The organism is Chryseobacterium sp. Marseille-Q3244, from assembly GCF_940807095.1.
Classification (GTDB): domain Bacteria; phylum Bacteroidota; class Bacteroidia; order Flavobacteriales; family Weeksellaceae; genus Chryseobacterium.
This window is the reverse complement of sequence record NZ_CALNWX010000014.1, coordinates 57,672-115,342: the sequence shown is the minus strand read 5'-3', so window position 1 is coordinate 115,342 and position 57,671 is coordinate 57,672. Positions and strand designations below refer to the sequence as shown.

The 57,671-nt window shown below is 31.5% G+C and carries 43 protein-coding genes and 2 pseudogenes (2 of these 45 cut by a window edge); 27 read left to right on the top strand and 18 right to left on the bottom strand.

All coding sequences use genetic code 11. The annotated features are described in order from the left end of the window. Together NBX25_RS19845 and NBX25_RS19840 are read right to left on the bottom strand one after the other, a co-directional pair. Positions 1-1,250: the 5' portion of a UvrD-helicase domain-containing protein gene (locus NBX25_RS19845; RefSeq protein ID WP_002978683.1), read on the bottom strand. It extends 436 nt beyond the left edge of the window; 1,250 of the gene's 1,686 nt are visible here — the first part of the coding sequence; its start codon is at positions 1,248-1,250; its stop codon lies beyond the left edge, outside the window. Then, a complete protein-coding gene (locus tag NBX25_RS19840; protein ID WP_002978684.1) occupies positions 1,241-3,319 on the bottom strand; it encodes an ATP-dependent nuclease in 2,079 nt (692 codons plus the stop codon). Before NBX25_RS19840 ends, NBX25_RS19845 begins: the two co-directional genes overlap by 10 nt. Positions 3,320-3,642: 323 nt before the next feature. On the opposite strand from NBX25_RS19840, the gene NBX25_RS19835 reads away from it, so the two are divergent. Next, positions 3,643-5,949, top strand: coding sequence for an AAA family ATPase (locus NBX25_RS19835; RefSeq protein WP_002978685.1), 2,307 nt, complete (start codon positions 3,643-3,645; stop codon positions 5,947-5,949). A 173-nt stretch (positions 5,950-6,122) separates the two neighbouring features. Here the strand turns inward: NBX25_RS19835 and NBX25_RS19830 are convergent, their stop codons facing one another. Then, the gene (locus NBX25_RS19830) at positions 6,123-6,404 is read right to left on the bottom strand and encodes a hypothetical protein (RefSeq protein ID WP_002978687.1); all 282 of its coding nucleotides are present in this window, start codon (positions 6,402-6,404) and stop codon (positions 6,123-6,125) included. Positions 6,405-6,919: 515 nt separating this feature from the next. Here NBX25_RS19830 and NBX25_RS19825 point away from each other — a divergent pair. The 4 genes from NBX25_RS19825 (at position 6,920) to NBX25_RS19810 (ending at position 17,954) form a co-directional block, all read left to right on the top strand. After that, positions 6,920-13,375 carry an NACHT domain-containing protein gene (locus tag NBX25_RS19825; RefSeq protein ID WP_138402056.1) on the top strand — a complete coding sequence of 2,152 codons (6,456 nt, stop codon included), beginning with the start codon at positions 6,920-6,922 and terminating at the stop codon, positions 13,373-13,375. Beyond that, positions 13,329-14,030 carry a hypothetical protein gene (locus tag NBX25_RS19820; RefSeq protein WP_002978689.1) on the top strand — a complete coding sequence of 234 codons (702 nt, stop codon included), beginning with the start codon at positions 13,329-13,331 and terminating at the stop codon, positions 14,028-14,030. The genes NBX25_RS19825 and NBX25_RS19820 overlap by 47 nt, the downstream gene beginning before the upstream one ends. An 83-nt stretch (positions 14,031-14,113) precedes the next feature. After that, positions 14,114-15,025: a PIN domain-containing protein gene (locus tag NBX25_RS19815; RefSeq protein ID WP_002978690.1), complete on the top strand. Its 912-nt coding sequence runs from the start codon at positions 14,114-14,116 to the stop codon at positions 15,023-15,025. Beyond that, positions 15,012-17,954 (top strand): hypothetical protein, encoded by a 2,943-nt coding sequence (locus NBX25_RS19810; RefSeq protein WP_002978691.1) that lies wholly within the window; start codon positions 15,012-15,014, stop codon positions 17,952-17,954. Before NBX25_RS19815 ends, NBX25_RS19810 begins: the two co-directional genes overlap by 14 nt. Before the next feature lie 736 nt (positions 17,955-18,690). On the opposite strand, the gene NBX25_RS19805 is transcribed toward NBX25_RS19810, so the two are convergent. The 7 genes from NBX25_RS19805 to NBX25_RS19775 form a co-directional block, all read right to left on the bottom strand. Continuing rightward, on the bottom strand, positions 18,691-18,882 hold the full coding sequence (locus NBX25_RS19805) for a hypothetical protein (protein WP_047439559.1): 192 nt from the start codon (positions 18,880-18,882) through the stop codon (positions 18,691-18,693). A 130-nt stretch (positions 18,883-19,012) separates the two neighbouring features. After that, positions 19,013-20,347: a recombinase family protein gene (locus NBX25_RS19800; protein ID WP_250255136.1), complete on the bottom strand. Its 1,335-nt coding sequence runs from the start codon at positions 20,345-20,347 to the stop codon at positions 19,013-19,015. Between the two features lie 986 nt (positions 20,348-21,333). Beyond that, a complete protein-coding gene (locus tag NBX25_RS19795; RefSeq protein ID WP_250255135.1) occupies positions 21,334-22,584 on the bottom strand; it encodes an SMEK domain-containing protein in 1,251 nt (416 codons plus the stop codon). 15 nt (positions 22,585-22,599) lie between these two features. Further along, the gene (locus NBX25_RS19790) at positions 22,600-23,283 is read right to left on the bottom strand and encodes a hypothetical protein (protein WP_250255134.1); all 684 of its coding nucleotides are present in this window, start codon (positions 23,281-23,283) and stop codon (positions 22,600-22,602) included. Position 23,284: 1 nt separating this feature from the next. Beyond that, on the bottom strand, positions 23,285-23,686 hold the full coding sequence (locus NBX25_RS19785) for a hypothetical protein (RefSeq protein WP_250255133.1): 402 nt from the start codon (positions 23,684-23,686) through the stop codon (positions 23,285-23,287). Between the two features lie 24 nt (positions 23,687-23,710). Further along, positions 23,711-24,385, bottom strand: a complete 675-nt coding sequence (locus NBX25_RS19780) for a retron system putative HNH endonuclease (RefSeq protein WP_250255132.1) — start codon at positions 24,383-24,385, stop codon at positions 23,711-23,713. After that, the gene (locus NBX25_RS19775; protein ID WP_250255131.1) at positions 24,375-25,874 is read right to left on the bottom strand and encodes an AAA family ATPase; all 1,500 of its coding nucleotides are present in this window, start codon (positions 25,872-25,874) and stop codon (positions 24,375-24,377) included. Before NBX25_RS19775 ends, NBX25_RS19780 begins: the two co-directional genes overlap by 11 nt. 357 nt (positions 25,875-26,231) lie before the next feature. Here NBX25_RS19775 and NBX25_RS24835 point away from each other — a divergent pair. Then, positions 26,232-28,508: pseudogene (locus NBX25_RS24835) on the top strand (nSTAND3 domain-containing NTPase). Positions 28,509-28,604: 96 nt separating this feature from the next. Further along, on the top strand, positions 28,605-28,874 hold the full coding sequence (locus tag NBX25_RS24830) for a 3'-5' exonuclease (protein WP_349815590.1): 270 nt from the start codon (positions 28,605-28,607) through the stop codon (positions 28,872-28,874). Between the two features lie 368 nt (positions 28,875-29,242). Here NBX25_RS24830 and NBX25_RS19760 read toward each other — a convergent pair whose 3' ends face one another. Further along, complete coding sequence (locus tag NBX25_RS19760) at positions 29,243-30,040, bottom strand: hypothetical protein (protein ID WP_250255128.1); 798 nt, start codon at positions 30,038-30,040, stop codon at positions 29,243-29,245. Then, positions 30,021-31,070, bottom strand: a complete 1,050-nt coding sequence (locus tag NBX25_RS19755) for a hypothetical protein (RefSeq protein WP_250255127.1) — start codon at positions 31,068-31,070, stop codon at positions 30,021-30,023. Before NBX25_RS19755 ends, NBX25_RS19760 begins: the two co-directional genes overlap by 20 nt. A gap of 72 nt (positions 31,071-31,142) precedes the next feature. Between NBX25_RS19755 and NBX25_RS19750 the strand changes: the two genes are divergently transcribed. After that, positions 31,143-32,042: a hypothetical protein gene (locus NBX25_RS19750; protein ID WP_250255126.1), complete on the top strand. Its 900-nt coding sequence runs from the start codon at positions 31,143-31,145 to the stop codon at positions 32,040-32,042. 327 nt (positions 32,043-32,369) lie between these two features. On the opposite strand, the gene NBX25_RS19745 is transcribed toward NBX25_RS19750, so the two are convergent. The 5 genes from NBX25_RS19745 to NBX25_RS19725 all read right to left on the bottom strand — a co-directional run bounded on the left by NBX25_RS19745 (position 32,370) and on the right by NBX25_RS19725 (position 37,287). Beyond that, positions 32,370-33,365 (bottom strand): hypothetical protein, encoded by a 996-nt coding sequence (locus tag NBX25_RS19745; protein WP_250255125.1) that lies wholly within the window; start codon positions 33,363-33,365, stop codon positions 32,370-32,372. Between the two features lie 3 nt (positions 33,366-33,368). Further along, a complete protein-coding gene (locus tag NBX25_RS19740) occupies positions 33,369-34,880 on the bottom strand; it encodes an LA2681 family HEPN domain-containing protein (protein WP_250255124.1) in 1,512 nt (503 codons plus the stop codon). Positions 34,881-34,895: 15 nt separating this feature from the next. Continuing rightward, a complete protein-coding gene (locus NBX25_RS19735; RefSeq protein WP_250255123.1) occupies positions 34,896-35,819 on the bottom strand; it encodes a DUF5677 domain-containing protein in 924 nt (307 codons plus the stop codon). Between the two features lie 85 nt (positions 35,820-35,904). Continuing rightward, positions 35,905-36,450 carry a hypothetical protein gene (locus NBX25_RS19730; RefSeq protein ID WP_250255122.1) on the bottom strand — a complete coding sequence of 182 codons (546 nt, stop codon included), beginning with the start codon at positions 36,448-36,450 and terminating at the stop codon, positions 35,905-35,907. A 12-nt stretch (positions 36,451-36,462) separates the two neighbouring features. Then, positions 36,463-37,287 (bottom strand): hypothetical protein, encoded by an 825-nt coding sequence (locus tag NBX25_RS19725; protein ID WP_250255121.1) that lies wholly within the window; start codon positions 37,285-37,287, stop codon positions 36,463-36,465. 98 nt (positions 37,288-37,385) lie between these two features. Between NBX25_RS19725 and NBX25_RS19720 the strand changes: the two genes are divergently transcribed. The 14 genes and pseudogenes from NBX25_RS19720 to NBX25_RS19655 all read left to right on the top strand — a co-directional run bounded on the left by NBX25_RS19720 (position 37,386) and on the right by NBX25_RS19655 (position 50,085). Continuing rightward, positions 37,386-38,255: a hypothetical protein gene (locus NBX25_RS19720; RefSeq protein ID WP_250255120.1), complete on the top strand. Its 870-nt coding sequence runs from the start codon at positions 37,386-37,388 to the stop codon at positions 38,253-38,255. A gap of 56 nt (positions 38,256-38,311) precedes the next feature. Continuing rightward, positions 38,312-38,728 (top strand): annotated as a pseudogene (locus NBX25_RS19715) (Shedu anti-phage system protein SduA domain-containing protein); the annotation flags it as partial. A 610-nt stretch (positions 38,729-39,338) separates the two neighbouring features. Further along, positions 39,339-40,421 (top strand): hypothetical protein, encoded by a 1,083-nt coding sequence (locus NBX25_RS19710; RefSeq protein ID WP_250255119.1) that lies wholly within the window; start codon positions 39,339-39,341, stop codon positions 40,419-40,421. 23 nt (positions 40,422-40,444) lie between these two features. After that, positions 40,445-40,948 (top strand): DUF4280 domain-containing protein, encoded by a 504-nt coding sequence (locus NBX25_RS19705; RefSeq protein WP_250255118.1) that lies wholly within the window; start codon positions 40,445-40,447, stop codon positions 40,946-40,948. Between the two features lie 19 nt (positions 40,949-40,967). Continuing rightward, entirely contained in the window at positions 40,968-43,487 is a 2,520-nt protein-coding gene (locus tag NBX25_RS19700; protein ID WP_250255117.1) for a M23 family metallopeptidase, read from the top strand. Continuing rightward, on the top strand, positions 43,484-44,461 hold the full coding sequence (locus NBX25_RS19695; protein ID WP_250255116.1) for a hypothetical protein: 978 nt from the start codon (positions 43,484-43,486) through the stop codon (positions 44,459-44,461). The genes NBX25_RS19700 and NBX25_RS19695 overlap by 4 nt, the downstream gene beginning before the upstream one ends. A gap of 35 nt (positions 44,462-44,496) precedes the next feature. Then, complete coding sequence (locus NBX25_RS19690) at positions 44,497-45,000, top strand: hypothetical protein (RefSeq protein ID WP_250255115.1); 504 nt, start codon at positions 44,497-44,499, stop codon at positions 44,998-45,000. 92 nt (positions 45,001-45,092) lie between these two features. Continuing rightward, a complete protein-coding gene (locus NBX25_RS19685; RefSeq protein WP_250255114.1) occupies positions 45,093-45,392 on the top strand; it encodes a hypothetical protein in 300 nt (99 codons plus the stop codon). Between the two features lie 236 nt (positions 45,393-45,628). Further along, positions 45,629-45,856, top strand: coding sequence for a hypothetical protein (locus tag NBX25_RS19680; RefSeq protein ID WP_250255113.1), 228 nt, complete (start codon positions 45,629-45,631; stop codon positions 45,854-45,856). 598 nt (positions 45,857-46,454) lie between these two features. Further along, positions 46,455-47,279 carry a helix-turn-helix domain-containing protein gene (locus NBX25_RS19675; protein WP_250255112.1) on the top strand — a complete coding sequence of 275 codons (825 nt, stop codon included), beginning with the start codon at positions 46,455-46,457 and terminating at the stop codon, positions 47,277-47,279. A 77-nt stretch (positions 47,280-47,356) separates the two neighbouring features. After that, positions 47,357-47,959: an NAD(P)H-dependent oxidoreductase gene (locus NBX25_RS19670; RefSeq protein ID WP_250255111.1), complete on the top strand. Its 603-nt coding sequence runs from the start codon at positions 47,357-47,359 to the stop codon at positions 47,957-47,959. A gap of 259 nt (positions 47,960-48,218) precedes the next feature. After that, positions 48,219-48,392 carry a bacteriocin-like protein gene (locus NBX25_RS19665; RefSeq protein WP_164464479.1) on the top strand — a complete coding sequence of 58 codons (174 nt, stop codon included), beginning with the start codon at positions 48,219-48,221 and terminating at the stop codon, positions 48,390-48,392. A 187-nt stretch (positions 48,393-48,579) separates the two neighbouring features. Continuing rightward, entirely contained in the window at positions 48,580-49,608 is a 1,029-nt protein-coding gene (locus NBX25_RS19660) for an alpha/beta fold hydrolase (protein ID WP_250255110.1), read from the top strand. 177 nt (positions 49,609-49,785) lie between these two features. Further along, complete coding sequence (locus NBX25_RS19655; protein WP_123911126.1) at positions 49,786-50,085, top strand: hypothetical protein; 300 nt, start codon at positions 49,786-49,788, stop codon at positions 50,083-50,085. Positions 50,086-50,260: 175 nt separating this feature from the next. Here the strand turns inward: NBX25_RS19655 and NBX25_RS19650 are convergent, their stop codons facing one another. Continuing rightward, positions 50,261-50,878, bottom strand: coding sequence for a Crp/Fnr family transcriptional regulator (locus tag NBX25_RS19650; protein ID WP_228412788.1), 618 nt, complete (start codon positions 50,876-50,878; stop codon positions 50,261-50,263). A gap of 197 nt (positions 50,879-51,075) precedes the next feature. On the opposite strand from NBX25_RS19650, the gene NBX25_RS19645 reads away from it, so the two are divergent. The 5 genes in view from NBX25_RS19645 to NBX25_RS19625 are tightly spaced (at most 15 nt apart) and all read left to right on the top strand, a layout consistent with a single transcriptional unit that may run on beyond the window. Next, positions 51,076-52,551 (top strand): hybrid sensor histidine kinase/response regulator, encoded by a 1,476-nt coding sequence (locus NBX25_RS19645; protein WP_250255109.1) that lies wholly within the window; start codon positions 51,076-51,078, stop codon positions 52,549-52,551. 5 nt (positions 52,552-52,556) lie between these two features. Then, positions 52,557-56,159 (top strand): response regulator, encoded by a 3,603-nt coding sequence (locus NBX25_RS19640; RefSeq protein WP_250255108.1) that lies wholly within the window; start codon positions 52,557-52,559, stop codon positions 56,157-56,159. Between the two features lie 15 nt (positions 56,160-56,174). Next, a complete protein-coding gene (locus tag NBX25_RS19635) occupies positions 56,175-56,540 on the top strand; it encodes a response regulator (RefSeq protein WP_250255107.1) in 366 nt (121 codons plus the stop codon). Continuing rightward, positions 56,541-57,371 (top strand): CheR family methyltransferase, encoded by an 831-nt coding sequence (locus NBX25_RS19630; RefSeq protein ID WP_123911130.1) that lies wholly within the window; start codon positions 56,541-56,543, stop codon positions 57,369-57,371. A gap of 11 nt (positions 57,372-57,382) precedes the next feature. Continuing rightward, on the top strand, positions 57,383-57,671 hold the 5' portion of the coding sequence (locus NBX25_RS19625; protein WP_123911131.1) for a chemotaxis protein CheB. The gene runs 281 nt beyond the window's last position; only the first 289 of its 570 coding nucleotides appear in the window; it begins with the start codon at positions 57,383-57,385; its stop codon lies off the right edge, out of view.

The following is a 57,671-nucleotide window of genomic DNA, read 5'->3' as shown; positions in this document are numbered from 1 at the left end:
AAAGCTTTCTTTTTTCCTTCTAACCTATTACGTCTATAATTTATTACGTTTTCTAAAACTTTTATGGCTTCTTTAAATTTAGATTGTTGCCCGAGAGCAACAGCAGTAATACACGCTGTTATTAGATCAGCCCTTTTTTTAGTCGAGTCTTCTAACTTGATTTTCCGTAAAAGCTTATCGTCCATTCCAGAGCCGTTTATTTCTGATTTCATAGCATTGGAAGTGATATTATTTCTAGATAATGTATATACATACCCATCAGGACAAGAGGTTTTAGCTCTTCTCAGAGCTTCGACCATATCACCCACGTAAAGTACTGGTTTTGATATAGAAACCGTTCTATGATAATCTTGAGGAAGATCTTGCCTGATAATATTTAGGAAATCAATGATTTCATTAGTGCTTCTGCGATTAAATTTTAAAAAATAATGCTCCATTTCAGGTAATGTAAACCCATCGAAAAGTGCAGGTGTTGCACCTTGAAATGCATATATGGATTGCGCTACATCACCGATGATTCCAATTGTAGAACCAGTTGATAACTTTTCGATTATGTTTACCTGTATAGGGTTGCTATCCTGAAATTCATCAATAAATACGTAAGGGAACTTCTTATTGATTATTTTAATAACAAAAGGAAACTTTTTGATAATCTGATAGGCAAAAAACAATACATCATCATGATGAAGTATACCCCTTTGCCAAGTCATTTTTTTGTAATCAAAATATGAGCTGTTTTTAATAGGATAACCCCCAAATCTGAAAGGATAATCTGTTCTGACAATCAATTCATCGTCTACTAGTAACCATCTGAGTCTTTCAAAGGCGTAAGTAATTAAATTATCATCGGTAATTCTTTTTTGACCGGTTAATGCCTTCCACTCCTGCAAAAATGAGTAATCAGAAACTATAATATCTGTATGACCATCTAGCGAGCTGACATCAAAATCATATTCTTCAGCAATGAATGATAGATAAGGTTTAATTATATGGGAATAAAAGAAACTGTGAATTGTCAATACTTCAACCTGAGTTGCCGAGCTTCCAAGCCTTGTTAAAACTGTTTCAGCTGCAATATTGGTATATGTAATGCAAAGAATCTTCTTTGCGCCGGAAATTAGTGTGGAATTTCTTGTAACATTTTTAATGTGCTCAACCAGCCAGTGCGTTTTACCAGCACCAGGTCCAGCCTTAACTTTAAAATGTTTATTAATCTCTATTAAGGAATCTGATGATATTTCTACTGGCATAACTTTTCTATTGCATCTTTAATATATTGAGGAACATTGAACTCTACATATTCTTCAGTACCTTTTTTTAATAAATTATCCTTTAGCACAACTGCCAATTCTAAAGCATTTTCGCCTTTACCAATGGAATTAAGATATCTTGCTGCAATTATCGATCTTTTCTTACCATCTAAATCAAGCGAGGTGTTGAGAGTAATGCCGGAAATTATTCTCTCATTCTCATCACTTTCACGTAGGATTTCAAAGAAATTTTCAAGTGTTGAATCTTCGTGATCGTACAAATCCATTAGACGTTCTAGCTCATTTCTATTTTTCATAGAATCCGTTAGAATTAGTTTTAATGATGGATTTGAAAATGCTATTTCATATTCCAATGTTTTTCCTAACTCCGAATCTTGAGAATATACTGTAATGTTCGGGTGAGTCTCCCGCTGATATTCGTTGCTAAAAGAATTTTGCTGGTAATCGAAGGTTTCAGCTTCACTATTATATTCAAATGGATAACACTTCTGAAAATTTGATCTTTCTACTGTTCTGTTTTTTCTTTCAGGATCCTTGTCAGTCATACATACGACAGGTTTTGATATTGAGAAATCTTTTTCAGAATCGAATAAATAAAGAAAATGTTTAAAATATCTTCCTCCAACATTAATGACACTTACATGATGGTCTTCTAAAGATTTATCTTCGTAACCTGCGAATACCGTCGCAAGGATTTGTTCGGCAAGTCCTTCAACAAATAGTACCTTTTGACTAAAAAGCATATCTGACTTACTTGCATCCAAAAATCTCTCAACATACTTCTTGCTATGATCTAAAGGTTGACCTTCCGCATTAACAAATGTTTTTCCGGGATATGCCACAATAGTTTCTCCTTCATTATTGTGCAGGCAAATAATTTCATCTAGCCCAACGGCGGATGTTATATGTGTTGAATGTGTTGTGACAAAGATTTGTCTTACTTTTCTTTTAGTTTTATTTTCATCGAGAAATTTTAAAAACTTGAATTGCATTGCCGGATGTAGATGAGCTTCTGGCTCTTCGATAGCCAGCATTGAAAATATTTTTGCATTGCTATCCAAATAATTAACGTCATTATTGACCTGCATTTTTGCTAAAAGAAGAGACATGTAAATTAAATTGTTGTAACCAAGACCATTGCGTGTTGCAGGAATTTTTATTCCTGTCTCATATTCTACAATTAACTTTAGAACACTATACAACTCTGTCTCTGATATTACTCCTTCAAAATCTGGAACAGCATTGTTAAATGACGCTCCCGTATCTTTTGCATAAGATAATATTTCTTCCTTTCCTGATGCAATTCTCCTGTGTAACAAACCTACTAATTCTTCAGCTTTTTCAGAAAACTCAATTTTTCTTTCTTTAATATCCATATGTTTCTCAGGTGCTGTTTTTGTTGGATGGATTTTGATATCATAATCCATGAAAAAATCAAAAACATCTCGCAGCAAAGTATTTCGCCCCGTCAGCATATCTCTCTCGACGTCCCTTATAGCATCTAAAAATTGAAAATCAAATTTTTGTAATGAGTCTACGTCTGCTGTGGATTGATTGACAACATTTCCTCCCCAAATCTTTACTACATAAAGTCTTAGGAAATCATGCTTAATCGTATTCCAAATATTTTTATTTTGGTTTTCATTCTCAGGAATTTCCCTAACTAAGGTTTGGTAATTCTCGACATGCTTTTCGGGAAGAAAGAATTCATATGTTAATTTTGCTTCGTAATCTTCCTCTAATCTGGTTAGCCAAGTTGAAACGGTTACTAAGTCATCCTCCGTTTCATAAGATCCTTTTTTGATTGTTATTTCAATGCTTACTTTTGGAGGAGAAGTCAATAAATGTGCGGTCGGAATAAGTTTGTAAAAGTCGTCAATATTAAGACGTTTTGACTTTGAATTATCCATAACTAAGGAAAGAGCGGAAACCAAATTTGATTTTCCGGCATTGTTATGACCTATTACTACATTGATGCCGTCATTAAAATCGACTGTAGTATTTTCAAAATTCCTGAAATTGGTAATTTTAATCTGAGATATGTACATGGTTAGTTAAGTTGAAATGTAAAAAAGTAAAATTATTAAATTTTATATACTTAATTTAAAGTCTTGAATAAGCTTTGCTAATTTATTTAATTTCCTACTGAATTATTACGGTTTTCCATAATTTATAGAAAAAAAAGTTTTTAAATTTACAGCACTTTTTAGATGTTTAGACAAAATATAAAACAGCAAATTAAAAATTTGTAATATTATTAAGTCACATTTTTTAAGTGAATTTTTAATTAGCTATTTTCATCGTTGATCATGCAGTTAAGACTCAGGGAAAGTCTTTTACTTTAAAAAGAAATTATAATAAAAAACTAATAATGAGATTAATAGACGTTCTTGGTCTTAAAAACTTTAGAATATTTGATGATGTAGAAGGATTTCAGGAGGAAATGTCTTCTATAAACATACTAACTGGAGCAAATAATTCAGGCAAAAGCTCAATTATTAAATTCCTTCAGCTTTTAAGAGATAGTATTAAAGAAGGGCAATCAGTGTTTGATCTTGATTTGAGTTTACAAGAACATTTATTAGGAGATTTTGACAATGTTTTGCACAATAGTAAGAATAATAGAATGCAAATTTCTCTTCCTTTTACATTTTTAGGATTGACTAATTTGTTTGTTTCATTATCTTTTGATGTACAATCTAATCAAAAATATAAAGCAAAATTAAGAGAAATCAAGGTACTTGATAATGAAGATGAATCACTTTTGTTTTCTTTTGCATATAAAAAAGCTACTGACAATGATTTAGCGATAGATGATATTGAGTACAAAAAAGAAAAAGAAGAAAACGAAAAAAAATTCGAAGCTTATAAGAAAAATTCTGAAGATGTTATTTTTTCACAATATGTACCAATTCTACCTTATAACCAGCTTCAAGGATTTGTCGAATGGACTATTAACTTTGGAAAGCTTAAGAAAGAATTAAAAAACGTATACAGATTCTATAAAATTTATGAAGATAATGACAATAGTGTAGAGTGGTTGGAGGATATGGATGGTATCGCATCTAAAGAACATGTTCCATTTGTTCCGTCCGTACTCATTAAATCCTTTAAAGACAATATTAATCTAAGTTCTTGGACTATATTTGTTGATGGATTGCAAGATAATATTGTTAGTGATAGGGCAGTAATCAGAGAGAGTGATTTTGAAGTAGATGATTTTACTCCACCTCCAACAGTAGAAGAAATTCTTTATCTGGCTTCTGTTAATATCATCAAGCAGAAAGTATTTTGGATAGAAACAGATAAAAATAATCTTCAATATAATGTAATTGAAAATTGTTTTAAAAGTGCTTGGGATCTTTTGCAGCAAAGGATTTTAACGGTTAACTATCTTTCAGCGGTAAAAGAAAAGAATGCTAGAGTTTATTCTGCATCTAGTAACTCTCCATTTATAAATTTACTTAAAGATTACCATGCATTTGAATCAAGTTTTCCTTTCATGGAAAAGTATTTAAAAAAATTCGAAATAGGATTAAATATTAGCATTGATTTTCAGGTAAAGCTTCAATTAATCTCTATTTCAGTTACTAATTTTGATGGAAGTCATCGTGAGCTAGTTGATTTTGGGTATGGTATTAAACAATTGATTTTGATATTAATTCAAATTTGTGTGCAGGCAAAACGAAATAGAAGGGAAAAAGAGGTTCCTGATAATGAATATGGTTATCATATGGAGATTTATTATCTTCCAAGTTTGCTTCTTATCGAAGAACCGGAAGCTAATCTGCACCCTAAGTGGCAGTCACTTCTTGCAGAAATGTTTTTAGAGGCCAATGACAAATTTAATATCCAATTAATAATCGAAACTCACAGTGAATATCTTATTCGTAATTTTCAGAATTTAGTAGCTGCAAAGAAGCTTAAAGGCAAAAGAGTAAAATTATTTTATCTTAGGAATAAAGCGAAGTCTAATACTAATATCGAACAAATGTCATCTTTAAGTATCTCTGATGACGGCAGTATCGATTATAATGTATTTGATAGTGGTTTTTTTGATGAAACAACCAGTTTAGAACATAGTCTCCTGAATATTCAATTTGTTAATGATTTTAATAATTTGAAAGAAAAAAGTGTCCAAGATGATGAAAGAATCAATGATCTTGAATTGCGAATTGATGAGTATGTTAATAAGTTAGATATCTCGGTTTATGAGGGAATTATTTCTAACAATTTTGATATCCATAAATTAAATAGTACCACTGTTAAATACCTATCTTCTGCTGAACTTTTGCTTGCTACGACAGATTTAAATAGTGATTTCTCGCCTGTTATTATCCAGTATGGAAGAGCAATCGAGAATGAGCTGCAGATTTTGTTTTCTCCACTGAGAATACCCGGCTTGACATTGGCAAAAATGCAGGGTTCGCTAGAAAAATTTAAATCAGGTAGAACACGTCGTGTGAGTTGCAATCCTTCTGAACTTAATAATTTGAGACAACATTTATCTACAATATTTAATAATGCAAATAATTTAAAAATTAATCTGCTTGAGCGCTTAAGAATTCAGAGGAATTCTGCGGCTCACCCTGGACAGACAAAATCTAAACAAGAAGCAGAGAATTATATTTTGATTGCAAATGAATTTTTAATAAGATGGATTTTAGAAAAAATATAATTTTTCTAAAAAAATTCATTCATTTAATTTTAACTTCTTCAAAAGCTTTAACAATATGTTTATTTCTGGGATTATTGTAGGATGGATTTTCTTGAATATATCTGTAATCCTGATGTAATGTAGGAATTGCAACACCTGATCGCATTATAGCATTTCTGGTTTGATAAGGAAGTTTAAAAAAATGCAATGGCTGATTTCAATTCATTTTCAGATATTTCTTTTCTCATATTTGTTGCACTACAACCATTTCCTTTGTGGACAAATTTAACTGTGATATAATCGAAAAGAATCAGATCTTTAGTATTTATCCTAAATGCTCGTTTAGCTTTTTCAGGGTCATAGCCATTTTCTTTTATTTGCTTAAAGTGCAGCGGGAATTTCTTATCAGTGATGTCTACGAATCCATTATTTAGTAAAATCTGAGCAAGTTCTTCGGATGCGTAATAGTTTTTCATTATAATTTATGTTTCTAAATGATGCTTTATAAAAAAATATTGCTTTATTTAAAATTAAGTAAAATTTGGAAAATGACAAGCTATTTTGTTCTTAAAATAACTAAACGATAAGGTATACAGTTTTAAGTTGATTATTCTTTATGATAAACTCAAGAGTAATTCCTTGGCTCGTCTTACCTTTAAATTCATAAACATTAATCTATACTGTATTTGTTTAAGCAAGATAACATCCATTGGTTAACTTTTGCAAGCCCAGAAAAACGTGAAAAAACTTGTGGGTATCCAATTATGTTAAAGATTAGATCAACTTACCTCTTCCGTTTACAGACTTTGGAATACAATCAGAAGAAAAGTTCAAAGCTGAAATGTCTACTCATTTAAATTTCTTTAATCGAGGGACTCTTAAAGACTCATTTGATTTACTATTTTTTTTTTGGAATAGGAAAATTTGCGGTTACTTAAATAAAATTTGACAAATAATTTTAAGTAAATTAGCTATACAAATTATTAGTTAAATGGTTAATAAAAGGTTTATTCCCGATGCCGATTTATCAAGCGCCGGGGATGATTTTCATATTTTGTGGACAATCAAAAAATCTCTGGAATTACTAAACTTTGATAAACAAGGGCTAAAGGCTTTAACTATTGAAGGTTTTGAGAAAAATCTCTCGAAAAAACTTGATCCTACCGGAGAAATGTTCTTAGGGATTGATTTAACGGAATATTTTGGCGGAAAGGATTTCGACAGCGCCAATTCTATACTTATATCTCAATTAAAATACAGTACCAGAAGGGCTGATGAAAATTTTACTTTTTCCAAACTTTATGAAGGAAAAAAGAGTAAATCTTTTCATGGATCAATCGTTCTGCGTTTAGCTAATATTTTTAAAAAATTTGTGGATGAGTTTGGAAGGGAAAAAGTTCTGCAAAAAATAAAGATCAAACTTGTCAGTAACAGAAATGTTAATCAATCCCATCTCAATCAGATTCTTAAAGTTCAGGAATTTTTAAAGACTAATCAAAGAGCCTTAAGTTTCAACAAGGTTTTTTCCGAAATTCCAGACTTAAATAAAGATGCTTTCGGAAAACTGCATAAGGCTTCTAGTCTTAATCTTACAGAGTTTACGGATTTTGTGAGATTGCTGGATTTTAATGATTGTGGATCAAATTCAAGACAGCTACTAAAACTTGAATTGATAAATTCCATTTCAAAAAATAGCATAAAGTCTAAAGGACAGTTCAATTCATTATTTCAGCTGGTCTGGAATAAGATGATGCCTGAAAGTGAGGATGACCGCACCTTAGGCGTTACTGATGTGATTGCAAGTTTTGGATTTAGTGCGCTTGAAAATCTTTTTCCTGTTTCTCAAAATTTCGAAAAAAATATACGTACTGTTGAAAGAGAACAACTGAAGGATATTGTAAATGTTATTGATTCCAATGTTTCTTACCTACCCATCTGTTTACACGGTGGTGCAGGAATTGGTAAGTCAACCATTGTTCATCAGATAAAAAATGCTGTTCCCGACTATTGCCAATCTATTCTCTTTGATTGTTATGGTGCAGGTAAATATCAGAATCCGGAAGATAAAAGACATTTACATAGAAATGCTATTGTACAGTTGGCTAATGAGCTTGCCAAGTCATTAGGAACTGAGTTTTTGCTAGTACAAAATGAATCTGATGATGTTTATTTGAATGAACTAAAAAAGAGGATTAGAGCAGGCGTTGAAATTTTAAAAAGCAGAGATGCTAACGCTTATTTACTGCTCATTATTGATGCTGCTGATAATAGTGTAACAGCGGCAGAATCGTTTGGAGAAAGAAGCTTTGTCCAAGATCTTGTCAATATGGAAATTCCAGAGGGTTGTCATATTGTGGTAACCTCTCGTACGTACCGAAAAGATTCTCTCAAACTCCCGATTAAAAAACATTTGGAGTATGAACTACAACCATTTTCATTGGAGGAAACAACTCAATTTGCAAAAATCAATTTTAAAAATATTACGAAAAGAGAAATTTTAGAATTTCATCAATTTACCAATGGTATTCCAAGAGTACAGTTTTATTCAATGTCCCTACGAAATCAGGGAATAAAAGAGGTAATTAATTATCTTAAACCCAACGGTAAGCTTGTTGATAATTTGATACTCGATAAAATCGAAGATGCTATAGTTAAGCTTGGAGAGGATAATAGAGCTCTTGTCGATGAGTTTTTTAAGTTACTCATAATGCTGCCAAGACCGGTGCCAATTAATTACATTTCAGAAATTATGAATGTTCAAATTGCTTTGCTTCAAGATTTAGCATCTGACATTTGGAATGGACTTGTTCTTGAAAATAACCATTTTTATTTCAGGGATGAAGATTTCGAGAATTATGTAAGACAGACATATCCTTTCAGTCTGGAAGAACATCAGGATATTGCAAATTTGTTTTTATCCAATTCAACTAAAGATGAATACGCTTCTACAAATCTTGGAGCAATCTTATACTCATCGGGTTTGAAGAATGAATTGATTGATATTGTTCTAGATAGAAAATTTTTAGACTTCCCTACAGACCCGATACGCAATAGGGAAGTTTATATCAACCGTACGAAACTTGCTCTTAATGCCAGTGTTGAACATGAGAATGATATCAATTATTTTAAATTATTATTTATAGCCGCCGAAGAATCTAAAACAGATAAAGGTCTGACCAATCTTCTTATTAAATATCCGGATTTGGTTTTGAGATTTGGTGATCAAAATTCTTTGACAAGGCTTCAAATGAAAAGTGAAGAACGCTCTTGGGCTGGAGCTTTTCATCTAAAACTTGCTGGCATTAATTCCCGTAAACCCGAAAATAGAGAAATAGCCATCAAGCATCTTAAGACTGCTAATGAATGGCTTGTTTGGAGAAAAACAAAAAATGACGAAGAGCTACGGCATTATCCCATATCAAGTCTTGATATAGCATTTGAAGCTGAGGCTTTTTTGAAATTATACGGAGTCAGAAGAATGTTGGAACGCTTCAATAGATGGAGTCCTGTTGAGTCGAAAATTAGTGCAGGTAAACATCTTATCGAGAATATTGTCAGCAATTCGAGTGAAACTGAGATTTCAGAGTGGTTGAAATATGATAAATTTAGAATTGACGAAAAGATATATATATCTTGTAAACTGTTTCAATATAAGTTGCCAATCAGTTTTGATTTGACTCAGCTTGCTAAAGACCTATTAAGAGTATTTTCTCATAAGAAAAAGGAGTTCAGTCAATTATTTTATGAGTTTGCTGTAGAGTTTTGCGGAATTTTAAGCTATTACAGAGTTGATAGTGTTTTAATCATTGATTGTCTCAATCGAATTGATTCAAAACCTCTCGGTAAAGTACCTTTCTTTAATGACAGCCGTTTCGAGGATGAACCAAGATTGATGGAAATTTTTCTCAAAAAGGACTGTCTTATGTCATCACTCCAGAATGCAGACAAAAAACTAGAAGATTACTATCCTTCTAATTTTAGAAACATTGATAAAATTAAAGATTATGACCAACGTAAAATAATTGAAAGAGATAAGAGAGAGTTTGTAGCTTTTTTTAAATATGCTGTTCCAGTTTATCAGCTGCATTCCGATTTTTTAACTCACCGTTTTGAAGAGACTGAGCTTACGGAACGATTTCGAAAGATTTGCAGCGATATTCAAAATGATTATGATTTTAAACACCAATTTGGTTATTGGGCAAATTCCCGATTTATATTTTTGGCGGTTAAGCTCGCAAAAACCTGTAATCATTTTGATGATAAAGGTGAGTTGATGCAGTTAATTATCGATAGCTTTGACAAGCAGGCCGAAAAGTTGAAACTTAGGTTCGAGGTTTTAAAAGTAATCATCTTAAACAAAAGATATTTAAAGTTATCATTCAAACTTTTACATGAGGCAAAAGAAATTATTCAGGAATCTCATGTTTCTGCTAATGAATCTACAGAGAACTATCTACAGTGTTTACTGCTTAGCAGCAAGATTAATAATACTCTAAGTAAAGATTTTTTTGAAAAAGCAATTAAATCTGTTTCGGAAATTGATACTGAAGCTTTCGCACAAATAAGATGTCTTTTTGAATTGTCACAGATAGGCATTGTTAATGATAATCCAAAGATGGCATATGATTTTGCTAAGTTTATTGAATATTGCGATATTAAATTAGGAAATTACGATAAAAAACATTTTCCTTATGCTGAAGGTTTAATGGGAATTGGAAACATTGATAAATCTTCAATGTTTCCGATCATGTGCCGTTGGCATCATCGAAACGTTCTAAAGTTAGGACGTCCAATAATTACAGTGCTTAAAAAAGCAATGGAAGTAGGATATATCGACCACATTACGGCAGCGTCGCTGATCAATCTTAAGACAAATTATAACTGGCGAAATCTGGAAGAATTATACAAGATGATTATCTCAGGAATTAATAATAGTGGAAAAACTGATATAAAGAATAGATTTATAAAATCTGAGTTCCGAGATTTAAAACTGCAAAAAGATAAGCATTATTCAAAGGAAATATATGATCAGATAAAGTCACGCCAACTCATTGATGATAATTTAGTGAAGGAGATAAAAGAATATGTTGATTTTATAGATTCTTTAGAAACTAAACCTGAAGATTCGGAATCAAAATATATTGATAACGAAAAAAAACATCATAATATTGATCTCGCTTCATTGGATTTTACATCTGTTAAAGCATTAGAAAGAGTTCTTGATCATATCATAGTCAGCGGTGAAAGTTTTAACAGTAGATCAGTTATTAATAATTTTTTCGAAGATATAATTGAAAACTGTGAGGTTGAGGATCAAGTGTTTTTCCTTAATGCCCTTGTGGATGTTAGCAGTGATTTATTGGAATATCATACTCTGGAAAACATATTAGAAAAAGCTTTTGAAGAGTGGGAATTTTATCCAGATATAAAAAATTGGAAGAAAGATAACTTTGAAAAAGTATTGATAAGCAGACTCCATCAGCTTGACTATGGGAGTGCTTTGAGCATATTTTCTATCAAAAGCTTAGCAAAACTATTCTGCGTAGATGATATTATCTTGGAAATTACTATCAGAAAAATTTTGCCTAAGAAAATTGATCTTCTTTCGGATGAATCTATTTACAGTTCTTTTGAGCTTATCAAGAATACTCTCACCAAAGATAAAAACGAAGAATTATTAGAGTGGATAATCAAAAGATGGAACTTACCAATTCAACCTGATATAGCTGACGGTCTTTGGAGTGAAGAATTAAGACCTTCGAGTGACTGTATTGAAAATGTTGCAGATATGATGAGGTTTATTCTTGGTCATCCTGATAAGCGTCTACGTTGGCGGGCTATCCATTCATTACGGAAAATGGTAAACTTGGGTAGTACAGGTATATTTGATATACTTCTTAAAAAACAAAATGAAAAAAATTGTCTTCCTTTCCAAGAGAAAAACTATATGTTTTACTGGATGTCTTCTAAATTATATTTGTGGATTGCTTTAGACAGAATATCAAAAGAGAACCCAAAGAAACTTTTGCATTTGAAAGATGTTTTCTATCAGGAATTATTAAGTAATAACCTCCCTCATGTCCTGATCAGGCATTATATTAAGAAAAGTTGCCTTAACCTTTATTCATTTGATAACTCTGTATTTACAGATGAAGAGCTAAATTTTATTCTGCAAATGAATAATTCTAAATTTGAAATGGTTGAGGAAAAAAAATACGCCCGAAAGCAACGAAAATTTGCACGGAGTGATTCCGATAGTTGGCTTTTTAAATTTAGTAGTTTGGATACATTGCCGTATTGGTATGACAAGGTTGGAGATCCTTTCAACTTGTCGGAATATGATGTAGCAGACGTTGCAGACAAAATTATTGCTGAAGAATGGGGGTACGTTGGCAATCCTAACGAAGATGATTTTATAGGAAGCCAGCTTTATAATGGAGATTGGCATCTTACAAGAAATGACCACGGAAGCAACCCGGAAGTCGAAGATATTTCTATTTATTGGCAATATCACGCTATGTACTGCGCCGCTAATTTTTTGTTGGAAAATGAGCCATTCGTTAAAACTGATTATTTAGATGGTAAGGAGGATTGGGAGGATTGGTTAAAATCTGAAGCTAATGCTTTTGATAACTTCTGGCTATCGGATTTAAGAGATCCGCTTCCACTAAAAAAGAAATACTGGAAGAAAGGCGAAAACAAATTTGATTTGATTTGGCGTGATCAGATCCAAGAAGATGATTTTGATTCGGGAGTAGGCTTTTTGGATCAAGCCGATCCTTTTCTCTATGTATATGGTGGTATTACAATGTATATGGGAGCTAATCAAGAGTCAGTAAGTATTATATCAAATCTGGTCTCTCCAGATAAATCAGATGCTTTATTGAGGGCTTTGCATACGACAAAAGATAGCTACGATTATTATTTTCCTCTTGCTAAAGATGAAGATGATGATGAAGCAACAGATGAAAAAGATTTCCTTTTGAAAGGATGGATAGAAGAATTTAAATCGGAATACGAAGGTCTTGATTCACAGGATGAACTTTTTAACCGTAATCAACAAGGTTCTTTTGTTTTGGAAGATGGCTTGCAAAAAAAGTATGACGTAACTTATGATGAATACTATAAAATGGGTTATGCAAAAAATTCATTGATAAGTGTCTTCGAAAACTGGAATGAGGTTTCTAACGATGAACCGAGAAATAGAAAATATAATACAGGTGTTGAATCTTCTGGCAGTATTTTAAAAATATCGAAGAATTTTTTAGTTGAATTTTTAAAACAGGAAAAAAAGGATCTAATCTTAAGATGTATGATCGAAAGACAACTCGAAGAGAGGCACTACAGAAATAGAGACAGCGATAACAGATATCAAATAAAACTTTACCTAATAAAAGCAGATGGAACAGTCAAAACACTCAGAGGAGTCAATTATAAAATTGGGTGAGAAGCTCATTAAGGAACTAAACCTTGAATATTCTAGTAATACACTTGCTAGATGGATGTCCCACTATATAGCAGAACTTATCTCCGGAATCAATGCTGCTGAATCTGAAAGCGAAAAAAAACAATTAATGACCGAATGCTGTGATGTTATTCTTAAGTTATGGTCTAACAGAGATGATCTCCCAATCAAACAACCTTTGGAAGATTTAAAACCGGTTTTGGAGATATTGAAAATCTTACAGGAGGATAAAGAACCTATCATTATACCTCGTTGGTTGGAATATAACGCAATGCCAAGAGATAATGAATGGACACAATTTGTTGATCTTGTAAAAAATAATTCTGAAAAAATTTTTAGTAAAGTTGTGCAAATTAACCTGCATAAAGATATTCTGCTGAAAGATCAGGAATGGATGAAGGAGAATAAAGAGTTTTTAACTCGGGAGCAAATCAGTTTCTTAGAGATGCTAGAAGTTTTTAGTGATTTTGATAAAAATATGGGTGTTGTTGATTTAAATAATTTTAAAATGTCGGATGATAATATTTCTAGAGTTGATCATATGTTCAAAGATTTAGAAGATCTATTGGAAGAACAAAAAAATGAATTGGCTAGAATTAAAGAAAACTTTTACAAAAAAAATAGTGAACAGAAATAGTTTTTTGACTTGCACCGCAGGATTTCGTTTATCTGTGGCGGATTTCAAATTTAATTATATTTGTATAAGTAGATATTTTGAAAATGATTTACCTCGCTATTGATACCTGTGTTTGGCTAGAACTGCTTAAGATTGACTTTTTAAATAAAGACAATTATTTTGATGAACTTCTCTTTTGGATAGAAAATGGTCATGTTATATTCGTGACTACGGAAAACTTGGAGAGGGAATGGATGCGGAATAAAGATGTGAAAAAACAGGAGATTCTTAAAAGTTTTAAGGAGAAGAAAAGAGAAATTGCAGGAATGATGAGCGCCGTCCATCAGCTAGATAATATGTACGAACCTGACAAAGTGGAAGCCTCTATCAATAACCGAATGAGTAGAATTGATATGTTATTTTCCAATAAGGCAATCATAGCAAAAGAAAGTGACGAAATCTATTTGGAAGCAACAAAAAGAAATCTTAATTGTTCACCACCAAATCACGCCAAAGATAGTTTTAGGGATACTATAAATCTGCTTACGTTAAAAAAGCACTCACAAGATCATGGCTATTCAAAATGCATATTCACAACCATTAATTATAAAGATTTTAGTGAAGGAAACGAGCGCTATACATTGCATAGTCGACTCGAGCAGGATTTTACAGAAGGTAATTTAGAATATGTATTTTTTGACACATCAATCAAAGCTTTTTCTGGGAAGTTGTTTAAAATAGAATTGAGACCCCATCTTCCTTCTTTCTCCCAACATTTGCTGGAGGAAAAACGTAAACAAGAAAGCAGATTGCTTACAGAAAGAAAAATTCAACAAAGAAATAATATGGATTTGGAAGATGATGAGTTTGTTTCTAACACAGCACAAATAGACAGAATTATTCTGTCTGGAAAACAAACAGCATTGGATAAGAAAATTTTAGATTTTTTATTCGAAATGAATCAGAGTTATCAATTATATTTTTTCAAAAAATTGGCAGAGAATGAGTTGGTTTAGTTATTTGAAAGAGCAAGGTTTTTTTAATCCGGAAAACAATCCAATACCCGTGCAAAAAGAAAGTGGATATCAAATTCCATCTTGGGAGGTTTTAGATTATCTGATTAGTGTTGCTACAAAATTTGAGCGTTCGGAGCATCTGGAACTTGTTCCGGAAATTTTACAAATCATTAAGGATATTTCGGAACACCCCGTCGACAATTACCACACTTGGTATCGCTTAATTAAGATATTGTCTTTGGTTCCAAACGAAAATGTAACAAAGGAATATTTGGACTATATCCCTGTATGGGTAACCAGTCAATTTGATACAATGTTGCAAACGTCGGAAATTACAGATTCATTATTACCTAAATTTTTAACAGATAATCCAAATGATAGAGAGAAAGCTGAAATAATTCTATATTATTTATTTGAGTTGAGAACATCAAATAATCTGGAGGATTTTAATAGATCATCTACCGTACAATACTATTCACCTTATTATTCATATACCTTAAATAATGCATTTCATAACGAGGGATTACTTGACAAAATAATAAATATTTGTCATAACAAAACGATATACAGATTATTGGAGCAAATCAATTTCTTGTTACGCGATCACGTTATTTTTGCGGAGGGAAAAATTGGTGAAACAAATTATATTTTCAAAATATTTAGAATTTTTGAAAAAATGATAGTTCGCTTGGAAAAATCTTCAAATGGTGAAACGATGATTATCGATGAGGTTTCGCAAGAGAATTATTTAAAGCTGGATAAGGTTTGGTTTAATCAATTTTTAACTGATTTATTTGACAAAAATAACCTTGATAAAGTAATCTATCAAGATATTTATAATCGTCTGAGTTTTAATTTTTGGAGCGATTATACTTCTATAATTGGATATGAAGGAATTAAAGATTTGGATGAGAACTCTCATTATAATACTCCTATTTTGGGTGTATTTTCATTTAATTTAAGAGAATGGTTAACCAAATTAGTTACGCAGGATAGCGAGAGTTTACAAGATGTATTAAATGATTTTATTGAAGACCAAAGATTTGATCTTCCATACTTCAAGAGAATGTTGTTCTATATTGTTGCTGAAGATTGGAGTAATTTAAAATTTTTATTTTGGAAGTTATTGGATGAAAAAGATAGTATGTATTTATTTTCTACCTATGCCTATAGATTAGAGCTTCACTATCTACTATCTAAAGTTAGTACAGACTTAAATGAAGAGGAACAAAAGTTTATTTGGAAAATAATTGAAAATGGTCCAATAGGGGACAAACACTTAGCCTTGAATAAAGAAGAATGGCAACACCGATGGTTGGACGCGCTAAAGGAAAATTCATTTTTTAGTGCTAAGTTCTTGACGATTGAAGAACAGTCTAAGATTACTAAAGATTATTCTGAAGAAGGTAAAATTGTTGTTAGGATGGGCCATGTCACTCCATTTTCAAAAGATGAAATTCTAACGATGTCCGATGAGCAACTATTGAATGAACTGGATTCTTTTAAAAGTAATTATGGATTTGATGATCCAACAATTGATGGATTTGCAGAAGCTATAAAGGAAGCGGTGGAAGAGGATCCAAATAGATTCGCTCATTTTGTTGAAGAATTAGTAGAGATTAAGTTTATATATGCTTATAATATTTTATCAGGTTTTTCTAAAGCTTGGAGGTTAAGTAGAGATTTTGATTGGGATAAGGTTATGAAATTTTGTTATGCATACATAACAAATGAGTCTTTTAAATCTAATAAGCTTCAGCTAGAAGATGATTTTAGGGTAACTAAAGATTGGATAATTGGAGAGATTGGTATGCTTATAACTTCTGGAGCACAAAACGAACAGCATAGTTTTGATTGTAAGTTATTGCCAAACTGTAAAAAAGTTTTGCTTCAATGCTTGGATGAACTACCTAAAGATGATTTTAGTACCATTCGGAGTGGTGATTTTATTCTTCATTCTTTAAATTCTACAGCGGGACATGTTTTAACAGGTTTGCTTAATTATTCTTTGAAGTATGCTAGAAATCTGCCGAATAATCAGAAAGTCGCTCGATGGGATATTGAAGCTAAATTGGCTTTCGAACAATCTTTCGAAAACCATATTGATTCCTATGTTCTCTTCGGAAAGTTTCTTTCCCAATTTATGTTCTTAGATAACACCTGGGTTAATGATAATCTTTCAAAAGTAGAAGATTATGATGATATTAAATGGGAAGCATTTATGTCTGGAATAGCTTTTAGAAATCCGTTAAATATTGATTTTTATAAAATACTTTATTCAAGTTATCAGCGTGCCATAGATTCAGATAAGATTCTTACTTTCTATAATCACGGTCTGTTAAGGCATTTTTTAGCCTATTATTTTTGGAATTATGAAAATAGCTTTGAAGAAAGTTTTCTTTATAAATCACTGAAGAATCCGAACATTCATGTTCTCCAAAAAATTATTTCTCTTTTAAGAGGGCAAAAATCAATTATTGATAATGATCAGATTGGAAATAAAGAGGATTTAATTAACAAAATTCTAAAAGTTTGGGGACTAATAAATCAGTCTATAGAAAAAATAACCGATAGTAATGATAGTAAGTTATTAGAAGGAGTTGTTTACCTCACTGATTTTATAGAAAAATTAGATGAAGAAAATGTCTTGTTGGTTGAAGAAAATATGAAGAAATTTCAGAATCAGATCGTAAATATTCATATTACAGAAGCATTATCTCGATGGATAAATAATAGCCCCGCTCATTTGATTAGCAGAATAGCTTTATTAATGAAAATAAATTATGTTTATAAGAAAGAACCTATTTTAAATGTTTTGGTATTCTTATACGAGAATCAACAGAATATTGTAGCTAATCACATCATCAATAGATTGGTGAAAGAGGGATATGATTATTTCAGACCCATCTATCAACAATACAACAAGTAAAACATATTTCATTAAAGAATTTTTACCTTTGATAGTCTGTGTTTTAGTGAAATTTTGCAATCAAAAATTGTCTTTTTTTTGGAAAAACAAAAAGGACATATATTTGACTAATAAAAACAAACGCTCTTAATCTTATTTAAAAAAGTGACCTAAAAATAAGAGAAGGATATAAAGCTTATGGATAGTTTTTCAAATAAGAACAAGTCCCGTCTAAATATAATTGACTATTACTTTTTAAAAATTTCCTATTTACATAATCATTCATAATATTAAAAGTATTTGTTGAAGTTAGTAAAAATACAAAATTGGTGATTTTATATAACCAAATCAAAATAATGTATTTGCCACCAAGTCTTATAATGAACTACAACTTTCATCTAATTATTCTCTACATTTCAATCTGAGATAATGAATGACGAGAGTTTAGCAAGTTTATCCAAATCTTCTACAAAAGTGTTCGGAAAATGCACTGCTGAGTCACTTAAGGAGACAACTATTTTTTAGTTGTCTCTTTTTTTTAGCCATAAATATCTCTTTATCAAATTCTTATAATTTGATTTTTAGTGTTCGACATTTTAAACGTAAAATGCTTAGTCTGTTTGAAATAAACAGTCTGAAAGTGCCACAATAGGCTTATAATCTACAATCATTAAGTGTTCGAATCTCCTTAACTTACTTAGATTTTTTGAAATAAACAGTCTGAAAAGTGCCACAATAAGCTTGAAATCTACTATCATTAAGTGTCCGAAATCTCCTTAATGTTTTGGATTTTTCTTTCTTCTGATTTTTTCTGATTTTTTGCTATTAAATATAGTAATTCTAATATAATTTTAGTTTCATCATCGCTTACCAAGATTCCATTTTTAGCCAAAATAATAATTGCTTGTTCTACTGAAATATTCCTATCAATGAAATTCGTTTTTTCCAATATTGTTTTTGTTACTTTTTTTGAGAATATTTTTGAGAATGCATGATTTAAACTTAAAGAAAGACTTCCTGTTTTATAATCAATATCAATCGGAGGAATAAGATTTACCAGATATTTTTTATCCGAAATATCAAACTCTGAAAATTTTTTGAAAAATTTTGACTAATGCTTTATCTTTTATTTGATTACTGTTATCAATAGCTTTTAATTTATTAGAAATATTACGGCTTTCCATTTTAAGGTTTTTTGTATTGACTTGATTCTCCTTTTTTAATTCGTTATAATCATCAATTTTTAAAATTCCAGCTATGAGTAATTTTCTACCTTTAGAAAGAGTTAAATTCTCCTCTTTTATTTTTCTTTCTACTAAGTATTGAGTGTGTAAGTAACTTGTATTCTGAGTCTTTATATTCTGATCTTTCAATATTTTCTTAAATAATTCAATACAACTATTTGATAGTTTTAATTCTTGAAGTTTATTTTGATAACAGTCATTAAGTAAAACTGCGCCAATCCTAATACTGCAGCTATTATGGCAATGGTAGTAGGGATATCTTTTCCGCTTACCTTTTGAAAAACTCCCAGTAAGTTTTTGACTACAAACAGGACAAGTCAAAAAACCTCTAAGGAAAAACATTGCTTTTAAATCATCTCTTTTAGCCGTAATTTTTCTTTCTGTATTAATCACAGATTGTACCTGATAAAATAATGACTCTGAAATCAAGGGCTCATGTAGTCCCGGGATAATTTGGTTTTCATTAGAGTTATGTTTTATTAATATATGCCCACAATAAACTGGATTACGCAAGACTCTGAAAAAATACGATCTTGAACATATAAGTCCTTTATCATTAGCTATTCTATTAATTTCAGATATTTTATGGTCATTCATAGCAACTTGATTGAAAGCCCATTTTATAATTTCGGCTTCAGGCTCTTTAGGAACGATAGTTTTTTTTCCATCCATTAATGTCACATTGAGGAAACCTATGGGAGCTTTATTCGGATATCTTCCCATTAATTTTGCCCGACGAATGCCATTTGAAACATTTTGAGATCTCCGAGTATTTTCTGCTTCTGGAAAAGCTAAATGTAGAGCTTGCAAAATTATATTTTCTGGTACAGATAAATCAATGTATTGATCAATTGCTATTGGTGTCGTTTTATATTTTCGTAGTTTTCCAATCATTTCATAAGCATATTCGATATTTCGACTAAATCGATCCCATTTTACAAATAATATGTTCTTATGTTCTGTTTGTTTCTTTTTAATTTCGGAGAATAATTCCTTCCATTTAGGCCTATTGAAATTTTTAGCAGAGTAGTCCTCTCTATAAATTCCTTTGACTTCAATATTGTTATACTTACAATATTTTAGTAATCGATCTTCCTGATCCGGTAATGAGTAACCTTTTCTTTTTTGTTCGTCAGTACTTACTCTGACGTATAAGTAAGCTGTTTTCATAAATGTGACGTAATTAACACCTAATTTAAAAACATTTAAGTTAGGTGTTTATATACTTAAAAGGCTAATGAACTATGGAAGAAATCATGAGTTGAAAAAAATATTTGTAAAATCTAACCATACCTTTATCAATTTAAAAACTTCAAATTCTATAACGTCTTGCTTAATGTTTAAGTTATTTTAAATATGTTTTATCAACTTCAAACTATTTTTTTAGCAAGTCTTATAGCTTAGAAATTATTGTTTTGGGAATTTTTTAATTACTTCTTGAAGTATTTTCATGGGTATGAAAAGCTTGTCTATATTTTTCCTATTCTTAAAGTTTCTCACAAGAATTATCGAAATCTTTTGATAGTTATGTTGAAATTTAGCAATATGCATCAGGAATTTTTCCTGAAGATTTTGAACCCGTAAATTTTGAGATTATGAATTTACAAAATATGTTTTTCAAATTAAGAAAAGATATTGAAAATTTGAACAATAAAATATCGCTAAACTATTTTGAAAAAACAGATTTTCACTAGTTAATCTGTACTTATTACTTTCTATTTTCGCTCTCTTTCGATAGACTGTGAATCAAAATAGTACTCATTAAAAATGCTCCAAACATTCACGTCTTATTTTTTTAAGGTTAAATAATAAATTCTTTAACTTCTGGAACATACTAAAAACTATGCAATTCACTTTTAATAGAATAGATAGGAAAATACTTTATTAATGGTAAGTTTGATAATCAAGAATTTCTGATTAGAGAAAATATACTGTTAAGTAATAATGGTATTGAATTTAATGCCCACTCGCAATCTTCGCCCTAAACTTGGATTGGATCAATTGTCAATATACAAAATCTAATCATAATAACTACTCTTTTATATATTTTGGAGTTTTATAATTTCAGGATGAACTACTTTTACCACAACTTAATCAAAATATTATTAGAATGTTAAATGAATTAAAAAGGGAAATATTACACTTGAAAAAGTAAACTAAATACTTTTGTTTAAATGTTTTTTTAAATTATTGATATTTGCTTCTGTGAATTGTCTGTCTATTTCGATAAATGGCGAATTTGCTAAAAAACTCTTTCCATCAGAGATGAAAATATGGACAAATGATTGAAGTAAATCTGCCAAAGTAGAGGTGTGAATATTCGTAATCGTTTCAGATATTACTGATTGAGTTTCTAGTACATAATTCGTGAAAGCATTTTGAAGGACAATTGAATCGTTTGTGAAAAAACTAACTTCTGTATTTTTGTCTGACCTAGTACTGAGTTCAATTTCAAAGTTTCCATTTGAAATTGAACTTAAACAAATGATTGAAATAAGAAGCATCTGCATTTCACGTTTAAGACCTATAAGAATTATATCGTCAGTATAATTAGCTTTTTCAATCGTAATACTGGAAGGCTCAATTTTTAGAGCAAAGCCATAACAATAGTTCTGCACATGTGTCCTTTTTATTTCATTGAGGTAAAGCAACTCGTTTGTACTTATTTTCTGTAGGAATTGTTCATTGAAAATGGATACAAAGATTTCAGAAATATTATTATCTGAATTTAAAATGGCTCTAAGCTTAGAATGGATTTTCGGAACATTAATCTTTTCTGATTTTAATACAACTCTTGCATTCCACACACTGTAAGTTTTAAGTTTGGTAGTATTTAGAACACCTCCAGGGTTTAAAAGAAATTGTGGGATTTCATTTTCATCATTTTTTATTGATTCTATGGTTCCATTTAGTTCAGCCTTAATAAATTTGTTGATTGATTCAATCTTGAACTGTGGTAAGTTTTCAATTTCTTTGATTAACATATTGAAATCAATGATATCTATATTAGGGTCGAAACTGAAATGAGGTTCTGTTATGGTTTTTAGGGAATAGGAGTTTTGTTTTGATGTAAGAATTAAGATTTTTATTTTACTAAAAACTTTATAATGCTCATACTTTATGCATGTATTTAAAGTATCGTCTATTTTCTCACTTTTTTTCTGAGCAGTAACTTGGTAAGCGATTCTTTCGGCTTTGTCTCCTAAATCCAGACCAGGAAAGTTTGCTTTTTCTTTATTTAAGTTTTCGAGTTCATAGTTATAAATTAAATTCAATAAAGTCCGAACAAAATTCTCGGAATGTTTACTAATATTTATAAGACCTAACGTATTTGCCGTTTGAATTTCCGATTGAAGTCTACTCAACATTTCTATAATCTCTTCGAGATATTTTCCACTTTGAATCATCTTGTTTTAAGGTTATTATAGTTTATGGTATTTAAGTATTATGCCAAATTGTTCGCAATTAGAAATATATCGATTAATTCTAGCATCGGAACAATATAACATATGTACTGAGGCTGGATCTGCATTTATATATTTAATAGGGAAAGTATTGAACACAGTTTGATTTGGTATTGAGGAGTAAAAGGATAGCTCTCTTCGGAAGCCCAGTACTTCTCTGATAATATTTTTTTCTAATGAGGTATTTTTGCACTCAATAGCTAAAAGTATTTGATCGAATAAAGGATAGCCGACTTGATTCGGTTTACAAAGAGCAATATCAAGCTCGTGATAATCTGCATAGCTTTTATTAATAGGCAAACCTCCTCTTGATTGATAGCTAATCGTCGTGAAATAAATATCTGTAAAGAGATCACCTATTAAAGTTGGTCCATCCCAAACTTCAAAATAGGGATCAGACCGGTTAATTGCCCCTCCTTTTTGACGTAACATTAGTTTACTTCCGGAAATTAATTTTACTTGTAATTTTTCTTTTATTACAAAATTTTCAATAATAGTCGCAAGAACATGAGCTTCATATAATTTACCCTGCAGGCTCTTTATCGGTAACAATCCTTGAGTTCTTGCAGGTGCCACTCCTGCATGCGAATTTAATACAGATGTAATTTGATTTTTTATTCTGGTTATAGTTGCTGTGTTCATATTAATTTTCGCTTCTTATTTCTTCTAACGCTTTTTTAAGTATTGAAATTACATTTTCGTAATTGGGTAAATTGGCTAAATCATATTCCTGCTCCTTACCATCACTTAAAAGTTGGACAACAATAGATTGAAGTTGATCTGCTTTCAAATCGTTATTTGTAACTAAGAAATTATTAAATCTTTTTATTAGACCTGGATAATCTTTATTAGATAAATTTTCTAAAATATCAATGCTTTCTTCTAAATAAAAAGTCAAAAGAAACTGAGAGCCATTCTGTGAATCTTGCGTGTAATCTTCTTTTAATCTGGAATTTACTTCATTGACAATATTGGAAAATCCATTGTCTTGCATTTCTCTGATAAGGTGCTCTCTCAATTCTGTAGCTTGTGAATTTGTAATCATATGTAAATAGGGTTAATTAAACTTTTAGGACTTTGAAACATATTCTCTTTGCTTTACCTCAGCAATTAATTTCTCAAAATCAGGTTGAACTGGCTGACTAGCAGCTAAAGCGTCCTTATATCTTTCTTGAGTCATTTCGTTTGAATCCAATTCAAACAAAGAAACAGTCTGTAATCCTTTGGATGATTTCACACCATTAATCTCTCTTACCTGAATAATGAATGCAAGATTTGACTCTGGATCAAGAAAGTATTCTAAATGATCGTCTGGATTGTCAAAATATGGATGAACAATATTAAATGTGCATCTATTATATATGGCGTTAACAGTTTTAATGGTATTGAAAGTATGTTTTTTATCAAATCCATTGCATAAAGAACAGGCAAGAATTAAATTTTTAGGTTCAAACATAAATTGAGGATATAGTATTTTTCCTTTAGGAGCAATATGCTCAATTTGGGTGACTCTTGATTTTAAACTTAAACCGCAGAATGCACAATTATCACCTTGTAAGCGCTCAAGTTGTTGCCTGATAATTGATTTCAATTCATTTCTTCTTGAATATAAACCACGCTTATATTTTCTGAAATTTTCGGCTTTACAATCCCATTCATTTCCTTTCAGTGGTTTTAAAAATTGAATTATTTTACTATATCTATTGGGGTATCGAAGTTTAAAATGATATTGTCTAATGGCCATTGTCTTTTAGATATTTTTCAGCAGTTTGAATGATTTTCTTCAAAGGATCGTCAGGGGTTAATTCAAATCGCTTTAAATTTGAAAGAATCCTTTTCATTTTATTGAAATCGTCGGACTTGTGGGAAATCTTTGTAAGTAATTCCCTTAAATCCATTTCGAGGTAGTGATTTCGGACAGTGCTTACACCAAATACCCGATACAAAATGTTTTCAGTAGACCAACCATAAGTGTCGAACTCTAATGTTTCATTAATTATCTCACCGTTATCATTTATATGAAAACTAATAATTGATGATTTATCAGGTACTAAATCACTAACTAAAAAATGGGAATGAGTAGAAATTATAAAATGACTATTTGAATAATCAGCGAAAGTCTTCTGTAGCAAATTCATATATTGTATCTGCCAGTTTGGATGTAGGCTTATTTCAGGTTCATCAATGAAAACGATAGAATTGGTTTGAATGGTAGAAATCAAATTAATGAAACCGGATAAAATATGATGTTCTCCTGAGCTTGCCTGATCAAATGCATATTTAGAATTTTTTCTGTGAAGTATTAACTTTTCTACATTAAGTAGCTCTAATTCCCTTATTAATTTTAAGGCTTTCACCTCTTCTAAGAACATGCCAACTTGGGGTAGATTATTAAACCCGATAGAAGATTCGTAAACAATAGACTTTTTATCTGCTAGGAAATAATTCAGGCGGTGTTTAAAAAAATCTGAGATGATTTCTAAATTGGAGAAATCTGAAATGACCCGAGAATACTTATCTTTTCTAATTTGAAAGCGAGTTTGATTAGAAATTCCGTCAATTATTTTTTGAAATCTCGATTTTAATAATTGAGGATTAACGAGACATTTAATATCATCATTACTTTTTAAACTTAGGTTTTTACCCGGCTTGTATAAAATGGTGATTTCGTCTTTTAAACCGAGCAGGTCGAATATATTCTTATATCTGTGTAAGTTTGATTTATCGGTAAGTGAGTTTGAAAATCTGTCGATTAAAGTATTATTATTTTTAAACGCATTATTAGAAGCGGTTCTGATGCCTAAATATTGATATTTAGAATTTTTAGCTTTATTTCGATTTGTATAAAAAGGAAATCGGTCATTTAAATTTATAGCTGAAGCTAAAAATTTTGAAGGCGTCGGAACAGAAATTAATTCGATTTCCTTATTGTCTAATATAATTGTATTTACATTTCTTACAGAGCTAATTGAGACATGTTTTTGATCCAGTATATATACCAGGTTAAAATCACAGTCAAAGTTTTGAACCTTATGGCCATTCTCAATTGATGCTTGGATAATATTAAATATCCTCGCAAGAGTTTCCAGTAATTGACTTTTACCAGTTCCATTTGGACCTATCAGGAGAGTAATATAGGGTCCATCAGAAAAATTTGTGTCATTTACAAAATTGAAGGTTTGGGGATCAAAAAAACTATGTTTTATAATTTCGAATTTTAATAATCTAAACATATTGTTTATACTTTTTTTACTATTCTTTATTTTATATTTTTAGGTTTATTAACCATCTAATTAAAGATGTATATTCAGTAAAACAAGTGTTGGATATTGTTGTAGCTCAAATGAACTCGTAATAGAGTAGATATTAAGTTTTGGATTCATGATGTATTAGGTTTATTCAAATGTATTTTATTTTTTAATGCTAAGCAATAGATTTGACTCCAATTTCGATCTTTCTGAGAATTGTTTAGTTAGATGTATTCATAATTTAGGTACTAAAAATCAACTTTTCAAAGTTCAAAAATTATTATATTAGTACTTAACAAACATTAAGAAAAAACTGTTTAATATAATTTGATTTCGCTTTAGATGATAAAATATGAATTGCATCGATTAGGATGGCATGATTTCCAGCAACTCTGTTTAACTATTGCACGAGAAATTTTAGGACAAACAGTAAGTAACTTTTTAGATACAAATGATGCAGGCATGGATGGTGCTTTCTCAGGAACCTGGAAACAAAAGGATAATGAAGATCTAAAAGGAAATTTTATTATTCAGTGTAAGTTCACAAATAAAGTACAAAGTAATTTAAAACTAAGCGAGCTTGCTGATGAGTTTGCAAAAATTGAAAGACTTGTTTCTGAAGGACGTTGCGACTGTTATATTCTGATGACTAACGCTGGGGTGTCTGGTCAATTTGAACTAAGTTATGCAAAAAAAATAGAAAAATTAGGCGTAAAAAAATGGAGGATTTTTGGTAGCGATTGGATCTGCAATCAAATAACCGAAAACAATAGGTTAAGAGCACTAGTTCCGAGAATCTATGGATTAGGAGATCTGAGTCAGATTCTCGATGAAAGAACCTACTCACAGGCGAAAGAACTATTATCATCTATGAGGGATGATCTTTCAAAGATAGTTATTACCTCTTCTTATTATAAAGCAGTGGAGGCAATGAATGAACATGGTTTTGTTCTTATTGTTGGAGAGCCAGCAGCAGGGAAAACTACGATCGCGTCTCTTTTAGCAATGGCAGCAGTTGATCAATGAAAACTAACAACATTTAAACTTGATACTCCTGATCTAGTAACTAAACATTGGAACCCTAAAGACCCAAATCAGTTTTTTTGGATTGATGATGCATTTGGAGTTACCCAGTATGAGTCTGGTCTTGTTAACAAGTGGAATCATATTTTGATGGAAGTAAAATCAATGTTAAAACAGGGAATCAAAATAGTGATGACGTCCCGTGATTATATTTATAATAGAGCAAGAAATGATCTGAAAGAAAGTGCATTTCCTCTTTTTAATGAAAGCCAGGTTGTAATTGATCTACATAAACTAACTATTGACGAGAAACAAAAAATACTCTATAATCATTTAAAACTTTGTAACCAGTCCCAATTATTTCTAACAAATATCAAACCTCATTTAATTAATGTTTCAAAAAATAATCGCTTTATTCCAGAAACAGCCAGACGGTTAGGTGATCCTTTGTTTACTAAGAATCTTACATTGTCTGAGTATTCGATACAAAATTTTGTAGAAAAACAGGAAAGCTTTTTAGAAGATGTGATTCGCAGCCTTGATAATGATTGTAAAGCTGCTTTAGGTCTTGTATATATGAGTAATGGACATTTGACTAGTCCATTAGACTTAGAGAAAAATGAAATGAATGTTCTTGCTCGAATGGGTAGTAGTTTGGGTAATTGCGTTCAGGCATTTGATTCTATGAACGGAAGTTTGGTTCAACATACATATATTGAGGATAACATGGTTTGGCGCTATAAACACCCAACAATTGGTGATGCTTATGCGAAAATAATAACCCAAAGTCCTGAATTATTAGAAATATTTTTAAGAGGAACTAATATTGAGAAATTATTAGAACAAATAACTTGCGGAGATGTTGGTCTTGAAAAGACAATCGTTGTTCCTAAGAAAATGTTTAACATAGTGCTTGAACGAATGTTTTTATTTAAGGAGTCAGAATCATATAAGATATGGTATTTATCTGAGTGGGATGCTTTGAGGAAATTGTTGTCATTTTTATCTCGAAGATCATCTAAGGAATTTCTGCAATTATTTGTAGCCAAGAAACCTGAAATATTCGATATAATTATTAAACCAACGATGTATTTCTATTATTCAAAGGAAATAGATACCGTTGTTAAGTTAAACAAGTTTGGCTTGCTTCCGGAAAAGTATAGGAAAGAATTTGTTGAATATATCTCTCAACATGCTATTTCAGGGGATGATCTTTATGTACTTAGGGATAATGATATGCAAACAGTTTTTTCTTCAGAAGAATTGGAGGAGTTAAAAGAGAAGGTTAGAAATTACCTGTTACCTCGAATATCTGACGTTAGACAAAAGTATGAGAACAATTTTAAAGATTACGACAATTACACGCCAGAAGAGCATATGGAAGAATTTTATGAAAAGATAAATATTCTGGTTAAAGAGTATGACGAAGAAGATTCTATATGTAATAGATTAGAAAAAGAAAGGCAAAAGGCAAAAGATTGGGCTGATGAGACTTATTATGAAAAAAATGAAAAACCGCAAAGGAAATTAGATTTGCAGGATGATAAAACACAGCTTCAAAGTTCGAGGAGTATTTTCGATGACATAGATCAATAATACGAATATATTAAACAACAAAATAACTCATTTTACTCAGTTTATAATTGATATAAAAATATTATGCAAAATATCAATTACGCACAAATATGACAGATCACCATTACTACAAGACATAGTTCAAAAGGCTTAGAGTTTGAAGTTGTTATCCTCTTAGGAATGGAGGAAGAACATTTTCCAAGTTTCTATCATTTAGGAAATGAGACAGCTTTGGCTGAGGATCAGCGCCTATTTTATGTGTGTGTTAGTCGTGCAAAGACAACTTGTATACTTCTGAGATCCCGAATTTTTACTATCCAGACAAGAAGAGGTCCTTGGAGGAAAGAATATGCAGCATCACGTTACTGGATTAGTTTGTATAAATGATTTGGCAACGAACAAAATACTTTTACTAAGGATACTTATCCATTAATGCAAAAGAATTAATTTTATACTCCATAAAGAACTATACACTAATTATTGGTATAGCTAGCTTTGTCGTATAACAGATATGATAATTATATCATAAGATTTGCCTTGCTGATTTTGTTGGATAAAATTTTCATCGCACTATATAAGAAGTATTTAACGATACTTGAAGAACATTAAACTGGAGCGGATCTGTATTTTAAAAAAGACCTGTGAAAATATTTCGTCCAGCATTATTAATAAGCATATATTTTTTTGAAGGATTACAGATTCTCACTCTTTTAAACAAAGGCTTGATGATCCTTATATTTTATCCATGCGATGTCTTATATCATTCTTAAATGTTCTAGCAGAGTCTTAAGCGAATATTCAAGTTTTGTAAGGTGTTCGTTTTGTGCGATTGTGAAATCATCTTCTGGATCATGATTGTTTTCAAGATCCTCAGTAATCATTTTATGCTGTGCAAAGAGAAACATTAACTGTAAATAAATAGGAAAGAAGGGAATGATCAAATTACAATCATCTTCAAACTCTTTGACACTTATTTTAAGTTTTTCTTCCTCATTAGAATTCTGATATCTTTTTGGCTTAGGATTTTTTGTGGGGTAGCCGTCTCTATGCTTAACGCAATTTGCCACCCAATTAACTTTGTGAACAATATCAAATTGCTGCCAGTCTTTTATATTAAAATTAAATCGTTCCTTAGTCCAGCTGTTTAGAGTATTCTCCGAGTTGTGTAATTCTGCAAATAATTCTTCGGTAACAGAAATAATTTCATTAACATAGTTTTCAAGTTTATGAAAAACACCGACGTAGGAAAGTCTAATCGTATCATACAAAGTATCTTTAAAGTCAATCTGTTTGATGTCAAGATATTGCCGATACTTAGAGTTCTCAATATCTCTTTTCGCATCATAAATTGCTTTATTAGTAGCTGGGATAAAGTGTTTTGTAACCAACTCTTTGTAAGACGAAATATCAGCAATTTTATAGGATATAATATTAAATAATCGATGAGCCAGCTCATCTTTTCGTGTAAGGTCAAAGTTTGGCAATTGTAAAAAACCTTCCATAAGCTTCTCAACAAAAATATCAAACTTGTTTTTATTTAATGTTTTCATCATCTTTCGGGGTATCAAATTTTTTAAAAGTTATTTCATCATTAATTTTCATGTGAGAGTGCTTTTCCTTAAGTGCATTTAAAAATTCATCTTGTTGAACAGATGTTAGAGGTTTATCAGGAGGCTCCGGGACTCCATATATGCCTATTTTTGCTTTATATTGCTTCTGTTCATATTCTTTCACAATTTTTCCTATTTCTTTTTCGATGAGACTGTATTGATGGGCTGTATGAAAAACATTTTTAGTTAAAAGATCAGTAATAATATATCGATGGATAACTTTGTTTCTTTGATCATACAAAGTATACAATTTATCAAATAAATCCTTATTTATTATATTATTTTGAAGAGCCATTTTATAGACCTGCTTTTCCATTACAGGTTTATCGTCTTCCTGCTGATATATGAGAGTGGTATCAATTGTATTTGAATTATTATCTAATTGTATTTTTAATATTAAAATCAATCTTAACAGCGCATCAATCTGATTTGATAGTAATACTGTGATTTCTATTGCTGAACCATTATCATAAGCTCTCTGAAGTAAATCTACGGAAGCCGCATAAGATGTCATAAACTGGTTAAACCGGTAAGAATTTAAAACAGATTCTCGTTCTGTATCAACAATAATTCTAATACTGCTCAAGCAAAATAATACTTTTTCAATTTCAGTTTTTAACTCAATAGAATCTTTGTATTCATTGTCATAAATATAGGTACATAATAAAAACTTATTACCAATTACAGCTTCCCAGCTGTAACCATCATTTCCATCTACAGAAATAAATTTTTCTTTAAAATCAATTCTATATTGTTTATCATTTTTATTAATTGAAGTATGAAATTCTTCAGAATTATTTGCTTTAGTATTCGTAATAATATGACAGCTGATGGTAAAACTTCCGATAGACTCATCATAGAGTTCAAAACAGTTTGATGTCAAATTTTCTGTTCCGTAAATATTATTTTTAAATATCCAATCAGCGGGTATAGTCAACATATAGTTTCCTGTTTTGTCAACAAATTGTCTCATAAATTACTTTTATAATGTAAATTTACTTACAGTTAACTAATAAACAAAGTTTATCAAATATTGATTTTCCACATGATAAATAAGTATTTGGCATTAATCTTAGCTACTTTTCGAGAATCCTTTTCTAGAAATAATAAAAAATTACTCAGCAGTAAAAATTATTTTTACCTACCAAATAGATTCAGAAAACAGCATGATTATTGTGAATTTGTAATTAATCAAATTGAAGAATTGGTTTTGCATGAAAGATTTATTGAACTAAAAGTGCAGAAATTTGAATTGTCAGAGGATATAATTGAAAAAATGAAAACATCAGATGAACATATTTTTGATCGTCTAGCTTATTTAGGTTTGAATAATGAATTAAATCTAGTAGTCAATAATCATTTGATTCTTTCACTGATTATGGAAACATGTTATTTTATACAGGAAAGCCTACTTTGCTCGTTGAAAATGAGAATGACTGTGTGTTTCACTTTATTAAGAAAACCTTTTCTTGAAATATCTACCATTATGATGAGGTTACTTAATGAGCCCGATTTTATCGATAAATTTAATAATCTTGAAGATTTCGACCCTATCAAGATAACTTATCAAGAAAAAAAAAGGTTATTAGTTGAAACAAATAAATTATTAAATAATCATTTTGATAATGATGATTTATATGATTTTATTTTTAATAAAGATTTTGGGGATAGCCTTCTCAATCTTACTAACAATGCTATTCACCTATACACTGATCGTAATCCTATTTCGGCCACTGAAAAGCAGAATTTGAATTTCATATTTAGTACAGAGGAAGATATCAATCATATGTGGGAATATATCTATGACAACATTCCTATGTTATTATCTTTTTTGGCTTCTTCAATTGATTTGCTAGTAAGTAAGTCTATTGATGTAGATGAAGCTGTCTTTAGAGGAAGATTACAGCAGCGCCAAATAATGAGTAAGAGATATGGGATAGAATAATGTTAAAATAAATCATTTAGATCGTATGTGTTTTGGTATTTAAATGTCAAAAATTTTTTTTGAAAAAAGAAAAGCAAGGATAAATCCTTGCTTTAATTAGTGTTGTCCCGGTCTTGACCTGCAATGTTGAGTTACATATTCTAGACGTCCGAAACGTATTCTAGTATAATCTCTTACAAAAACCGGTCTCCACAAGGAGCATTGTAAACATGTATTCATGTTGCAAAAATTTAGATTGTTAGCAACAATACTGTTTTTGTACATGAGATGTTTACAATACAAATGTACTTAAATTTACATTTGACACAAAGAAATAATAGATAAAACTTATTTTTCAGGAAGTTGCCTGTAGAATCTCTCCGTAGAATGTTTTTCATTAACCATCGACTTGAGAAAATCATCATGCTCCATAGTTTTGTCAATAAACGGATTTTTGGTTCGATAGTATCCTGTCTTATTCTCAAATTGTTCCTTTTCGATTCCAGCTAAAATCAGCCTTATATTTTCTGCCATCATTTTATATTTTTCAGCAATTTCAAACAACATGAAAGTCTTAATATCACTAATTATATATCGATGAACAATTTTATTTCTCTCATTATATAGATTAAACAACATGTCGTAAATCTCGGTTGTAATAATCTTCATTTCAACTGCTTCCTTATAAATTCGTTTTTCGTTTATTGCTTTATCGGTCTTATCTTGATATAGGTACTGAATCTTAAATAGATTGGAGTTTTCAATAATCTGATATTTAAGAACAATGCATAAACGCAGATAAGCATCAATTTGCGATGCGTATACTATAATAAGTTCAATGGGAAATCCATTTTGTAAGGCACGCTGTAATAGGTCAAATGTTGCCGCTAAAGCCGATAAAAATTTCTCATATCGGTAGAAATGAATAGCCTGTATTCGAGATTGAGGCTCTATGCAAATTAACGATTTTAGACATTCTTCTGCTTTATAAATCTCTTTAAGAACTACTTGTTCGTCTACCAATGATGGGCGATAGATATATTTAGCCATAAAGAAATTTTCTTTTACCCAGGTTCCCCATAGTATTAAGATAAAGCCGTCATTTTCATCAATTTTTGTCTTTTCAAATTTTAAATTTCGCTCGAAGTAATCTTGATTTGAAAATCTTTGGCTATCTAGTTGCTGTTTAATGTAATGACTAATTTGAAAACATCCCATCGGATTTTTAAATGGTTGAAAACTAAAAGGCGATTCGTTTTCATTACCGTGTAATTCATTCTGATAATCCCAATCTATTGGTATTTGAATTTCAAATATACCGTCAGGACTTGTAAACGTTTTCATTCTTTAAGATTCTATTAATTCAATTCGGGCACAGAAAACAAAACTGAATATTGCAGAGCGTGTCAATTGTAAAAGTCTCAAAGTTTCTTTTTCAAAATGATCCAAGTCGGTTTTTAAAGAAAATTTTTCCGCTTCCCAACCGCTGTTAAAATAATTATGGTCTTTTATTGAAAAAATTCCATGTTCTAGTTTATTTCTCCATTCTTTGTAAAAACCAAATTCTCCATTGTTTTTTTCAAGATCACATGCAATACTATACAATGCAGTAAGATGAATGTTCCTTTTCTGATTTATTTCTTGCCATCTTGTGCTATTCCTTTTTTCGCTCCAAAAATTTTCAAAGTATATAGACTCATTTCTATGCATAGCAAAATCAAATATGTAGCAAATGCCTTCCGCAATTTTATCAAGTATTCCAAAACACAATCGAAAACTTGTTCTTAGCTTTTCATATTTAATACCATTTACAATTCCATTCACTAAATTCTCGTAATGAGCTGTTTCTTCAATAGTCTTTAAGTCATGAAAGTAATCAAAAAATAATTCTTTTGAAAAACAGAATTCTGATTTTATCCTATTACATAGCAGTTCTAATTGTACAATTTTTTTATTTTTTGTTTGGAAACCACCATGGCCAATAGTTATATCATCTTTTTCTGCGCCGTTACAACTGCAATACAGGCTATGTTCAGATAAACTTAAAAAGTTATCTAAGAAAAATTTAAGTTTTAATGGATGTTTTTGATATTCTTCGTTATTTAAAATTGCTTCATGAGGAATTTTTGAGATACAAAAATTTTGTTCTTGGAGAAATTGATACGCATATGATTTACTTGTTTTTATTTTCTCTTTAATAGCTTCAAAAGGAATCTGATGTTTTTCTGCTTCACTAAACAGTCTGTAAACCTCAATAAAAAGAGCGATTGTTATGGGGCATTGTGAATATTTTACCATTGTTAGTAAACCTTCGGCTTTTGCCGCTAGGGCATAGAAAAAATTATGATTGTAATTTAAAACTTTATCATATAATTGGAATGCCTCAACATATCGACCAGAATTAATTAAATTATTACCAAGATTAGTCAAGACTTGAATGGAGTAATGGTTTGGTTTTCTTATATCAAGAGCTTTAAAACTTCTGAAATAGTATTGCTTAGCTTCAAATAAGGTTTCAATATTCTCTGGGATAGGAAAAAAATCACTTACATCTTCGGTATCTATCTTGTAAAGTGATTGATATGCATTACCTATACAATAATTTAAGGAATCTTCAGTGGCGTAGTTTTTTATTTTATCCTTATTATCTAATAGAATTTGTAGACCTTTCTCAACTTTTTTCCTGTCATAAGATTCATTTCCAAGATCAATAAAAAATCCTGCAATTGCTTTCAGCATTAAATAATCATTTACATTGCGATTCATTAATGCTTTTTCTAAAGCATCATTAGCTTCTCCATATTGACAAGTGTCTAATAAGTAGCTAATTTCTTTATTTAAGTTTAAAATGTGATGCACAGTTAGATAGTTATGTTAGCGGATGTTCATTCCATTAATATTATAATCTTTCAAGTATTGCTTGAGTTCCGGATGTAATGGTATCACTTTTTCATCTATATATTCTTGTATAAACGGTGCAATTTCGTATTGAATATTTTCAGGAGGAACCATGTCATTTTCGAGATAATCCATTATATCATCTGACCGAACTAAGGTTGAATCAATCATTAGTATGAGTAAGAGAAAAAATGTCAGTATATAAGATATTCTAATGTTAATGTTGTTGAGAAAGACCTCTAAATTCTTATTGGGTAGATTAACTAAATTATGAGAAGTAAATTTGATTCCGTTATTGTGGACATAATCATTTAGTTTTACTGTTAAATTGAACCAGTAATTTTCTAAGCTATAATCTTTCAAAATTTGTTTTATTCTTTCATCTTTTTGAAAATAAATCATATAGTTTTCAAAGCTAAGTTTTCTTTTATTTCTTGATGATAATTGATCCACTGAATTTTCGAGCCAAGCAGCGACCGCGATTTCATCTCCGGACAGTGTCGTATCTATCGTCATAGATGAAAATGAAGCGGTGAACTTTTCAACATCGCTTAGATCTAGTTTGTCCAGTTCTTCTGATTTAAATACGTTTCTTTTTGTTGAATTATCCAGTATAAAAACATGTAGTAGCAAATCGTCCCTAAGTTTTCGAATTAATGTATTTGCATCCGAAAAACTTCCGTTGGAACAGCAGCTCTTTATATTTTTTAGCGTTTTACAACAGCTTTGCAGCAAAATAGTAGTGAAGAAATTGACCTTTTTATCAGAAATAAATGTTATCATTTTACCACTGTAAGTAATAAGGCTAGAAAATGATTCTAAAAAGGATACGTTTTTTTCAAATTCATTAGAGAAAGAGTTAAACTCTTCGGATTGCTTTATGTCGTTAAATTTATTCATTCAGTATTTTAGTTATTACTACAATTTACTACTTCATTTTTTTCTGATGATAATCGGACTTTTACCTTATAGGGAATTGTAAGAATCATAATTTCTCCTCCACGGATGAAAGCTTTCCTGATTTTTTTAAAAAATCTAACAACGACATTAATGCACTGTTTAGTTGTGCAAAACTTTCTTCTTGTTCAGATATTTTAGCAATATTTTTTGAGCCATGAAAAAGGTTATTTCTGAATCTACTAGTTATTATCAATAAAGCAGATAGTTTATCGTAGTCGACAGTAGTTTCACCTTCTAAACAATTTTTTAAAGACTCCTTAAAAGTTTCCTCGGTTTTAGTATCACGGAAATCCAGCTTTTCAAAAATCAAATTCGTTTGTTTATTAGTAATATAGCGCTCACGAAAATAGTTATAAGGAACATCGAATGATTGTGGAGGTAATATGTAGCCCCTTTGCTTTAGGTCAGTTAGTTTTAGTTGTATTTTGCTTAAACTACCTTCTTTATCACAAAAGAATCTTTCAAAAAGATTCCAAAGTATTGTGAAATTTTTTACATTTTCTATTTTATTGAAGTCAGGTTTAACACTTTCCTCTGTCAAGAAATTTTGTAACCAAGTGTTTTGATCCATATTGAGTTATATTTAAAAGGTTGGAGAATCTTTATTTATGCTTTGTAATTTATAAATCTTCCTCGAAATTTTAAAATAAACTTTAAGGTATTCCGGGTTTGTTTCTGAAAATATCATTAAAGTTTGTAACTTAATAGAAGTTAATATTATAATTGAACTGCCTAAAATAACAGTCATACTTTTGACTATTTTATTTTCAGTTGCAAAGTATATGTGTTCTCTATGTGCAAGTATGCCTCCATGTACATACGAAGATAATTTTGAGTACTGTACTATTATTTCTTTTAAAAGTCCCTCTGAATCAAACTCTTTATTTTCTATATGCTTTTCAGTAAAACTAATGATATTCTTGATGCTGAGATCTCTGGCTATAGCATCTAGTTCTTGGAGATTGTATTTTGCATAATCGCTATTGCTCTTATGTAGTTCATCTTTTATATCTTGAGCATTTTTTTTAATTTTTAGATTTGTCTCTATCGAATTCTTTGATTTTAGTATTAAAAATTTATCGTTGAATTCTAATGCTGTTCTGAATTTGTGAGAATAAGAATCGGATTTTCCATTAAGGGCAAAGTTGAAAAAATAGAAATTAAATCTCAAAAAATGTTCAGTCAAAGAACGATATAAGATATTGATAGAATAGTAGTTTTCAGAATTTATCGAATTTAAAATGGCATCGAAGATTAAATGTGTACTGTTTATATACATAAAACAGACTTCGCTTGTATATCCGTAAGAACTCCTTAATAACATAGGCAAATCACTAATAATATCCTCAAAATCATTTACAATGTCTTTATGTATATTTTTTAATTCGTCTATTGTTTGCACATCCATTTTTATTGTATTTGTAAAGTATTAAAAGTACTATTTTTAAATTGCTTGTTTTTCATTTCTTAATTCTCTATATTGTTGTCAATAAAAACTATATAACTTTGAATGATATTTTTAAAAATAGTTTATTAGACGGTGATTTAGGTGATTTTTCACCAGTTGAAGAGAATTTGATAACAGTTCAAGAAGATGAAGATATCTCTGAATGCTTTGTTAGTAATGAAAAACAAAATCTAAAACATCTAATTATCAAGATTGATAGAATAAATTCAATTACTTTTTTGAGGCCTATAAATACAATTCTACACTCAAATCATTATTTTGAAGCAAAATATGACATTAGCGAATTTATATTTGAAGGCTTCAATATTGAATTAGACGATATGTATAATGATGGGTATGGTATAGAAGGTTTACCTAAAGGATTTACGAAATCGGTTTCATTTGGTCTTGGATTAGAAAAAAAATATAAAATACTTGTAAGTACAATTCTAAAACACTTCTCCAACTGTCAAAAGCTAATTATTTCAAAATTTAGAAATACTGAAATTAATTCAAGCGAGATTGTTATTAATTATCAAGATTTTGAAAAAATACGTAAAGGAATTGACCGTAACCAAGATCTATTTTGGCGCGAAGGTCAAATAGCAAAAGAAGCGTTTATTTATGATAATATTTTCAATTTTTGTGATCCTTTAATATATCCTATTATAAAGTTACCACCAAGGAAGGATGTGATCTACAAGGTTCTGAGGAACACTGAATATAGTAAGACAAATCAATCTGATAAAAGTGCGTTGTCTATTTTAAAAGACAATACTGATTTAAGTTATCTTACAATTTTGATGAATGAGTTTCAAGAAAAGATACAAGGAAGTCATAAGGAGGCTACCTATCAATCTTTTTTTGAGCAAAATCCAATTTTGTTAACTTTTTTCTCGGGTTCCCCATTTGTAAAATTTAAAAATTAGGCTTACGTCGGGGTAAATCATTTGATAACTCAAACGGACAATATCCGGATTTTCTTCAAAAACATAAACTGACGAACAATACCTTTATCATCGAAATCAAAACACCTGAAACAGGATTGCTTGACAAAACAGCTTATAGAGATACAGGAGTCTATAATCCATCAAAACACCTTTCAGGATCTATAACTCAGATTTTGACACAGAAATATAATCTTGAGACAGAAATTTCAACTTTAATGAAAAATTCTTTTGATAGAAATGTTGAAGCTTATAATGTGCAAGGATTATTAATTATAGGTAATTTAACAAGTTTGTTGGATAGCCGAGAGATGATCAGATCATTTGAGTTATTCAGAAACAATCAAAAAAATATTAGAATTGTCACTTATGATGAGTGCCTCGAACAATTGAAAACTTTTATAGGTTTACTAAGTCATAGTGTTAAAGAAGAGGAAGGTCAAATTATTGATTAAACAATATTATTGAGACAATAGTATATTTTCTTAATTGTTGAAATTAAGCATATAAAAGAATCATTTATTAATCCAATATTTATCCACTTCAAATTACGGCTATCGTCAAAAGATATAGTTTTATATTGTTTTAATATTTTAATTTTGCTGATAAAGATATATAGGAGTTATTTAAATTTATATACTTGGTTTAAAAAAATAACATATTATACTCTATTTTTGATTATAGATGATTGTCGAAAGTTCTGCAAGTTTATCCAAATCTTCTACAAAAGTGTTCGGAAAATGCACCGCTGAGGTCACAAGGCTCCTTTTTTAAGGGGCTTTTTTATTTATCTGAATTTAATGGAAAGATACCATAAGTAACACATAAAATACTTTGATTAAGTTATAGAAAAGCCCTGTTTGATTCAGTTTCAATCAGGGCTTTGTTTTATTTACCACCTAAAGCCATCAATGAATAAACAGTGTATGAAATATATCTTACTTTAATCAAGCTTCAACACAGTCAGTCAATCCAAACATAATATATTAATTCAAATTATGGGGAAAATCCCTATGTTTTTTTGAACAATTTTATTTATCATTGTATCATAAAAACACAGATCGAATGATAATTTATTATGTCAAGGAAAGACAATCCCTTGTTGAGCTTTGTCGTGAGCTACAGCTTGAAAATCCTGAGTATTTAAAGGAATATCACAATCAAAATTGCTCTTTAACTGAACGTTTTGAGGGTGATCTTACCCGGGGAATGAAACTCTATATTCCATCATCACAGGAAGTTCTTGAGATCAATAAGAAGATCCGGGAAGAGAACAAAAGCTTCTATAATTTTCCAGTTAACGGTAGATTTCCTTTTGAGTTTAAACTTTGGGTGGGAACTTATCAAATTACACAGACCACCTATTCTGATGATATAATCCTTACAAAGTATGATAACAAAATCCGGTTGCATTTTGAAGGTATAAAAAATGGGTATTATCATTTTCTTTTTTCCGCATTTGATTTCAGACGGAATGAAGATACCTCAGATACCAAAGCGGATGCCCTTGCCCAAATGTGCATAGAAACTATTTACCCCATTCGATATGTTATAGATATTGATGGAAAACTTATGGATGTAGTACTGACAAAGAAAACTGAAGATATTATTTCTGAATTAGATGCTATAAAAAACTTTTTTCAGGATCAATATTCCTCTGGTTATATCGAAAAAATAAAAGATGTTGTAGCGAATCCAGAAACGATTTCCAAGAAGTTTAAAAATACATTGCTGAACACTTTTATGTTTGGTGAATTTTATAGAACCAAATTAGAAGGATGGACTGATTCGGAAATTTACTATGATTTTTATCCGTGGATTTTTGAGGCTCAACCCATAAGATTTGAGTTTCAGAATACATTAGTTCCTAAAGATTCTTTAGATGATGAATGGATTAAAATTCTACAAAAAGGTATTTCTGTGGACAATAGGAGCCTGGAAGATTTATACCTGGAGCATTCTCATTATGATGATAATACTGAAATAACCGGGAAGTCTATAGATTGTGAACACTTCGCAGAGTATATTTTCAACAGGGAAAAATGCTCATTGCAGAAGATAGAAGCCAGATTTCAATGTTTCAGAGGTGGTAGCACTATAAGTGAAGATTTTTCATTAGAAAAAATTCCAAATAATTATTATATTTGAGAAACACCAAAAAACACAATACGATGTCAGAAAATACTTCCCCTCACGAAGGTAAATATTTCGTGGTACAAAAAGGAAAAGCCCAATGCAATCAAGGGAATAAGTTTCCTCAGTTTAAAGTAACCTCACACCTAAAACACTATTGGAATCATAAGGAGGGACAATCCGATTATTTAGCCGTTACAGAAGATGATATCCAATTTACTCCGCCTGGTCCCAGCTTTGGACAATGCAAGTTAAAACCAAGCTCAGGAGGCTATTTGCCCTGTGCTTTTGCTCCCGCAGGAAAATGGCAAAATCCCTATGAGAAGACTAAAATACTGAACAAAAGTTGTATTACAGAACTTTCTGAACTCATGTGTGTATCGGGTGGAAAAATTATGATAAAAGAGCATGGCCAAACTGCGGAGATCACTCAGCAGAATGTCAGGAATGCAGATCCAAAACAGCAATATAATATAAACCCGCTGCTTGACTATAAAGAATTTCAGGATGAACAGGAAGAAGATTTAAACATCTGCGAATAAAAAACACACAAACACAAATATGGGAAAATTAACAATCATCGGAAACAATAAACCTCTGATAGGACAAAAAGAAATGTACTCTGTTTCTTTGGTCAACGAGCTGCTGAACCCTTTCAAACTCCTTAAGAATCCTTTACAAGTCCCAAAAACGCATTGGGAAGTCATGGTAGAGACCAAAACAGGCTGGCGAAAAGGGGGGAGTGATAAAGAAGGTCAAATGGTACCCTTTACCTTCGGACAGAAAAGCCTGCTGCATAAAGGGATAAAAATTATCGTACGGCAGGGAGAAGACTATGGGGAGCTTTTTGTGCATCCGCAAAGGGCTAAAGAATCAAAAATAACCAAAGTAGAGCTTTTGGATGCCAACTACAAACCGATTCCTAAAGGCAGGAAGATAAGCTATAAAGACACCATTACAGTAAGAGCGTATTGTGTGGAGATGTTCGGGATGCAGATCGCTTTTACACTTTGGGAAGATGATGCACAGGGAGCAGGACACAATCCCATCATCAACGCCTTCAACAAGATCAATCCTATTCCTGTTTTTGGCAGAGTTAATGAAAAAGGTATTGCAGAAGCTGTTTTCAGGCTACCTTTTTACACAATGGCCGTGCTGATTGCTAATTCACGCACCGCATCAGGCGATAAAGACGAGGGAGCCACCCACGAATATTATGTAACGGCTGATGTCGTCAGCAAAAGTATACTGAAAGCCAGCCCGAACGTAAATGTAATTAACCCTGCCTATGACCCGACACCACCAAGACAAAGGCGGTGGCCAACCGGATATACTCCCCCACCGGAAAAACCAATACCTGAATCTGAGAAGCCCAGGCCAAAGCCTGATTCTCCAAAGTTTCCCGTAACAACAGGCGGAAAAAAAAGTAATGACCTGCAAGGGAAAATCCTTAGTGCCGAATTTGTAGATAACAATGGCAACAGGCTTCATTCTTCCAAAGTAGGAACTACTGTAAGAATAAAGATTGTTGCCAAGGAGATGAAAGGCAAAAAAGTGAAGGTAAAAATATGGGAGGAGGATAATTTTACATGGACCCATGATATGATTTTTGAAAAAGATTGTATTTTAATTGGTGACAACAATTACATCAATAATGTACAGCTTACAAAAAAGATGTTTGATAAGGCTAAAGACGGTGGTAGTGACAGCGCAAGGCAGGATTATTTTATAGAAGTGATCCATCATGATACTTCTGTAAAATCTCCCGTGATGCCTGTTACAATAGACGCCGAACTTACGGAAGTACCCAGTGGGAATAGTCCTGTGATGGTGAAGGAACCGAAGCAAGGGAAAACTCCTTCTAGTTGTATTTGCCAGCAGTATGATCTAGTCTGGGGTAATAACATTGGTTGTAATGAAAGAAAAAAAGTTATTGAGGTCGCCAAAAACCTGAATATCGACCCTAATTGGTTAATGACAGTGATGGCATTGGAAACAATCGAGACCTTTAGACCGTCTATAGATAATGGTGTTGGATATGTAGGTTTAATTCAATTTGGAAAAGATGCCGCTGTAACCATTAATACTACACAAGATAAACTGATTAAAATGTCTTTTGTAGAACAAATGTTTTATGTTGAAAAGCATCTCTCACAAAATAGATTTAAAAATAAATTTAAAACTTTAACTGATTTGTACTTGGCCGTATTATATCCAACCGCAAGTGGGCATGGAAGTGAGCCAAATTATGTAGTTTTGCATGGAGCTGCTTATAGAAGTAATCCATTATTTTTCAAAGAAAAAGGAGAATGGGAATGGGCATATAAAACAAACAAAAAGGGAAAACAAATAAAGTATAAAAAGTATACAGATCCAAATGGAAATACTTATGTTTGGGAAGTCGCTATGGTAGCGCAGGAAGTTTATGATAGAGGAAATGGAAAAAAAGAAGATAAATTTACTTGTGGAGTGAATAAAGAGAAAGCTACTATTAATGATACATGTACAAAAGATGGCTCACAATGTTTTGAGTACAATGATGTAATAGAGAATCCTAAAATTAATGATCAAAGCGGTATCAAAAATCATAACAGATACAGAAACGAACCAAGAAAAAGATCAGATGGGTCAGAATATTATCATACTGGAACAGATATTCTTACAGTAGTTGGAACAAAAGTCCACACAATGATGTGTGGAGAGGTTGTACATACTAGAAAAGATCTTCCGCAAGATGACTATGTTAAAGGCTATGAGAGTAAAACCAGCTATGGGAACTCAATAACAATTAAATCGAAAGATAAAGAAGGAAAAATTGTATATCATTTTTATGCTCATTTATCAAAGGTAAATGTTAAAGTTGGCCAAAAAGTTAAACACGGCGAAGTTATTGGGCTTTCAGGAAGCACTGGAAATGCAATGCATGTAGATATTAAATATCGACATGTACATGTTGAAGCAGGAACTAGTTATTCTACTAAAGGTGGAAGTGATGGGAAGCAAAGATGCAAAATAAAGGCAGATTTAAACCCCGAAAATTATATGAAATCTAAATTTGATAAAAAAGGTAATACATTATGATAAGAACAATAGGTATTTTATTGTTAATATTGAGTTTAAATTCCTGCAAGGAACAGAGTGAAAAGAATAGAGGAAATATCAATGAAATAATTCTTAAAACAGAAAAAAATACTGATTTAAAAATTCCAGATTTCCTTGATAAAAAATATTTTCACGGATACCAACTGAGTCCTACATCAGATTTTCCAATATTAACTCATTCGGATAGAAATATTGGGAGTTTTGTCATAAGTTATATAAACTATAATATTAAAAACCAAAAAGAATGGTTTGATTTTGATATAAATAATAACATAATTGCAGAAGATGATCCTGATGAAAAATATTTTACAGAAATAAATAAAATAATACAAAAAAAATTAGAACCTCAATTAGATAATTATGCGATAATTGCAGAACATATTCCACCAAAATATTTAGATAATAAAACACTTAGCTATATTTACCCATATAAAAAAACATACTACCTATATAATAAGGAGAAAAAAAATTGGGACTTCATCAGTGAAAAAATAATTACTGATGGATCTGATGAAAAAAATATTACCAAACTGGTAGAACTTAATAACATGATCGGCATTAAAGAAAACAATGATATTAATGCCCAAATAAATATGTCAGCCAAATGGAATGGTACTTATAGTTTCACAATAAATGAAAAAAGTGATGATTGGAGGGATATGCAGGATGTAAAACTAACTATTAAATCTGACTCTGTAATCTTTCATGTTGAAGGATATCAAATAGCACAAGATTACAAGCTTAAAATTAATACAGCAAATAATAATCATTTAGCATTATATTATGACAGCTCTATATACGGTGATGAAAGTGCTGTATTACAAAGAACAAAAGATTTTGGCATTGTTACTTTTGATAATAATAAATATTTTAGGAAATGTCCCTATATTGATGAGAGTTTTACAAATGGAAAAAAGAAAACCTATATTTTGAAAAAGGAAGCATATAAGTGATAAAGTTCATAAAAGAGCTTTAATAAATTCAAAAAATGCAAACAAATAAAATCATTTTTTTAAACATCCTTATAGTGCTATTGATAGGATGTAAAAAAGAAACAAATGCACAAAATAAGGATATCCTAGATAAGGTCAAAACTAAAAAAATTGAAGTACCTAAAACGAATTATTTAGAGAGTCTTCAATACAAATCGTTTGTTGTGAGTTGTGGTGGAGGTTGTGCAATGACTTATATAGCAAATAATGTCGAAAAAGAAAATTCTGTTTTTAAAGTGAAATTTACGGTTGAAATGTACACTAATGAACAGTTATCAGACACTTATAATGAAACTTACTTATTTTTCTATGATCAGACAGGTAAAATCAGTAAGATTATATTAGAAGGCACAAAAAATAATGCTTTAGAAACCCTACCTAGTGGAGCTCGGAGATCGTTTATAGAATTTAGTGAAAATTTAATTAAAACTTCTTCATCAGATAATAAAAATAAATCAGATGAAAATAAATTTATTGTGGAGAAGAACCCCAAAAAGTAAATTTACCATTTAGTTTTTATGAATATTTTAATGATGATTATTCTGAAAGCAAATATCCAAATTATGAACTCAAACCTTTTTTAATAGAATTTTTGAAGAACAATAGTTATGATGCTGAAACTTATAAAGGTCTTGTGATACATTCCGATGAAAACTTTTTATACCTACTTATTTCAATACTTCGGGGTGATTCTGAATATTTTGTTTTAGTAACAACCAAAAACAATGTAATTATTGATTACAAAGAGATAGGTTTAATAGGTGATGAAAACCCTATTACTTTCAAAATATTACCTAGTTTTATTATTGAAGAATATCAGGGTAATGGTCCTAATCTCAAAGCTTTTGAAAAACTCAAAATTAATGCAGCTGGTAAAATAGTCAAAGAATAATTGGTTCATTTGAATTGGTAAATAGAGGAAAATGAAAATAAATTTAAAGGTCTATATATTGTTGCACAAAAAAGAAAGCAGTCAAAGACAATTTTGTCTCAACTTTAAAAGATTATAAAAAACGTTAGAATGTAAGCTTTGTAAAATAAAAAAATAGAAATTCAAAAGAAGAGCAAGTAATATGAAAACTGTGAGAAATATTGAAACTAAAATTATTCAATAACATTTAAAATATTATGTATATAAAAATTTTGTTAAGCTTATCAGTTTTATCTTGTACTGATAAAAAGATAGATATTAATAATCACAAAACAGATAAAAAAGAAACCGTTCAGACTCAGATTAAAAAAAATGAGGATCATGATTTTTTAACACTAAATAATACATATAAATCAAAAGATATATTAAAATATACTTCTGATCATTCAAAATGGAAATCTTTTGAAGGAAAATGGATTTTATAAAGTATTAGTTAATGGTGGAAGATGACAATAAAATTTTTTTTTGGATAAAATGGTGTGATGAAAAAGGGAATTTAATTCTAAATTTATTTTATGATGCTTAATAAAATTCTGATTATTAAAAATTAATAAATGAAAGTAAATATTATTCTTATAAGCTATTTGATTTTTATCTTCTCTCGCTAGCGCGAGCATCTTGCTCGTGTCTGGAATAAAACTTTTTTAAGAGATTTTAAAGTGTTTTAAAACCCAAATATTGTGACGATAATTAAAGAAAGTTCTCAATAAAATACAAGGGTAGTTGCTATGGATATTAAAAGCAGATAGGAGAATTTTAAATATTGAAAGTATTAGAACAGAGGTTGATATTCATCAAAATTGGCTTGAGGCAGTTTCGTTATTGATCCATAGCATTGAAGTTTAGTAATGCTAGAAATTATTGTTATGATTAATGGTATTAGAATAGATGTAATTTTATAAATTTGGTTAATTATCGCGAACTGGAAGCTCGTAACAACTGAGGAAAACAGTACAGAAAGAACAATAAATGAACCCCTAATCTAGTTTGATCTATTTTTTCCAAATTAATGAGCTATAAATAATGAAATCTGACGATCAAACCTATCACAATTATAGACTGCCTGTTCCAAAAGAATTTGAGACAGTATTTTCTCATTTCTATTTTGCAGAGAACAATTCAAAGGACCCGGTAACGAAAACCCTGTTGCCATCCTTTCAGACTATTATGGTCTTCAATTTCGGTACTAAAGCCCGGCTGATTTCCAGTGTACAAAACGAAATTGAAATAGATAAGTGTATCGTACTTGGTCCCATAAAGTCTGCCTTTGAATATACCCTTACTCCCGGAGCTCAAATTTTAGTTGCTAATTTTAAAGATGATGCTTTTTATCGCTTTTTTGGTAAAGCATTTCTTTCTGACCATCTACCAACACATCCTGATGAAGCGATGGAAGAAAATTGTTTTACCTGTTTGTGGCATCACTTAAATGGCATCATAGGCATTTCAGATAAAGTAGATTTTATTCTTGATTTTTGCAGACCCTATTTAAAATTGCAGGACTCTACTTCCGCTTTGCTGGCTAATTTTAAAGATGATACCTTAAATCCAATCCAATCTATTGCAGAAGAAACCGGACAGACGGAAAGGAATATACAGTTGATGCACAAAAAACATTTTGGGTATAGTGCTAAAGAAGTCAGCCGGTACAAACGTTTTATAAAAGCAATCGGGAAAATACAACAGGTTCTTTTGTCATCGAAAAATGTGGACTGGTTTGAAATTGTAGATGAATGCGGATATTATGACCAAAGCCAGCTTATCCACGACTTTAAGCATTTCATCAATCTTTCTCCTAAACATTTTGTTAGGTTCCAACAAGATATTTGCCAAGCTTCAGCTGAATAGCCTTTTCGTTTTCTTACAATTTTCCCGTTTGTTAGCATCCTACTTTTGTTTTGTTCAATTACTTAAAAACAAAAAGAATGAAACATCTTATTATTTATGCCCATCCTAATGTGGCAAGTTTAAATCATCTATTTAAACAAACGGTTGAAGAAACGCTATTACAACAAAAACATGAGGTTGTAGTCAGGGATTTATACCAGCTTAATTTTGATCCGGTATTATCCCTTGAAGATATTAACGGGCAACGCAGAGGCATCGTTAACGAAGCAGTAAGAATTGAGCAGGAATACATAGCCTGGGCGGAAATTGTAACGTTTATTTATCCGATATGGTGGATGGGAATGCCGGGCATTATGAAAGGTTATATTGACCGGGTATTTAGCTATGGATTTGCCTATCGGTATGATAATGGTGTACAAAAAGGATTATTGACTGGCAAGGCAGCTTACATTATCAATTCGCATGGAAAATCAAAGACGGAATATCAGCAAATAGGAATGGATAATGCCTTAAAACTAACCTCAGATAAAGGCATATATTCGTATTGCGGCTTCGACATCAAGCAGCATTTCTTCTTTGACCGTGCCGACCGTGCAACAGTAGAGATTATAGAAACATGGAAAGCTGCAATAATTGATGCCTATTCCCTGAGCAAGTCTAATATTTCATTATTTTCGTAGATAAAAGGGGATATCTTATTAGCTTAATTAAACATTCAAATGCTGCATTTTAATAAACAATCAGGTTCTACATTTGCTCCTTTACGGTCGCAAAACTCCTTTTTAGGGCTCTGTTTGTATCCTCAGAATGCCTGCATAATAATGTTCTTATATTTTTGAAGAATTAAAATCTTCGTAGTATTTTGTAGCTAATATTATTTAATTATATTTGGAAATAAGAACGATATGTTCTAAAAAACTAACAAACTAATAAATAACTATGAAAAATTTAAAGAAAATTACAAGAGACAGTATGAAATCAATCAAAGGGGCTGGTCCAACTTATTGCAGAGTAGGATATATCTACAGATGTGATTCTATTTATGAATGTAATCCGGATATGGATATTTGGGATTGTGTTTGCGGGTGTGTTCCTGTTACCAAGATAGTATAATTGACATCTTTTACAGTTTATCTGTTTAAATAATCAAAATTAAGCCTTCTCTTTGAGAGGGCTTTTTTGTTATATTTGCCGGAAAATTAATAACGATGCCCATTCTAAAGATTCCTTAGGCTTATTTTATTTGAAAGATTCTGCCCCGGCATTTCCGCCATTGTCAATATGAAATTTAAAAATAACTATGAAATTAACGCTGAAAATATTGAAGTTTATTGGTAAACTTGTATTAGGAATTCTAATATTATTATTGTTTTCAGGGATATGTTACCGATTATTTAGTTCAAAACCAATTCCACCAGGTAAATTAGTTAATGTTAATGGAACCAACATTCATGTGAGAGTAGAAGGTGAGAAGAAATCGTTGCCTACCATTATTATTGAAGCTGGAGCACATAGCAATACAGATATGCTGCATTGGGTAGCAGAAGGTTTGAAAAACAAAACGAGAGTTATTCGGTATGATAGAGATGGAAAATGGTTTAGTGAATCGAGTAATAGTGATCGTATATCTCCTGAGTTCTATGCACATCAGCTTCACGAATTATTAGAGAAAATTGGCGAAAAACCACCTTACATTCTGGTTGGTCATTCTATGGGAGGGCCTTACAGCAGAATATTTAGGGATCTTTATCCAAATGAAGTCAAAGGAATCGTATTTATAGATTCAAGCCATCCTGAACAATGGAATCGCTTAGCACAAAAAGAATTGGTTCCTAAAGGGCAGGCAAAATTATTAAAAATAGGATCTATACTTGCAGATTTAGGTATTTTGGGTATTTATAACAAAACAATTGGTAAAACACCGTATCAAGGGGATGGTCTACCCAAAGAATTGTATGGCCGTTCACAATCGCTAACTTATAATTCTGGTGATGTTTATCGTATGTTTTTAAGAGAGAATGGTCTTACTAATGATGTACTGAAGCGTGCTGGTAAAGCAAAGGATTTAGATTCATTACCTGCGTTGGTATTTACTGCTACAGAACAGTATAAAGAATCCCAAAAAGAAAAATACAGAAAATCAGGAATTGACCCTGAAAAACAAGTTCAATTATGGTTTGACATGCAAAAAGAACTAAAAGAACTCTCTTCTAATGGAAAACAAATCATTATGAACGCAAGTCATAGTACTATCATTACAAAAAAAGAAAATGCAGATGCAATAAATAAAGAGATTCTTTTGCTATCTGAAAATATTGAAAAAAAATAGCCACTTTCCCCCAAAAGGATGTAAGTTATTGAGGTACAGGATAAGAAAAGTCTGTTTGATAAATAAGCAATCAGCTAAAATCAAAAAGAATTTTATTTTTAAGAATACTTTAACATAATGTTTATTTTTTAGGCACGAACATTGTTTATTTATATACCAATTACTAAATATAATATTATGAATAATTCAGATTACAACAAGGCAGAAAATGCAGTCGATCAAACGGAAAACACTTTAAAAAATGCAGCTGACAATGCGAAATGGAAGATCAGTGATTTAGCGGATAAAGCCAAAGATTATATTAATGAAAAAAGGAATGATGATCAGGAGGCAACCCAGGAAGACTGGTTGGAGAGAGTGAAATCAAACTTTTCAGATGCATGGGAGGATATTAAAGATAAGGCTGATGAAGCCTGGGAAAGTACAAAAGATGCAGCTGAAGATGTAAAGGCAGAATGGAGAAAAAAAACCAATTAATGTTAGTTTAATAAATGACCGGAATAAAATTTCCGGTCATTTTTTTTTGTTAATTATAGTTTATTTGTAATCTATTTTCTTTGGCTTGAGTGTTGAATTCTCAAAAAAGAAATGGTAATAAACAGAGAGCAGGATTTCTACTTTTATTTTGAGATCGTTATGTTTATTAAAAACTTTAATATAAAATTCTGCGGCCTTCAAGTTTTATCATTTCGCTATTTACCATCTTTTTTACAGTTCTGATCACGGTTTCAACCCTCAATCCGGTAAGATCAGCAATTTGCTGGCGGGTAAGTTCTATAGGAAAACAGTGCTGGCAGTCTCCATCATGATAGCTTTTAAGATACTCCAATAATCCTTTAAGCCTTTGAATAGGATCCGATGAAGCCATATTGCTAACCATTAAACTATTATAATATAGCCTTTGTGATAAACACATATTCATTTCAAGAGAAAGGTTAGGGTGAGTCTTAAGCATTTCTATGAAATTATTTTTAGGTGTCCTTATAATTTCTGTAGGCTGTAAACTTATGGCATTGGTAGGATAAAGCTTTTCGATAAATAGGAGGGGATCTCCAAAACTTTGATTTTTGCCTAAGATATTATGAATAAATTCTTTCCCATTTTCAGTAAATGTGTTCAGTTTTACTTTTCCGCTGATAATCTGAAAATAATATTGCGAATGTTCGCCTTCTTTAAAGATAAATTCTTTTGCCTTGTAAGTCATGTTTTCACCTCCGAATGAATAAAGCATTTTCTCATCGATATTCATACAACTTATTGTTTTTTTCATACTTATGATTTTTCTGGAAATTAGAAAAGATTTTTAAAATACGATAAATAATTTCAATCCTTATGCCATTCATGTTTTATTGAGAAAATGTGGTATGAAATCCTTATGCATAAACCTTTAAAGATTACTGTTTTTTCAAATATTGTGAGTATTTTTGAAGTTTAAATATCCGTAACTAATTATTGATTTTAACCTCTATGATTTTAATTGTTGATGACAACCAGAATAATCTTTACTCACTTCAAAAATTACTTGAATCTAAGGGGTTCCAGGTAGAAACAGCCGGTTCCGGTGAAGAAGCTCTTGGTAAGGCACTGAAAAATGATTATGCTTTAATTATTTTGGATGTTCAAATGCCTGATATGGACGGCTTTGAAGTTGCAGAAACACTTGCTGATTACAGCAAAACCAAAGATGTGCCCATTATATTTTTATCCGCTGTCAATACTGATAAAAAATTTATAACACAAGGCTATGCTTCCGGTGCGAAGGACTATGTAACCAAACCATTAGACCCCGAAATTCTTTTGCTTAAAGTAAAAACGTTCTATAACCTTCAGGAACAGAATATTGCTATGAAAAAAACACAGCAGAATCTGGAACTGGAAGTGAAAGGAAGACGGGAATCCCAAGTGACCATGAAATCCCAAATTGATCACTTCCATTTAATGCTGGAATCGCTTCCTCAGATTGCATTCACCCTTAATGAAGATGGGACGGTTGATTTTGTTAATGGTAAATGGTATCAGTATTCTGATGCTGAACCGAATTTCCCTGAAACACATCCCGATGATCATGATATCAAGGAAGAATTGGAACGATGCAGAAAAAAAGGAAAAGCACTGGAATTAGAGGTCAGAATTAAAAATATCGTTTCAGGTAATTACCGTTATCATTTACTGAGGATAACCCCGGTATATGATGAAAATCGTATTAAAAACTGGGTTGGAACATTTACTGATATTGACGATCAGAAAAAAGTAGAAAAGGAAAAAGATGAATTCTTAAGCATTGCAAGCCATGAATTAAAAACTCCTTTAACCAGTATTAAAGCATACGTTCAGTTATTGGAGAGAAAGCTTAAATTAGATAAAGAGAGTCCCGAAGCAGGATTTGTTACAAAAGTTCAGGGCCAGATTGATAAGCTGAATACACTCATTACAGATCTTCTGGATGTTTCGAAAATTGAAAATGGAAAACTGAAAATTAACAGAAAACCGATAAACCTGGAAAGTGTAATCAGTAATGCGGTTGAAACCATACAACAGACTCATGATGACCGCAAAGTAGAGATTTTGCGCCACGGAATAAAACCGGATATTTTAATTCCTTTGGATGAAATCCGTATCGAGCAAGTGCTCATTAACTTCCTGACAAACGCTATCAAATATTCCCCTAATAATAATCAGGTAATCGTTACCACTTTTGTAGATGAAGAAGCGCAGGAAGTAAGAGTTAATGTTACCGATTTTGGGATCGGAATTCCTGATTTTAAACAGGATGCGGTATTCAAAAAATTCTATCGTGTAGAAGAATCTTCACTTCAATTCCAGGGAATGGGAATCGGATTGTTTATATGCTCTGAAATCATCAAACAACATCATGGAAACGTTGGAGTTTCCAGTATCGTAGATGAAGGCTCTACATTTTATTTTACCCTGCCATTAAATTAAACTTCATGCCGAAAAAAATTATACGAAATCTACAATTTGGAATAGGTCTTTCACTTTTGATTTTAATCACCAGCTCAGTGGCTTCATACTGGAGTATCCAAAATCAAATGAATCACCGGGAGAGCCTTTCTAAAAGCAGACGTTCTGTGACAGCCGTTAAAGATATTCTGGTGGCCCTGCTGGATGCAGAAACAGGAAACAGAGGATATCAGCTTACCGGAAGGGAAGATTTTCTGGAGCCTTACAAGCGCGGAGTACGGGAGTATTCAGAATCTTTAGTACATGCCGAGTCATTAGGAGTAGAGGATAAAAATCAACAGGAAAGGCTTGCACGATTAAAAATTGCAGTCAATCAGGTGATGGATAATCTGAAAAATCTGGTAGAAAATAGGCGAAGAGGCATTATAATGACTCAGGAGCAGATCGTCACGGGTAAAGCTTACATGGATGAATGCCGTAAAATTGTAAAGGATTTTATACAGTATGAAGAAAGCCAGGTTGAAATCAAAAATAAAGATTTAACGCGCTCATCAGAAACAACGGTTATTTTTATCGTTTTTTCTGCAATAGCAGCAGTAGTGGTAACTGCATTTTTCTATTTTAAAATGCGGGCAGACCTTATCCGAAGAGATGAACTGGAAAAAATGCTACTTGATAAAGATCAGGAAATGACACGCCGCGTAAGTGCCATTCAAAAAATAGCGAATAGAGTAGCTAACGGTGATTACAGTGAGAAAGCAGTGGATAACTCGGAAGATGATCTGGGAGATCTTGTAGAATCACTCAATCATATGACGGAGTCGCTTAAAACATCTTTTGATAAAATTAATAAAAGTGACTGGCGTCAGAAGGGCCTTGCTTTGCTCAATGAATCCCTTGTCGGAAATAAATCGGTACAGGAAGTTTCCAATAAAGCTTTATATCAATTAATTGAGTATGGAAACTGCATCAATGGTTCATTGTACCTTTTTGATGAAGGCATTTTAAGGCTCAATAAAGCATTTGGTCTGGAAGCCAATATGAAAAGAACTTTTGAGCTGGGTGAAGGAATGGTAGGACAGGCCTTCATGAATGCTAAAACGCAGGTCTACAATAATCTTCATGAAGATGACTTTGTAGTAACCTTTGCCAGCAGTACCATTAAGATCTACGGTATCATTCTAATACCGGTTTTTGCAGATGGACATGCGATAGGAGTCATTGAGTTAGGATCTACTTCTAATTTTGATGAAGACAGAATCAACTATTTTGAAGAATGCTGCATCAATATAGGAATAGCCCTGAATGCCGCGAAAGGAAGAGAAAAAGAACAGCAGTTACTGGAAGAAACCCAGGCGCAGTCTGAAGAATTACAAGTGCAGCATTCTGAACTTGAAAACCTTAATACTGAATTGGAAGCACAGACCCAGAAACTTCAAGCCTCAGAAGAAGAGTTGAAGGTACAACAGGAAGAGCTGATGCAAGCCAACGCAGAACTGGAAGAGCGTTCAAGATTGCTGGAAGAAAAGAATCATTTAATAGCCGAGCGTAATAATGAAATTCAGAAAAAGGTAGAGGAGCTGGCACTCAGCACTAAATATAAGTCTGAATTTTTAGCCAATATGTCTCATGAATTGCGTACACCTCTTAATTCAATCCTTCTTTTATCGCGTTTAATGGCAGAAAATCCGGATGAAAACCTTAATGAAGATCAGGTGGAATCTGCTAAAGTTATTCAAAGTTCAGGAACCAGTTTATTAACATTAATAGATGAAATTCTTGATCTGGCAAAAATAGAATCCGGTAAAATGACCCTTGAATACCAGGAAGTAGTCGTTGAAGAAATTGTGAAAGATCTGAAAAGTCTTTTCAGTCCAGTATTTCAGGAGAAAGACCTTCCATTTCATATCCAGATAGATTCAAACGTACAGAAAGCTATTGAAAGTGATCGTCTTAGAATTGATCAGGTATTAAGAAACCTGTTGTCTAATGCTTTAAAGTTTACAACAAAAGGGAGCATTGATTTACATATCAAAAAGCATTCTGAAAAAGATAATTTTATTATATTTTCAGTAAAAGATACTGGTGTAGGAATAGCCGAGGAGAAACAAAAAATTATCTTTGAAGCTTTCCAGCAGGCTGATGGATCTACAAAAAGAAAATTTGGAGGTACCGGTCTGGGGCTTTCAATAAGCCGTGAAATTGCAAGACTTTTGGGAGGTGAGCTTGTTCTGAAAAGTGAACTGAATAAAGGAAGTGAATTCAGTTTCATTATTCCTGTACATCCGGTAATTGAAATTGTTCACTCTGAAACAGATCAGGATCTGGTAGAAATCATCCGTGAAGATGTTGAAGAAATTCAAAACATTCTTGATGAAGGGGAAGTGGTTCTGTTGAACAACTTGGAAATTCCTGAAGATGTGGAGGATGACAGAGAGAATATTCAGGAAGGAGATAAGATTATTCTTATTATTGAAGATGATACCAATTTTGCAAAAGCATTATTGAAGTATGCCCATTTGCAGAATTATAAGGGCGTGGTGGTTGTAAGGGGAGATTATGGTCTTTCAGCTGCTCAGAAGTATCACCCACATGCGATTTTATTGGATGTTCAACTTCCGGTAAAAGATGGATGGGAAGTAATGGACGAATTGAAAGCCGATCCTCATGTAAGACATATCCCTGTACATATGATGTCTGCTCTGCATGTGAAAAAAGAAAGCCTTATGAAAGGGGCTGTTGACTTTATCAATAAGCCTGTAGCTCTGGATAAAATGACTGATGTATTCAGAAAAATTGAAGAGGCATTACAAAAAGGGCCTCAAAAAGTTTTAATTGTTGAGGAAAATGCCAAACATGCCAGCGCATTATCCTATTTTCTGAGTAATTTTAATATTTCCTTATCGGTTGAAAATAATGTGGAAGACAGCGTAAAAGCACTGACTTCCGATCTTGTTGATTGTGTTATTCTGGACATTGAAAGTGCCAAAGGAAATGATTATCATATCATTGAATCAATTAAAAGTTATGAGGGGCTGGAAAATCTGCCGATCATTATTTTTACTGAGCATCATTTATCCAAAGAAGAAGAGCTTAAAATAAAACAATATGCAGATTCTATTGTTGTAAAAACAGCACATTCTTATCAGAGAATCTTGGATGAAGTAGGTTTATTCTTACATTTGGTGGAAGAAAAAAACAGTTCGGCTGAAAGTAATACAGGCAGGATGTTGGGCTCCTTAACAGAAGTTCTGAGTGGTAAAAAAGTACTCATTACTGATGATGATGTTCGAAATATTTTTTCTTTAACCAAAGCACTGGAAAAATATAAGGTTGAAGTAATTGTTGCCATGGACGGAAAGCATGCTCTTGAGCAAATTGACCACAATCCTGATGTAGACGTTATTTTGATGGATATGATGATGCCTGAAATGGATGGCTATGAAACAATAAAGGAAATACGAAAAATGCCGGCATTTAAAAGACTGCCTATTATAGCTATTACGGCCAAATCAATGATTGGAGAACGTGAAAAATGTATTACAGCAGGAGCTTCGGACTATATCTCAAAGCCTGTAGATATTGATCAGTTATTATCACTCCTTCGTGTTTGGTTGTATGAAAGTTAAACAGATAAAATTCTGATGGATAAGAAAATCTTAATTGTGGATGATGACCCACGCAATATATTTGCATTGAAGCTAACCCTTAAAGCCCGTGGATATGCAGTTGAATCCTGTACAATGGCCCAGGAAGCCCTGGAAATTCTGAAGTCCCACCCTCAGTTTTCTGTTGTTCTTATGGACATGATGATGCCGGGAATAGATGGCTATGAAGCTGTAAGAATGATAAGAAATACCCAGGAAATAAAACATATTCCGGTGATTGCTGTCACTGCACAGGCAATGCCTGAAGACCGACAGAAATGTTTGGAAGCAGGAGCTGATGAGTATGTATCGAAACCAATTGATGTGGATCTTTTAATAATGGGAATAGAAAAACTTTCATAGATGCTGGAACCAAGTATCGTAAAAGATGAAGAAATAGAATATCTCATCAGAGATGTTTATGATATGTATGGCTATGACTTTTCCGGTTATAGCAGGGCTTCATTTAAAAGAAGGGTAAACCGTATATGCCTTTTAGACAGGTTTACCAGTTTTGCGGAGCTCAGGTATACGATTATGAATGATGCTGAGTACTTAAAACGTTTTGTAGAAGAAGTAACCGTGAATGTTACGGAAATGTTCAGAGATCCTTCATTTTTTAAAACACTGCGAGAGAAAATACTGCCTCAGTTAGGTACCTATCCCTTAATCAGAATATGGATTGCGGGGTGCTCAACTGGTGAAGAAGCGTATTCTATAGCCATTCTGCTGAAAGAAGCAGGTCTTTATAATAAATCTCTGATTTATGGTACCGATTTGAATCCTGCTGTTCTTGAAACAGCCAGAGCTGGTGTTTTTCCTTTGCAGCAGATGAAACTGTACTCTGAAAACTATATACTTTCCGGCGGAATAAAAGATTTTTCTGATTATTATACTGCCAATTATGATAGTGTAAGGTTTGATAAAAGCTTACAGGAAAAATTGATTTTATCAACCCACAACCTTGTGTCAGATAGTTCATTTAATAGTTTTCAGTTAATTGTCTGCAGAAATGTGTTGATTTATTTTGATAGAGAACTTCAGGAAAGGGTATTCAGGCTTTTTGATAACAGCTTGGAAAATTTAGGTTTTCTAGCACTTGGAGCAAAAGAAACCCTTAGATTTTCTACTATTGACAAAAATTATCATCAGGTAGAAGACCAGAAAATCTGGAAAAAAATTGATCACCATTAATAATTGCTGCAATGAAATCACAAACCAATACAGAATTAATTGTTATCGGAGGGTCGGCAGGAAGTTTACAGGTCATTATAGAGATGATCAAAAATCTGGACAATAAGATCCCTGCTCCCATCCTGCTTGTGATACACCGTAAGGCTCAATCAGGTGATGTTTTACGCACTTTACTGCAACAGTTTACAAAAATACCTGTGATAGAAGTTGAGGATAAAACTGAAGTTAATGATAATACAATATATATTGTTCCTGCTGATTATCATTTGCTGTTTGAGAATAATAAAAATATGTCACTAG

Bases quoted from the DNA above. Each gene is read 5' to 3' on its own strand.
- NBX25_RS19840 (WP_002978684.1), bottom strand. From the start codon at position 3,319: ATGTACATATCTCAGATTAAAATTACCAATTTCAGGAATTTTGAAAAT.
- NBX25_RS19835 (WP_002978685.1), top strand. From the start codon at position 3,643: ATGAGATTAATAGACGTTCTTGGTCTTAAAAACTTTAGAATATTTGAT.
- NBX25_RS19830 (WP_002978687.1), bottom strand. From the start codon at position 6,404: ATGAAAAACTATTACGCATCCGAAGAACTTGCTCAGATTTTACTAAAT.
- NBX25_RS19825 (WP_138402056.1), top strand. From the start codon at position 6,920: ATGGTTAATAAAAGGTTTATTCCCGATGCCGATTTATCAAGCGCCGGG.
- NBX25_RS19820 (WP_002978689.1), top strand. From the start codon at position 13,329: ATGGAACAGTCAAAACACTCAGAGGAGTCAATTATAAAATTGGGTGAG.
- NBX25_RS19815 (WP_002978690.1), top strand. From the start codon at position 14,114: ATGATTTACCTCGCTATTGATACCTGTGTTTGGCTAGAACTGCTTAAG.
- NBX25_RS19810 (WP_002978691.1), top strand. From the start codon at position 15,012: ATGAGTTGGTTTAGTTATTTGAAAGAGCAAGGTTTTTTTAATCCGGAA.
- NBX25_RS19800 (WP_250255136.1), bottom strand. From the start codon at position 20,347: ATGAAAACAGCTTACTTATACGTCAGAGTAAGTACTGACGAACAAAAA.
- NBX25_RS19795 (WP_250255135.1), bottom strand. From the start codon at position 22,584: ATGATTCAAAGTGGAAAATATCTCGAAGAGATTATAGAAATGTTGAGT.
- NBX25_RS19790 (WP_250255134.1), bottom strand. From the start codon at position 23,283: ATGAACACAGCAACTATAACCAGAATAAAAAATCAAATTACATCTGTA.
- NBX25_RS19785 (WP_250255133.1), bottom strand. From the start codon at position 23,686: ATGATTACAAATTCACAAGCTACAGAATTGAGAGAGCACCTTATCAGA.
- NBX25_RS19780 (WP_250255132.1), bottom strand. From the start codon at position 24,385: ATGGCCATTAGACAATATCATTTTAAACTTCGATACCCCAATAGATAT.
- NBX25_RS19775 (WP_250255131.1), bottom strand. From the start codon at position 25,874: ATGTTTAGATTATTAAAATTCGAAATTATAAAACATAGTTTTTTTGAT.
- NBX25_RS19760 (WP_250255128.1), bottom strand. From the start codon at position 30,040: ATGATGAAAACATTAAATAAAAACAAGTTTGATATTTTTGTTGAGAAG.
- NBX25_RS19755 (WP_250255127.1), bottom strand. From the start codon at position 31,070: ATGAGACAATTTGTTGACAAAACAGGAAACTATATGTTGACTATACCC.
- NBX25_RS19750 (WP_250255126.1), top strand. From the start codon at position 31,143: ATGATAAATAAGTATTTGGCATTAATCTTAGCTACTTTTCGAGAATCC.
- NBX25_RS19745 (WP_250255125.1), bottom strand. From the start codon at position 33,365: ATGAAAACGTTTACAAGTCCTGACGGTATATTTGAAATTCAAATACCA.
- NBX25_RS19735 (WP_250255123.1), bottom strand. From the start codon at position 35,819: ATGAATAAATTTAACGACATAAAGCAATCCGAAGAGTTTAACTCTTTC.
- NBX25_RS19730 (WP_250255122.1), bottom strand. From the start codon at position 36,450: ATGGATCAAAACACTTGGTTACAAAATTTCTTGACAGAGGAAAGTGTT.
- NBX25_RS19725 (WP_250255121.1), bottom strand. From the start codon at position 37,287: ATGGATGTGCAAACAATAGACGAATTAAAAAATATACATAAAGACATT.
- NBX25_RS19710 (WP_250255119.1), top strand. From the start codon at position 39,339: ATGATAATTTATTATGTCAAGGAAAGACAATCCCTTGTTGAGCTTTGT.
- NBX25_RS19705 (WP_250255118.1), top strand. From the start codon at position 40,445: ATGTCAGAAAATACTTCCCCTCACGAAGGTAAATATTTCGTGGTACAA.
- NBX25_RS19700 (WP_250255117.1), top strand. From the start codon at position 40,968: ATGGGAAAATTAACAATCATCGGAAACAATAAACCTCTGATAGGACAA.
- NBX25_RS19695 (WP_250255116.1), top strand. From the start codon at position 43,484: ATGATAAGAACAATAGGTATTTTATTGTTAATATTGAGTTTAAATTCC.
- NBX25_RS19690 (WP_250255115.1), top strand. From the start codon at position 44,497: ATGCAAACAAATAAAATCATTTTTTTAAACATCCTTATAGTGCTATTG.
- NBX25_RS19680 (WP_250255113.1), top strand. From the start codon at position 45,629: ATGTATATAAAAATTTTGTTAAGCTTATCAGTTTTATCTTGTACTGAT.
- NBX25_RS19675 (WP_250255112.1), top strand. From the start codon at position 46,455: ATGAAATCTGACGATCAAACCTATCACAATTATAGACTGCCTGTTCCA.
- NBX25_RS19670 (WP_250255111.1), top strand. From the start codon at position 47,357: ATGAAACATCTTATTATTTATGCCCATCCTAATGTGGCAAGTTTAAAT.
- NBX25_RS19665 (WP_164464479.1), top strand. From the start codon at position 48,219: ATGAAAAATTTAAAGAAAATTACAAGAGACAGTATGAAATCAATCAAA.
- NBX25_RS19660 (WP_250255110.1), top strand. From the start codon at position 48,580: ATGAAATTAACGCTGAAAATATTGAAGTTTATTGGTAAACTTGTATTA.
- NBX25_RS19655 (WP_123911126.1), top strand. From the start codon at position 49,786: ATGAATAATTCAGATTACAACAAGGCAGAAAATGCAGTCGATCAAACG.
- NBX25_RS19650 (WP_228412788.1), bottom strand. From the start codon at position 50,878: ATGAAAAAAACAATAAGTTGTATGAATATCGATGAGAAAATGCTTTAT.
- NBX25_RS19645 (WP_250255109.1), top strand. From the start codon at position 51,076: ATGATTTTAATTGTTGATGACAACCAGAATAATCTTTACTCACTTCAA.
- NBX25_RS19640 (WP_250255108.1), top strand. From the start codon at position 52,557: ATGCCGAAAAAAATTATACGAAATCTACAATTTGGAATAGGTCTTTCA.
- NBX25_RS19635 (WP_250255107.1), top strand. From the start codon at position 56,175: ATGGATAAGAAAATCTTAATTGTGGATGATGACCCACGCAATATATTT.
- NBX25_RS19630 (WP_123911130.1), top strand. From the start codon at position 56,541: ATGCTGGAACCAAGTATCGTAAAAGATGAAGAAATAGAATATCTCATC.